Origin of the sequence: Alkalibacterium subtropicum (assembly GCF_900112455.1) — a bacterium.
In the GTDB taxonomy this organism is placed as follows: Bacteria; Bacillota; Bacilli; order Lactobacillales; family Carnobacteriaceae_A; genus Alkalibacterium; species Alkalibacterium subtropicum.
Genome location: NZ_FOLT01000002.1, coordinates 230,686 through 288,356, shown reverse-complemented (window position 1 = coordinate 288,356; position 57,671 = coordinate 230,686). Strand labels below are relative to the sequence as shown.

At 41.9% G+C, this 57,671-nt stretch carries 55 protein-coding genes, 2 pseudogenes and 1 riboswitch (2 of these 58 only partly in view); of the genes and pseudogenes, 42 read left to right on the top strand and 15 right to left on the bottom strand.

Going from position 1 to position 57,671, the window contains the following annotated elements; genetic code table 11:
- From BM049_RS03215 to BM049_RS03185, 7 genes are all read left to right on the top strand, one after another.
- Nucleotides 1-2,002: the 3' portion of a heavy metal translocating P-type ATPase gene (locus tag BM049_RS03215; protein ID WP_091489681.1), read on the top strand. The gene continues 467 nt to the left of window position 1, outside the view; 2,002 of the gene's 2,469 nt are visible here — the last part of the coding sequence; its start codon lies off the left edge, out of view; its stop codon occupies nt 2,000-2,002.
- 24 nt (nt 2,003-2,026) lie between these two features.
- Nucleotides 2,027-2,290 (top strand): hypothetical protein, encoded by a 264-nt coding sequence (locus tag BM049_RS03210; protein WP_091482189.1) that lies wholly within the window; start codon nt 2,027-2,029, stop codon nt 2,288-2,290.
- A gap of 76 nt (nt 2,291-2,366) precedes the next feature.
- Complete coding sequence (tcrZ, locus tag BM049_RS03205) at nt 2,367-2,570, top strand: copper chaperone TcrZ (RefSeq protein ID WP_091528616.1); 204 nt, start codon at nt 2,367-2,369, stop codon at nt 2,568-2,570.
- Nucleotides 2,571-2,683: 113 nt separating this feature from the next.
- The gene (locus BM049_RS03200; protein WP_091528614.1) at nt 2,684-4,816 is read left to right on the top strand and encodes a heavy metal translocating P-type ATPase; all 2,133 of its coding nucleotides are present in this window, start codon (nt 2,684-2,686) and stop codon (nt 4,814-4,816) included.
- Nucleotides 4,817-4,935: 119 nt separating this feature from the next.
- On the top strand, nt 4,936-5,556 hold the full coding sequence (locus BM049_RS03195) for an adenylate kinase (RefSeq protein ID WP_091528612.1): 621 nt from the start codon (nt 4,936-4,938) through the stop codon (nt 5,554-5,556).
- A gap of 71 nt (nt 5,557-5,627) precedes the next feature.
- Nucleotides 5,628-6,473, top strand: coding sequence for a prolipoprotein diacylglyceryl transferase (gene lgt, locus BM049_RS03190; protein WP_091528610.1), 846 nt, complete (start codon nt 5,628-5,630; stop codon nt 6,471-6,473).
- Nucleotides 6,474-6,485: 12 nt separating this feature from the next.
- The gene (locus BM049_RS03185) at nt 6,486-6,938 is read left to right on the top strand and encodes an OsmC family protein (RefSeq protein WP_091489935.1); all 453 of its coding nucleotides are present in this window, start codon (nt 6,486-6,488) and stop codon (nt 6,936-6,938) included.
- Nucleotides 6,939-7,382: 444 nt separating this feature from the next.
- On the opposite strand, the pseudogene BM049_RS03180 reads toward BM049_RS03185, so the two are convergent.
- The 3 genes and pseudogenes from BM049_RS03180 to merR all read right to left on the bottom strand — a co-directional run.
- Nucleotides 7,383-7,643, bottom strand: a pseudogene (locus tag BM049_RS03180) (transposase); the annotation flags it as partial.
- Between the two features lie 345 nt (nt 7,644-7,988).
- The gene (gene merA, locus BM049_RS03175; RefSeq protein WP_027109179.1) at nt 7,989-9,635 is read right to left on the bottom strand and encodes a mercury(II) reductase; all 1,647 of its coding nucleotides are present in this window, start codon (nt 9,633-9,635) and stop codon (nt 7,989-7,991) included.
- Between the two features lie 12 nt (nt 9,636-9,647).
- On the bottom strand, nt 9,648-10,049 hold the full coding sequence (gene merR, locus BM049_RS03170) for a mercury resistance transcriptional regulator MerR (RefSeq protein WP_027109178.1): 402 nt from the start codon (nt 10,047-10,049) through the stop codon (nt 9,648-9,650).
- Between the two features lie 242 nt (nt 10,050-10,291).
- Here merR and BM049_RS03165 point away from each other — a divergent pair, with 242 nt between their 5' ends.
- The 4 genes and pseudogenes from BM049_RS03165 (at nt 10,292) to BM049_RS03155 (ending at nt 13,797) form a co-directional block, all read left to right on the top strand.
- Nucleotides 10,292-10,654, top strand: a complete 363-nt coding sequence (locus BM049_RS03165; RefSeq protein WP_091489946.1) for an ArsR/SmtB family transcription factor — start codon at nt 10,292-10,294, stop codon at nt 10,652-10,654.
- 16 nt (nt 10,655-10,670) lie between these two features.
- A complete protein-coding gene (locus BM049_RS03160; protein WP_091528609.1) occupies nt 10,671-11,282 on the top strand; it encodes a CadD family cadmium resistance transporter in 612 nt (203 codons plus the stop codon).
- 28 nt (nt 11,283-11,310) lie between these two features.
- Nucleotides 11,311-11,502 (top strand): annotated as a pseudogene (locus BM049_RS12165) (cation transporter); the annotation flags it as partial.
- 63 nt (nt 11,503-11,565) lie between these two features.
- Nucleotides 11,566-13,797: a heavy metal translocating P-type ATPase gene (locus BM049_RS03155; protein WP_245751841.1), complete on the top strand. Its 2,232-nt coding sequence runs from the start codon at nt 11,566-11,568 to the stop codon at nt 13,795-13,797.
- Nucleotides 13,798-14,006: 209 nt separating this feature from the next.
- Here the strand turns inward: BM049_RS03155 and BM049_RS11990 are convergent, their stop codons facing one another.
- A complete protein-coding gene (locus BM049_RS11990; protein WP_245751834.1) occupies nt 14,007-14,870 on the bottom strand; it encodes an SAV1803-related protein in 864 nt (287 codons plus the stop codon).
- A 253-nt stretch (nt 14,871-15,123) separates the two neighbouring features.
- On the opposite strand from BM049_RS11990, the gene BM049_RS03145 reads away from it, so the two are divergent.
- Nucleotides 15,124-15,327: a heavy-metal-associated domain-containing protein gene (locus BM049_RS03145; protein WP_091489645.1), complete on the top strand. Its 204-nt coding sequence runs from the start codon at nt 15,124-15,126 to the stop codon at nt 15,325-15,327.
- Between the two features lie 344 nt (nt 15,328-15,671).
- A complete protein-coding gene (lgt, locus tag BM049_RS03140; protein WP_091528605.1) occupies nt 15,672-16,520 on the top strand; it encodes a prolipoprotein diacylglyceryl transferase in 849 nt (282 codons plus the stop codon).
- A 345-nt stretch (nt 16,521-16,865) separates the two neighbouring features.
- Here lgt (BM049_RS03140) and istB read toward each other — a convergent pair whose 3' ends face one another.
- Entirely contained in the window at nt 16,866-17,603 is a 738-nt protein-coding gene (istB, locus tag BM049_RS03135; protein ID WP_072693368.1) for an IS21-like element helper ATPase IstB, read from the bottom strand.
- Nucleotides 17,593-18,828: an IS21 family transposase gene (istA, locus tag BM049_RS03130; protein ID WP_091528604.1), complete on the bottom strand. Its 1,236-nt coding sequence runs from the start codon at nt 18,826-18,828 to the stop codon at nt 17,593-17,595. The genes istB and istA overlap by 11 nt, the downstream gene beginning before the upstream one ends.
- Nucleotides 18,829-19,341: 513 nt before the next feature.
- Here istA and BM049_RS03125 point away from each other — a divergent pair.
- Together BM049_RS03125 and BM049_RS03120 are read left to right on the top strand one after the other, a co-directional pair.
- Nucleotides 19,342-19,962 (top strand): YdhK family protein, encoded by a 621-nt coding sequence (locus BM049_RS03125; protein ID WP_091489650.1) that lies wholly within the window; start codon nt 19,342-19,344, stop codon nt 19,960-19,962.
- A 194-nt stretch (nt 19,963-20,156) separates the two neighbouring features.
- Complete coding sequence (locus tag BM049_RS03120) at nt 20,157-20,498, top strand: hypothetical protein (RefSeq protein ID WP_091489651.1); 342 nt, start codon at nt 20,157-20,159, stop codon at nt 20,496-20,498.
- 163 nt (nt 20,499-20,661) lie between these two features.
- Here BM049_RS03120 and BM049_RS03115 read toward each other — a convergent pair whose 3' ends face one another.
- Nucleotides 20,662-21,852, bottom strand: coding sequence for a coenzyme F420-0:L-glutamate ligase (locus BM049_RS03115; protein ID WP_091528602.1), 1,191 nt, complete (start codon nt 21,850-21,852; stop codon nt 20,662-20,664).
- A 173-nt stretch (nt 21,853-22,025) separates the two neighbouring features.
- Between BM049_RS03115 and BM049_RS03110 the strand changes: the two genes are divergently transcribed.
- From BM049_RS03110 to BM049_RS03065, 10 genes are all read left to right on the top strand, one after another.
- On the top strand, nt 22,026-22,748 hold the full coding sequence (locus BM049_RS03110) for a MurR/RpiR family transcriptional regulator (protein WP_091528601.1): 723 nt from the start codon (nt 22,026-22,028) through the stop codon (nt 22,746-22,748).
- Between the two features lie 160 nt (nt 22,749-22,908).
- Complete coding sequence (locus tag BM049_RS03105) at nt 22,909-25,470, top strand: glycoside hydrolase family 38 N-terminal domain-containing protein (RefSeq protein ID WP_091528599.1); 2,562 nt, start codon at nt 22,909-22,911, stop codon at nt 25,468-25,470.
- Nucleotides 25,471-25,488: 18 nt separating this feature from the next.
- Nucleotides 25,489-27,105 (top strand): PTS transporter subunit EIIC, encoded by a 1,617-nt coding sequence (locus BM049_RS03100; RefSeq protein WP_091528597.1) that lies wholly within the window; start codon nt 25,489-25,491, stop codon nt 27,103-27,105.
- A gap of 21 nt (nt 27,106-27,126) precedes the next feature.
- On the top strand, nt 27,127-28,449 hold the full coding sequence (locus BM049_RS03095) for a 6-phospho-alpha-glucosidase (protein ID WP_091528596.1): 1,323 nt from the start codon (nt 27,127-27,129) through the stop codon (nt 28,447-28,449).
- 128 nt (nt 28,450-28,577) lie between these two features.
- Nucleotides 28,578-29,726, top strand: a complete 1,149-nt coding sequence (locus BM049_RS03090) for a glycerate kinase family protein (RefSeq protein ID WP_091528594.1) — start codon at nt 28,578-28,580, stop codon at nt 29,724-29,726.
- An 87-nt stretch (nt 29,727-29,813) separates the two neighbouring features.
- On the top strand, nt 29,814-30,725 hold the full coding sequence (locus tag BM049_RS03085) for a mechanosensitive ion channel family protein (RefSeq protein WP_091528593.1): 912 nt from the start codon (nt 29,814-29,816) through the stop codon (nt 30,723-30,725).
- Nucleotides 30,726-31,336: 611 nt separating this feature from the next.
- Nucleotides 31,337-31,440: riboswitch (TPP riboswitch) on the top strand.
- A gap of 41 nt (nt 31,441-31,481) precedes the next feature.
- The gene (locus BM049_RS03080) at nt 31,482-32,111 is read left to right on the top strand and encodes a YkoF family thiamine/hydroxymethylpyrimidine-binding protein (RefSeq protein ID WP_091528591.1); all 630 of its coding nucleotides are present in this window, start codon (nt 31,482-31,484) and stop codon (nt 32,109-32,111) included.
- Nucleotides 32,108-32,695, top strand: coding sequence for an ECF transporter S component (locus BM049_RS03075; RefSeq protein WP_091528590.1), 588 nt, complete (start codon nt 32,108-32,110; stop codon nt 32,693-32,695). Before BM049_RS03080 ends, BM049_RS03075 begins: the two co-directional genes overlap by 4 nt.
- A complete protein-coding gene (locus BM049_RS03070) occupies nt 32,688-34,154 on the top strand; it encodes an ABC transporter ATP-binding protein (protein ID WP_091528588.1) in 1,467 nt (488 codons plus the stop codon). The genes BM049_RS03075 and BM049_RS03070 overlap by 8 nt, the downstream gene beginning before the upstream one ends.
- Nucleotides 34,151-34,861: an energy-coupling factor transporter transmembrane component T family protein gene (locus BM049_RS03065; protein ID WP_091528587.1), complete on the top strand. Its 711-nt coding sequence runs from the start codon at nt 34,151-34,153 to the stop codon at nt 34,859-34,861. Before BM049_RS03070 ends, BM049_RS03065 begins: the two co-directional genes overlap by 4 nt.
- Before the next feature lie 71 nt (nt 34,862-34,932).
- On the opposite strand, the gene BM049_RS03060 is transcribed toward BM049_RS03065, so the two are convergent.
- Complete coding sequence (locus tag BM049_RS03060) at nt 34,933-35,130, bottom strand: hypothetical protein (RefSeq protein ID WP_091528585.1); 198 nt, start codon at nt 35,128-35,130, stop codon at nt 34,933-34,935.
- Between the two features lie 156 nt (nt 35,131-35,286).
- A complete protein-coding gene (locus BM049_RS03055; protein ID WP_177188574.1) occupies nt 35,287-35,901 on the bottom strand; it encodes a GNAT family N-acetyltransferase in 615 nt (204 codons plus the stop codon).
- Between the two features lie 394 nt (nt 35,902-36,295).
- On the opposite strand from BM049_RS03055, the gene rplM reads away from it, so the two are divergent.
- The 7 genes from rplM (at nt 36,296) to BM049_RS03020 (ending at nt 42,880) form a co-directional block, all read left to right on the top strand.
- Nucleotides 36,296-36,739 (top strand): 50S ribosomal protein L13, encoded by a 444-nt coding sequence (gene rplM / locus BM049_RS03050; RefSeq protein ID WP_091528582.1) that lies wholly within the window; start codon nt 36,296-36,298, stop codon nt 36,737-36,739.
- 13 nt (nt 36,740-36,752) lie between these two features.
- On the top strand, nt 36,753-37,145 hold the full coding sequence (gene rpsI / locus BM049_RS03045; RefSeq protein WP_091528581.1) for a 30S ribosomal protein S9: 393 nt from the start codon (nt 36,753-36,755) through the stop codon (nt 37,143-37,145).
- Nucleotides 37,146-37,703: 558 nt separating this feature from the next.
- Nucleotides 37,704-38,474: a TMEM164 family acyltransferase gene (locus BM049_RS03040; protein WP_091528579.1), complete on the top strand. Its 771-nt coding sequence runs from the start codon at nt 37,704-37,706 to the stop codon at nt 38,472-38,474.
- A 168-nt stretch (nt 38,475-38,642) separates the two neighbouring features.
- Nucleotides 38,643-39,398 carry a TMEM164 family acyltransferase gene (locus BM049_RS03035; protein ID WP_091528578.1) on the top strand — a complete coding sequence of 252 codons (756 nt, stop codon included), beginning with the start codon at nt 38,643-38,645 and terminating at the stop codon, nt 39,396-39,398.
- Nucleotides 39,399-39,708: 310 nt separating this feature from the next.
- Nucleotides 39,709-40,587, top strand: coding sequence for a DUF1295 domain-containing protein (locus BM049_RS03030; RefSeq protein ID WP_091528576.1), 879 nt, complete (start codon nt 39,709-39,711; stop codon nt 40,585-40,587).
- A gap of 114 nt (nt 40,588-40,701) precedes the next feature.
- The gene (locus BM049_RS03025) at nt 40,702-42,471 is read left to right on the top strand and encodes a DegV family protein (protein WP_177188573.1); all 1,770 of its coding nucleotides are present in this window, start codon (nt 40,702-40,704) and stop codon (nt 42,469-42,471) included.
- Between the two features lie 13 nt (nt 42,472-42,484).
- Nucleotides 42,485-42,880 carry a DUF2177 family protein gene (locus BM049_RS03020; RefSeq protein WP_091528573.1) on the top strand — a complete coding sequence of 132 codons (396 nt, stop codon included), beginning with the start codon at nt 42,485-42,487 and terminating at the stop codon, nt 42,878-42,880.
- 111 nt (nt 42,881-42,991) lie between these two features.
- Here BM049_RS03020 and BM049_RS03015 read toward each other — a convergent pair whose 3' ends face one another.
- A complete protein-coding gene (locus BM049_RS03015) occupies nt 42,992-43,660 on the bottom strand; it encodes a DUF3159 domain-containing protein (protein ID WP_091528572.1) in 669 nt (222 codons plus the stop codon).
- Nucleotides 43,647-43,994: a DUF1475 family protein gene (locus tag BM049_RS03010; RefSeq protein WP_091528570.1), complete on the bottom strand. Its 348-nt coding sequence runs from the start codon at nt 43,992-43,994 to the stop codon at nt 43,647-43,649. The genes BM049_RS03015 and BM049_RS03010 overlap by 14 nt, the downstream gene beginning before the upstream one ends.
- 235 nt (nt 43,995-44,229) lie before the next feature.
- Here BM049_RS03010 and BM049_RS03005 point away from each other — a divergent pair, with 235 nt between their 5' ends.
- From BM049_RS03005 to BM049_RS02955, 9 genes are all read left to right on the top strand, one after another.
- Complete coding sequence (locus BM049_RS03005; RefSeq protein WP_091528569.1) at nt 44,230-44,673, top strand: OsmC family protein; 444 nt, start codon at nt 44,230-44,232, stop codon at nt 44,671-44,673.
- 223 nt (nt 44,674-44,896) lie between these two features.
- A complete protein-coding gene (locus BM049_RS03000) occupies nt 44,897-45,853 on the top strand; it encodes an NAD-dependent epimerase/dehydratase family protein (protein ID WP_091528567.1) in 957 nt (318 codons plus the stop codon).
- Nucleotides 45,854-46,241: 388 nt separating this feature from the next.
- A complete protein-coding gene (locus tag BM049_RS02995) occupies nt 46,242-46,424 on the top strand; it encodes an SHOCT domain-containing protein (protein ID WP_091528566.1) in 183 nt (60 codons plus the stop codon).
- 483 nt (nt 46,425-46,907) lie between these two features.
- The gene (locus BM049_RS02985) at nt 46,908-48,398 is read left to right on the top strand and encodes a multicopper oxidase family protein (protein WP_091528563.1); all 1,491 of its coding nucleotides are present in this window, start codon (nt 46,908-46,910) and stop codon (nt 48,396-48,398) included.
- A gap of 269 nt (nt 48,399-48,667) precedes the next feature.
- On the top strand, nt 48,668-49,603 hold the full coding sequence (locus BM049_RS02980) for an ABC transporter ATP-binding protein (RefSeq protein WP_091528561.1): 936 nt from the start codon (nt 48,668-48,670) through the stop codon (nt 49,601-49,603).
- On the top strand, nt 49,596-50,366 hold the full coding sequence (locus BM049_RS02975) for an ABC transporter permease (protein ID WP_091528560.1): 771 nt from the start codon (nt 49,596-49,598) through the stop codon (nt 50,364-50,366). The genes BM049_RS02980 and BM049_RS02975 overlap by 8 nt, the downstream gene beginning before the upstream one ends.
- A 332-nt stretch (nt 50,367-50,698) precedes the next feature.
- Nucleotides 50,699-51,328 carry a nitroreductase family protein gene (locus BM049_RS02970; RefSeq protein WP_091528558.1) on the top strand — a complete coding sequence of 210 codons (630 nt, stop codon included), beginning with the start codon at nt 50,699-50,701 and terminating at the stop codon, nt 51,326-51,328.
- A gap of 150 nt (nt 51,329-51,478) precedes the next feature.
- Complete coding sequence (locus BM049_RS02965) at nt 51,479-51,925, top strand: DUF4385 domain-containing protein (RefSeq protein ID WP_091528556.1); 447 nt, start codon at nt 51,479-51,481, stop codon at nt 51,923-51,925.
- A 630-nt stretch (nt 51,926-52,555) separates the two neighbouring features.
- Entirely contained in the window at nt 52,556-52,762 is a 207-nt protein-coding gene (locus BM049_RS02955; protein WP_143079444.1) for a glycine zipper domain-containing protein, read from the top strand.
- A gap of 90 nt (nt 52,763-52,852) precedes the next feature.
- Here BM049_RS02955 and BM049_RS02950 read toward each other — a convergent pair whose 3' ends face one another.
- From BM049_RS02950 to selD, 4 genes are read right to left on the bottom strand one after another with little or no spacing between them, the layout of a single operon-like run.
- Complete coding sequence (locus BM049_RS02950) at nt 52,853-53,605, bottom strand: DUF4336 domain-containing protein (RefSeq protein WP_091528553.1); 753 nt, start codon at nt 53,603-53,605, stop codon at nt 52,853-52,855.
- A 48-nt stretch (nt 53,606-53,653) separates the two neighbouring features.
- Nucleotides 53,654-54,394, bottom strand: coding sequence for a type I methionyl aminopeptidase (map, locus tag BM049_RS02945; protein ID WP_091528551.1), 741 nt, complete (start codon nt 54,392-54,394; stop codon nt 53,654-53,656).
- On the bottom strand, nt 54,391-55,443 hold the full coding sequence (gene mnmH / locus BM049_RS02940) for a tRNA 2-selenouridine(34) synthase MnmH (RefSeq protein ID WP_091528550.1): 1,053 nt from the start codon (nt 55,441-55,443) through the stop codon (nt 54,391-54,393). Before mnmH ends, map begins: the two co-directional genes overlap by 4 nt.
- 13 nt (nt 55,444-55,456) lie before the next feature.
- Nucleotides 55,457-56,497 carry a selenide, water dikinase SelD gene (gene selD / locus BM049_RS02935; protein WP_091528548.1) on the bottom strand — a complete coding sequence of 347 codons (1,041 nt, stop codon included), beginning with the start codon at nt 56,495-56,497 and terminating at the stop codon, nt 55,457-55,459.
- 457 nt (nt 56,498-56,954) lie between these two features.
- Here selD and BM049_RS02930 point away from each other — a divergent pair, with 457 nt between their 5' ends.
- On the top strand, nt 56,955-57,671 hold the 5' portion of the coding sequence (locus tag BM049_RS02930; protein WP_091528546.1) for an HRDC domain-containing protein. 333 nt of this gene lie beyond the right edge of the window; the window shows 717 of its 1,050 coding nt (coding positions 1-717); the start codon lies at nt 56,955-56,957; its stop codon lies off the right edge, out of view.

Sequence of the window (57,671 nt, the reverse complement as noted above, 5' to 3'; positions counted from 1 at the left end):
AAAAGAAAAAAGAATAAAGCAACTTCTAAATCGTTTTGGGATATCCATTATATTTACAATCCCTCTATTAATTATATCCATGGGTCCAATGGTCGGTATGCCTCTACCAAATATCGTTGACCCAATGATAAATGCATTTAATTTTTCTCTTTTACAACTTATTCTGACTTTGCCGATAATGGTAGTAAGCTGGGAATATTTCCAGAAGGGATTTAAAAGTTTATTTAAAGGTCACCCAAATATGGATTCCCTGATTGCGCTTGGTACGGCGGCTGCATTTGTTTACAGCCTTGCTGCGACAATCGGAACTGGCTTAGGTTATGGTAATTTTTCAGAGTTACTTTATTATGAAGTGACCGGTGTTATCTTGGCGCTCCATACTTTAGGACTATTTTTAGAAGACCGCTCAAAGGGGCAAATGTCCTCAGCTATTGAGAAATTAGTTAGCTTGGCTCCTAAAACAGCTCGAGTGATACGTAATGGTGAAGAACAGGAAATTGCTGTGGAAGCTGTCGCTATAGGAGATATCATTAGAGTTCGTCCGGGAGAAAGAATGCCTGTAGATGGTGTTGTTGTTGAAGGACGTACTACAGTTGATGAATCGATGCTGACAGGAGAAAGTATTCCTGTTGAAAAGCAAGATGGAGACGAGGTTATTGGGGCGAGTATAAATAATAATGGTTCCATTGAATACCGCGCCACTCGAGTGGGAAGCGATACAACCCTATCCCAAATTATAAAAATGGTAGAAGATGCACAAGGGTCTAAAGCACCCATTGCTCGAATGGCCGATATCATTACAGGATATTTCGTACCGATTGTTATCGGATTAGCCATTTTAGCAGGAGTTGCTTGGTTAATTGCAGGTCAAACAGGTATATTCGCTTTATCCGTTATCATAACAACCCTTGTCATTGCTTGTCCATGTGCCTTAGGTTTGGCGACTCCAACAAGTATTATGGTTGGAACCGGAAAAGGGGCAGAACATGGTGTCTTGATAAAAAATGGTGAGGCGCTAGAAACCACTCATAATCTAGAGACGATTGTATTTGATAAAACAGGAACCCTGACAGAAGGTAAACCTATCGTGACGGATATTTTAGTGACTCCTTTGATTACTGAAGAAGAGCTTTTATATTATGCAGCTTCTGGTGAAACTGGATCTGAACACCCATTAGGCGAAGCCATTGTACAAAAATCAAAAGAAGAGAATATGTCATTAACTAAGCCGGATCATTTTGAAGCCATTCCTGGACACGGTATTAAAGTAGAAATTGATGGCAAAAATATGTACATTGGAAACCGCAAGCTGATGGTAGAGCAGAATATTGATTTATCAAGCATGGAAAAAGAATCCGATCGTTTAGCAGACGAAGGAAAAACACCGATGTATCTCTCTATAGACGGAGAATTGGCTGGAATTGTCGCAGTAGCGGATACATTAAAAGAAAATAGTATGAAGGCTGTTAAAGAACTTAAAAAACGTAACATCGAAGTCATTATGATTACTGGAGATAACAAACGTACAGCCAAAGCGATAGCTAAGCAAGCGGGTATTGACCGCGTATTAAGTGAAGTATTACCTGAAGATAAAGCAGAGGAAGTCAAAAAACTACAAGAGGCAGGTAAGAAGGTAGCGATGGTTGGAGACGGCATTAATGATGCACCAGCATTGGCTCAAGCGGATATCGGAATTGCAGTTGGATCAGGTACGGACGTGGCGATTGAATCAGCTAATATTGTCCTCATGCGTAATGATTTAACAGCTGTATTGACTGCGATTGATTTAAGTCATACAACGCTACGAAACATTAAACAAAACTTGTTCTGGGCTTTTGCTTACAACCTTGTAGGTATTCCAGTTGCAATGGGTCTCTTGTATATTTTCGGCGGCCCGCTGATGAGCCCGATTTTTGCGGCAGTCGCAATGAGTTTCAGTTCGGTGTCGGTCTTGCTCAATGCTTTACGGTTAAGACGATTCAACCCTTCGCCTGTTAAGTGAAACAAATGTTAAAGGAGGACAAAGATGAGACCGGGGTTGATTATTGAAGGGATTGGTTGTGTTAAGTGCGCCGAAGCAATAGAAGAGGAGTTTATGGCCAAATCGACCGTTGAAGAAATATTTAGCGGAATTCACAAAAAAATGATTTTCGTCCATATAAGTAAGAATGTCACGCGAAAAAGTTTCCTTTCTTCGCTGATGGACGTGCCTCTGTTGTTAAAGGGAATCATTGAAGCGGCTCACTGTCACTGTTGTAGAGAAATCCACTTTGACTTTCCGGCCGGTTAATTGTTTATTGGATTTATTTTTGACCTTCTTCGATTTGAAGAAGATAAAAAAATTAAAAGAAAAAGGAGAATGAATGATGAAAAAAGAAGTCTTATTAGATGGCGTAAAATGTGCAGGTTGTGCCAATACAGTGCAAGAAAAATTTTCAGCTATTGAAGGGGTTGAATCTGTAGAGGTTGATTTAGCGACTAAAAAAGCAGTACTTGAAAGTCAAACAGAGATTGATACCGAAACGCTCAATGCTGCGCTAGCCGATACGAAATATTCTTTAGTGAAATAGAAACGAACTATAATTAGTGCAGATGTCACACGTATATTCATAAGATGGACCTCACATTTTTATATCAAGAAGAAAAATGTGAGGTCTTTTTTAGAAATTTAGGAGGAGCGTATATGGGTAATAAACACAGCAATCATTCGTCGCATAAACATACCGCGGACAATAAAATGAAACATAGCAAGATGGACCATAGTACGATGGATCACAGCAAGATGGACCATAGTCAGATGGATCACAGCAAGATGGATCATAGTGCGATGGATCACAGTGAAATGGATCATGGCGCAATGGGAGGGCATGCCCACCACCATCACGGTAGCTTTAAGGAGATTTTCTTGAAGTCACTCCCATTAGGAATCATTATTATGTTATTATCCCCTATGTTTGGGTTCCAACTACCATTTCAGTTTACATTTCAGTATTCTGATATACTCGTGGTTCTTCTTTCTACGATTTTGTACATTTATGGCGGTAAACCTTTCTATATGGGAGCAGTGGATGAGTTTAAAGAAAAAGCTCCTGGAATGATGGCTCTTGTCACTCTTGGTATCTCGGTTTCCTACTTTTACAGTGTTTATGCAGTCATTGCTGGATATGTGACTGGTGAACATGTGATGGACTTTTTCTTTGAATTTTCTTCATTAGTATTAATCATGTTGTTAGGTCACTGGATTGAGATGAAAGCAGTTGGAGAAGCCGGAGATGCACAAAAAGCATTAGCTGAATTGGTACCGAAAGATGCTCACGTTGTATTGGAAGACGATTCAATTGAAACACGTCCAGTTGCTGACTTGCAAGTAGGCGATTTGATTCGTGTTCAGGCTGGAGAAAATGTTCCAGCAGATGGAACCATTCAGCGCGGCGAATCACGTGTAAACGAAGCGCTTGTGACTGGGGAATCGAAACCAATTGAAAAAAATCCCGGAGATGAGGTCATCGGTGGATCAACCAATGGTGGCGGAGTCCTCTATGTGGAAATAAAGCAGACGGGCGATAAGTCCTTCATTTCTCAGGTTCAGACATTAATCAGTCAAGCTCAAAGCCACCCATCTCGAGCAGAAAATCTTGCACAAAAAGTTGCAGGATGGCTCTTTTATATTGCGGTTATTGTAGCGCTTATTGCCTTTGTCATATGGATGGTTATAGCTGATGTACCAACGGCAGTTATTTTTACAGTCACCACATTAGTTATTGCTTGTCCGCATGCCCTGGGTCTGGCTATTCCATTGGTGACTGCTCGTAGTACCAGCTTAGGGGCCAGTCGGGGATTATTAGTGAAAGACCGGGACGCTTTGGAGTTGACTACAAACGCAGATGTTATGGTTTTAGATAAAACGGGAACTTTAACAACTGGTGAGTTTAAAGTATCAGATGTTGAACTCTTTAATGATAAATATACGAAAGATGAAATTGTTGCCTTATTGGCAGGTATCGAAGGCGGATCTAGTCACCCTATCGCTCAGTCAATTATTAGTTACGCAGAACAGCAAGGGATACGTCCAGTAAGTTTTGATTCGATTGATGTTATTTCTGGCGCTGGTGTAGAAGGTCAAGCTAACGGACATCGTTATCAATTAATCAGTCAAAAAGCATATGGACGTAATCTGGATATGGATATTCCAAAAGGAGCAACCCTCAGTGTCTTAGTAGAAAACGACGAAGCAATCGGTGCTGTAGCTTTAGGGGATGAATTAAAACCAACAAGTAAAGACTTAATACAAGTCCTTAAAAAGAACAAGATTCAGCCGATTATGGCAACGGGTGACAATGAAAAAGCGGCTCAAGGAGCTGCAGAAATTTTAGGTATTGATTATCTAGCTAGTCAATCTCCTCAAGACAAATATGAATTAGTTGAAAAACTTAAAGCAGAAGGAAAGAAAGTTATCATGGTCGGTGACGGGGTCAACGATGCACCTTCTCTTGCATTAGCAGACGTTGGTATAGCTGTTGGTGCCGGAACTCAAGTAGCATTGGATTCAGCCGATGTCATCTTGACACAGTCAGACCCCGGCGACATTGAATCCTTTATCGAGTTGGCTCAGAAGACCACACGTAAGATGAAAGAAAATCTTGTTTGGGGAGCAGGGTATAACTTTATCGCGATCCCAATAGCTGCAGGAATACTAGCATCAATTGGTATCACATTAAGTCCAGCGATTGGAGCAGTTCTTATGTCGGTGTCAACGGTTGTTGTCGCAATCAACGCTATGTTCCTAAGGTTAGATCCTAAATCAAGTGTCGATTAACATGTCGAATAATTGAATCACCTTAACGTGTAAAAATACAATAGTTTCACAGGAAAGGAAGAGATGGAATAATTTAAAAAATCATCTCTTCCTTTTTTAGTTTATAAGGAGGAAAAATTATGAGGCTGGTCCTTTTAGGGTTACCCGGTGCTGGGAAAGGCACTCAAGCTAAAAGAATCGCAGAGAAGTACCACCTGACGGCTATTTCAACTGGTGAAATGTTACGAGAAGCAGCCAAGGAGAAAGATACATTCGGACTCAGAGTGCAAGAATATATGAATAAAGGAGAGCTAGTTCCAGATGAGTGGATAAACTCATTGGTTAAGAGTCGCTTACAAGAAAAAGATGTTGAAAATGGCTTTGTTCTGGATGGTTACCCACGTACCCTACAGCAAGCAAAAATGCTCGAAGCTTACCTACAAAGTCAGAATCAGAATTTAGACGCTGTTTTCTTTTTAGATGTAAGTCAGGATACGTTAAGACATCGGTTAGCGCAACGAGGGAATCTTCGTTCAAAAGAAAAACAAGGAAATTCCCAAATCGAATCAAAAAGGGAAAAAATTCGACTGGATGACAAACCAGAAGTGATTGAAAATAGGCTACACATTAATAAGGAATTAATGGAATCACTTATTCACTTCTACAAGGAGCGAAATCTGCTTTACGTTATCAATGGTGAAGGGGATTTTGACAATGTGTTTGACAATATAAATGAGGGTTTATTGTCTGTAAACAAATAACTACACAAATTGAACTTAAATTATGTGATTTAAAACAATTAACTAATGTAAGCTATGAAGGGGATTGAAGAATGAATGTTTTACTTAGTGTAATCGATCCAGTTGCTATTTCAATTGGCCCGATAAAAATTAATTGGTACGGAATTATTATTGCTCTAGCGATGCTGATCGGCATTTCATTAGCTACAAAGGAAGCTCAAAAACTGGGACTTGAAGAAGATACCATGGTAGATATGGCATTATGGGCCATACCAATTGGCTTTATCGGTGCCCGACTTTATTACGTTTTATTCAAATGGGACTACTATATACAGAATCCGAGTGAAATCATCGCAATCTGGAATGGTGGAATTGCCATTTATGGGGGGCTAATTGCGGGTGGTCTCGCAGTATACTGGTTTGCAAGAAGAAAGAGAATGACGCTAACTCTTTTACTAGACATACTGGCACCTAGTGTCCTCCTAGCTCAATCGATTGGTCGCTGGGGAAATTTCATCAATCAAGAGGCACATGGCGGTCCAGTCACCCGACAATTTTTAGAAAACTTGTACTTACCGGAATTCATCATTAACCAAATGAACATCAACGGAACCTATTACCATCCCACTTTTCTTTATGAGTCTTTATGGAGTTTAGTTGGTTTCGCCTTGTTGCTCCTTTTGCGGAACAAAAATCAATTCCTTCGCCAAGGAGAAGTGGCGCTCAGCTATGTCATTTGGTATTCAGCAGGAAGGTTTTTTATTGAAGGCATGCGGACAGACAGCTTATGGATAGGCGATTTCTTGCGAGTTTCACAAGGCTTGTCCCTCGTTTTGTTCGTAGCAGCAATGGGTGTTTTGATGTATCGCAGGTACTATACCTATCCGCCAGTACCCTATTATAAGGATGAGCCCAAACTGTCCAAAGCAGCAAATTAAGGAGAGATTGGAATGTCAAAAAATAAATTGGTCACACTTTCAGCCGAAGGAAAAGCAGAAGCAGGCACGACTACTTCAGTGAACATCCGCGATTTTGAGCCGTTCTTTGTCGACGAACGCGAAGCAATCGGCGGCAATAATAAAGGGCCGAATCCGTTGGAATATTTTTTAGGCGCGCTTGGAGCATGCACGTCGGTAATTGCAACCATGGTCGCAAAAGAACAAGGGTTCACTTACGAGGATTTTGAGTTTGGCACGGAAGGGCAGCTCGATCCGCGCGGTTATCAAGGCGTCGAAGGCGTGCAAACTTATTACCAAACGATAGAAGTGAATGTGGTCGTTGAGACGGATGAGAGCGATGAGGCCTTTGAAACATTTGTGGCAGAAGTCGAAAGACGATGCCCTTTGTATAATTTAATCAAAGATGCAGGCGTGGAAGTTAAGTCGAATTGGGAAAAGAAATAAGTGTATGAAAAACAGGGCAGGACCATTCAGTGGTTTTGCACTGTTTTTTTTACGGTTTAAAGAGTTACAAGTTTTGAAAGCGTTTCATTTGAATTGTTATACATAAACTTGTTAAATGGAGATGTGACAATTTTATGTATATTTTGAAAAAACGATGAAAGGCGGATGTGTATAAAGAAATTTTAATGTTTTAGTTGTGCACCTGAATAATTCATACCTCTAATTTTTGAGGCGATTATAGTTCCTGAATAATTCATAGCTCTAATTTAAAGCTGTTTTCTTGAATAAATTGCCTATTTTTATATTAGGCAGATACCTTCTTCTAAAATATTGTGTTTTCGAACAGGATTCTTAGGGAAGAAGGACCTATTAAAAATCCTTTGTCTATTTAAGGGCATACTGATCCCTTGAAATAATCAGTTAAAACTTTATGCGATAACTCCTCTAAATACATTGTCTGGATCGCCGTAGGCGTTCGAAAACCTTATAAAATTCGGTTTGATACACATGATAACTCGACAGGTTGAGATAGACTTGTCTGCCTGTTTTAACGAGTTTGCCGGCAACTTTGAGCAATGTCAATCGTATAGAATGAATCGTCATCCCCCGATTCACTTGTTCAAATCCAATGGTCTTTAAAAAATTGACGAGGTTGTAAGCCAGGACACTGATCATCATTCTAACGTGATTTTCCAGGAAGAGTGGGTGTAAATTGTAATTTTATTTTGCATTAAATTTAAGAGGTGCTTTGCACTAATAAAATAAAAAAGACTATTTCTGGGGAAAATAGTCTTTTTTCTATGTTTGTTATTGAAAGTTTACTTATAAGAAATAGTAGTTTTTAATTGCTCGGAAACTCCCAAGTAACAAATATTTACTTTTTCTTAGTAAATTTTAAATGCGTGATTATTGAAATAGTCAATATTCTCGTATGAAAATTCATTTAAAAATTGGTTAATCCATTATTTATTGAAAAATGTATCTTTTAATCGCAGATTATCTAAAAAGGACGGTAGATCCTCAAATGGAACTGCCTCCCTTTTCTGTATATTATCCTGCACAACAAGATAATTTTGAAACATCGTTATTATAGCCAAGTGCTGCAAGTTTCAGTCCTTCTGCCATCGTTAAATAGGGCGCCATTGTGTCTGTTAAATCCTCGACTGTTAAGCCAAATTTAACAGCTAAAGTTCCTGCATAAATGACTTCGCCTGCATTTTCAGCAACAATATGAACGCCTATTATTTGTTGATTTTGAGCGTTGATAACAAGCTTGATTAACCCAGTTGCATCATGATTAACTAGGGCCCTTGGTACATTATCTAAATCTAAGATTGACGTTTTAACATCTATTCCCTTATCATTTGCTTGTTCTTCTGTTAAGCCAACAGTACCTACTCCAGGATTTGTAAAAATAACACCAGGAACAACAGACAAATCAATTTTCCTATTTAAGCCCCCGACTGCATTGTCCGCTACAATCTTACCTTCATGCGCGGCTACATAGACAAATTGAGGACCTAATGTAACATCTCCTGCTGAGTAAATGTGTTGATTGCTTGTCTGACCAAAATCATTCATCATGATTTCATTATTTATCCCTATTTTTACACCAGCAACATCTAAATTTAAGGCTTCAGTATTCGGTTTTCTACCTGTCGCAATTAATAATTGATCCGATTCAAAAGTTTTTTGCTTACCATTTTTTGTGACTGTCAACTTTTTTATGTCTCCATCTTGCTCAACCCATTCATAATTAATCCCAGTAATAACCTGGATGCCTTGTTCATGAAGTGCTTTTTCGACTGTTTCTGAAACTTCTAAATCATAATCTTTTAATAGTCGTTCGCTTCTTTGTATGAGTGTGACTTTAGAACCTAAGTTGTGGAACAATTGACCGAGTTCTAGTCCAATATAACCCGAACCAATAACGGTTAATCTTTCTGGTACTTCATCTAGCTCTAATAAAGTTGTACTCGTTAAATAATCTATCTTTTCAATGCCGGGAATTTCAGGAATAAAAGAAGTTGCGCCCGTGGCGATCAGGAAGCGTTTTGCTTTTAATTCTTCTCCATTGACCTCAACGACATCACTCCCCACAAATTTTGCTTCGCCTTCGATTAAATCAAAACCGTATTCGTCGATTAAATCGATATATTTTTCTTGGCGCATTCCACTTACCAATTCATCTTTTTGTTTCACCAATGATTTTAAATCGACTTCTCCAGCCATTGTATTTAACCCATGGAATGGATTCTTTTTAGCTAAATGATTGATCGTTCCTGCCCTAAGAAGCGTTTTAGACGGAACACAGCCAACATTTACACAAGTTCCGCCAATTGTGTGTCGTTCGACCATACCCACTTTTGCACCATATTTTGTTGCTTGAATAGCTGCTGAAAAAGCAGCACTTCCAGAGCCTATAATCAGAAAGTCATAATCGTATTCCTTTTCATTTTTAAGTATTAAATTAGACTGAGAAGCTATTTTTTCGATCTTTTCTATCTGATAATTGGATTGTTCAATCGCTTTTTCGATGCTATTAATTTCGACAGATTCACTTAAATTGAATTCTGTTTCCCCTTGCCGGTAGTTTGTTTTTATATCTTTTGCACCTATGTTTTCAAGCGCCATTGTTACATGGTTTTCACAGCTGGCACAAGTCATACCTTGAATGCTTACTTTATACTTCTTCATACAAAAGCTCCTTCATTCATCATAAATTAGTGTTTCAATGATCGGACAAGCATACATTTCTTTCTCGTTAGGACAACGTTCCTTTAAATCGCCTAACATGCTTTCAATTTGTTTTAAATCAGCAATTTGTTTTTGCACTTCTATTTGCTTTTGAGAAACAAAATCAAACATATTTTGACAACGAACACTGTCTTGATCAACAACGCCTAGCAATTTATAAATTTCGTTTAAAGAAAAACCAAGATTTTGCATTTGCTTAATAAATTTCACTCGTTTAATATCCGCATCAGAATACAAGCGATATCCTGAATCTGTACGTATTGGTTCTTCCAATAATTTTTTACCTTCATAATATCGTATTGTTTCTTTATTAACGCCACTCTTTTCAGCAAATTCACTAATCAGATACTTCATTCTTTTCACCTCTATTTATTATACACCATGTACCATAGTACATGGTCAAGAGATATTTATGATTTTAAAATACTCTACCCTAGTAGTTTTCTCTTAAAATCCCTTAAATATATTTAAAGATTTTAATACCGTAAAGAAATCGAATGGCGAAACAATCAAATAAGCATTTGACTATTAAGGCACAACATATGTATAATATTAACGATACAATCAAATGAACGTTTGAATGAGAGGTGAATCAAGTGACTGAAGTTTGCCAAACAACAATCATACATCCTGAAAAAGTGGATGTGGTGAAAAACAAACTAGAAAATAAAGACTTGTCGAATTTGCTTGTGCTAGGAAAATGTTTTAGCGATCCTTCAAGGATTAAAATTTTCTATGCTTTAGAAACCTTCAAAGAAATGTGTGTCTGCGATTTAGCGGAAATATTAGACGCTAGTATTGCTACAACGTCACACCATTTACGTTATTTAAAAAAGCATGGAATGACAAAATCACGAAAAGACGGGAAAATGGTTTATTACTCTTTAGTAAATGAAGATGTACTTTCCGCTATTCGCGCTTTTTTAAGATTGTCAGAAAATTTATCTGTGAAATCTTAATTTGGAGGGAATCAACTTGTTACAAAGTATTTTTTCAGCTATCGCTGTTTATATTTCTACGAGCATTGATTATTTGTTTATTTTGCTAATTATCTTTTCTCAAAGCCACACACGAAAAGGGATGCGCCATATTATTTGGGGTCAATATCTTGGGACAAGCGTTTTGGTCGCAGTAAGTTTGTTTGCTGCTTACGTACTGAATTTTATCCCTCAAGATTGGATCATTGGACTTCTTGGGCTAATCCCGATTTATTTAGGTATCCGAGTCGCTGTGGGAGGCGAAGAGGAGGAGGAAGAAGAGGAAGTCGTTGAAAAGTTAGAATCTGGAGGAACCAGTCGCTTATTCTGGACTGTTGCCTTAATAACTATTGCTTCAGGTGGGGACAATTTAGGCATTTATATTCCTTACTTTGCTTCTCTATCCGTTTCAGAAATTTTAATTGCCTTAGTAGTATTCGTTATCTCGATTGCGATTCTTTGCTTTATCAGTTATAAATTGGCAAAAATTTCCTTTGTCTCCGAAACGTTAGAAAAGTATGAACGAATCATTGTCCCAATCGTGTTTATTGGATTAGGGATCTTTATCTTGGTAGAGAACGGCACCATTCAAACGTTATTAGGCTTATAGAAGTCCCATTTAGGAAAGGAAGCAAACGATGAGTGAAAATAAAAAGTCTCATGAATGGATATTAGAAGGAATCGACTGTGCAAACTGCGCAGCCAAAGTAGAAAGAGGCGTCGCCAAGGTTGCAGGTGTCGCCAATAGTAGTGTGAACTATATGACAGAAACCTTGAGTTTCGAAGTGACAGAGGACAAAGAACATCTTGTTTTATCCAATGTGAAACAAAAAGTTAAAAAATTGGAGCCAGATGTCACTTTAAAAAATAAAGTGGACGGCAAGCTGATTGAAATAAATCCGCCATTAACCAAGGTAAGTCATTTAAAAGACGATCGAAAAAACTACGAATGGATATTAGAAGGAATCGATTGTGCAAACTGTGCCGCTAAAGTGGAAAGAGGGGTTGCTACAGTTCCCGGAGTTACAAAAAGCAGTGTGAATTTCATGACAGAGACACTGAGCTTCGAGGTGGCAGGCGGAAATAGAAACGACGTGTTGGCTAGTGTAAAACAAACAGTAGGAACTTTAGAACCTGACGTCGTTCTGCGAAAAAAAGCGGATGGTACATTGGTTGGAAATGGAGCTGATTCTCATAAAAATTCTGCTTCTATCGAATCGATTTCTGTTGAAGAGACTGGCCACAAACAGACGAACAGAGCTTCTCTTGCCAATATGTTCGGAAACAAAACTAAAATTACCATTATTCGTTTAATACTAGGGTTAGCACTATTGACGACGGGGATGTTTCTTCCTATAGATGGACAAGTCTCTCTTGGATTGTTCATTTTGGCTTATTTAATCACCGGTTATGATGTTGTAGGACGTGCCATTAGAAATATTTTCCGAGGTCAAGTATTCGACGAAAACTTTCTAATGACCATTGCGACGTTAAGTGCTTTCTATATTCAAGAATATCCAGAAGCTGTCGCAGTCATGCTATTTTATCAAGTCGGAGAAGTTTTTCAAGATATGGCTGTGTCAAAATCTCGACGTTCAATTGCAGATTTAATGGATATTCGACCTGATTATGCCAATTTAGTCACAGAAAACAACGTAGAAAAAGTTGCTCCTGAAACGATTAAAATTGGAGATATTATTCTTATTCGTCCCGGTGAAAAAGTACCATTAGACGGAAAAGTAGTAGAAGGAACTTCTGCGATGGACACATCTGCTTTAACTGGCGAATCTGTTCCAAGAAGCGTGAAGCCGGAAGATACTGTTTTGAGCGGCTTTATTAACAAAAATGGTGTCTTAAAAATAGCGGTAGAAAAACCTTTTGCGGAGTCGACTGTGAAGAAAATTTTAGATCTGGTTCAAAATGCTAGCGGTCGAAAGGCTCCGACAGAACAGTTCATTACAAAGTTCGCTCGTTACTATACTCCAATTGTGGTTATAGCAGCTGCATTACTGGCAATTGTTCCTCCACTAGTGTTACCAGGAGCTACTTTTAATGAATGGATATACAGAGCCAGTATCTTTTTGGTCATTTCCTGCCCTTGTGCTTTAGTCGTTTCAATTCCAGTTGGTTTCTTTGGTGGGATTGGTTCTGCTTCTAGAAAAGGAATTTTGGTGAAAGGAAGTAATTTTCTTGAAGGTCTGAACGATCTCAAATACGTAGTAATGGATAAAACGGGTACACTAACCAAAGGAACATTTGAAATCACAGCTATCGAACCAAGAAATGGAATTAATTCGGGGCAATTGCTTGAGTTAGCTGCTTACGCCGAAGCTCATTCTACTCACCCCATTGCGGATTCTATTAAAGAACACTTTGGAGAAGAAATTAGAGAAGAAAAAATCACCGCTTATAATGAAATTTCAGGTCATGGAATTCAAGCCACCATTGGTGGAAAAGAAGTGTTAGCAGGAAATGCCCGTCTAATGGAAAAATTTTCAGTTGATTTTTCGGAAGTACAAGAAATTGGAACGATTGTTTACCTAGCTGTAGATAAGGTTTATACCGGATACTTACTTATTGCAGATACAATCAAAGAGGACGCAAAAGAGAGTATTGCTGACATGAAAAAACTAGGGATCAAAAACATTATTATGCTAACCGGAGATTCAAAAAAAGTTGGAGAAGCAGTAGCAAATAAACTAGGTATTACAGAAGTTTATAGTGAGTTACTTCCTCAAGATAAAGTAGCAAAATTTGAAGAAATTTTATCTCGGAAAGAGAAAAATGAAAAAGTTGCTTTCGTAGGGGATGGAATTAATGACACTCCTGTGCTAGCGCGCTCAGATATTGGGATTGCTATGGGAGGTTTAGGATCAGACGCAGCAATAGAAGCTGCCGATGTAGTTCTTATGGATGACAAACCTTCCAAGATTGTAACGGCATTGCATGTTGCTAAGAACACTCGTCGCATTGTCTGGCAAAATATTCTTTTTGCACTTGGAGTGAAAGGTTTATTCTTGATTCTAGGAGCTTTTGGGATTGCCACTATGTGGGAAGCTGTATTTGCAGACGTTGGGGTGACAGTGATTGCTGTATTGAACTCAATGCGCGTTTTAAAAAAATAAATCAGTACCCTAAAAAAGTGGCAGACGCTACTAAAATAGGTGAATACAAAAGGGCGAGAACAATGAAATATGCGTTCTCGTCCTTTTATCATTATTGTAAATAAGAAAAAACAATAGAGTAAGTTAATGTACCAAATATCGTTCTGAAACTTAGCGAAAAAAATAGAGTGAATATAGAGGATTCATGTTATCTCTTATTCACTCTATTTTTAATTAACATTTTTCGGCAATTTTTCTATATATATTAATAGTTCGTCCAATATTTTTTCTTTTGAGTATTTCTTCATGTCACTGATATATTCTTTATATGTTGTAAGTTTGTTTCTATTAAAAACATCTGCGTGATCTTTATATTCTATGCATATATAATAACTAGCTGTGATTATCTCATTCCTTGGACTTTTGCTGTGTAACTTCTTTGTATGCTCAATCCACTCTTCTCTCTCCGCTATTCGCCTTTGCTTTATACTTTGTAATCTGTTTATTCTTTCCTCTTCCTGTTTCCTTTTTTCTTCATAATAGTTAAATAAAGTTTTGAAATAACTTTCCCCTATAATCCTATGCATTTCTTTTGAAATTTCGAACGCTTCTTGCGGAGTCAAAAAGGATTTATTATAACATTTTTTTTTCCATTCTATATGAGGAACATTTTTATCAAGATACCATACTTCAATGTCTGGTCTTAAATAGGCAGTAAACCCTGGGTAACCAAACTCTAAAGAAGTTTCTTTTGCAATCAGAACATGTAAAATACTATGTTCTATTAAGTCACAATAAACTAACCTATCTTTTCTCTGGGACTCAAATGGAATATTATGTTTTTCAACATAATATTTATCTGAAATCTTTAACCACTTGTTTTCATCTATATGATGGCAATATAAGCCTTCAGTTGTTCTGGTTGTTTTTCCTTTCGCGATACTTTTAACTTCTCCATTCAAAAATCTTTTATACGATTTTTCTCTAAAATAGTCATCTTGTGCCGGCCCGTATTTTTGAAGAAGAAAAATAACTGCTTCAGCATAAGTTTTTAATAGTAACTCCAAATAACTATTATATTTATCTACTTCCACTATCCTACTACTCCCTTTTTAAATCGACTCCCGGGTGTACACAAAAAGATGTTATTTATTCATCTGAAAAAGCACTACAAGAGATGTTTTAAACTCAACGAGCAAATCACCTTAAGTATTGAACCAAGTCATAATACAGGATGAATGTTGTTGTTAATATTGAACAGGTATTCATCTCGATCTAATACAAGAGTTACAAAAACACTAAACCGAAAAAAACAATTAAAAAACAAAATGAAAAGAGGAGAACGTCATGAGAAAAGAAGTAACAGTAGAAGGAATGAAGTGTGAAGGTTGTGCCAAAGATGTGCAAGAAAGAATATCAGGTATTGAAGGGGTAAGTACAGTAGACATAGATTTGGCTAATAAAAAGGTTGTTCTAGAAAGTCTCTCTAGCATTGACCGAGAGACACTCGATTCTGCCCTTTCAGAAACCCAATATACTGTAGCTGATTAACTAAAGACTGTTACTCGTTGATGTACAATGAAAAAAGTTAATCTATTTAACAGAAAGAAGTATTCGCTATTATCAGGATGGCTTCTTTCTGTTTTTTATTCAGGGAACCATAACACATGTATATGTGTTGTATATAATAGGTAAAAGTAAATTTTTAAATCCATATATTCTACACAACTATTTCATATGCTGATTTTAGTATTTTATTCAGAAATAAATACACGTATAGTCAGTCAGCTGTAAGTTCTGTGCTGCTGTGTAACTGACAGTGAAGAGTTAGTCAAATACAGTCTGAGAACTGCACTTTATTTGTGTAACTATGTTAAAAAAAGGGGATAAATCATATGGTAGAACTTTTCAATATAGGACATTACGGTATTAACTTATTAGGTGTGACTACCGCACTCGGTATGCTTATTGGCTTGTTACTCGTTCAAAAAGAAGGGAAGCGCAAGAGGCTGGATGAGGATACTATCATGAACCTTAGTATATACACTGTCTTACTTGGTATTTTAGGCGCCAGATTAGGGTACATCATTTTCTTTGACCCGTCCAAGTATCTGGAGAATCCTGTGGAAATATTCAATATTACCCAAGGTGGGTTATCTATTCAGGGAGCAATTATTGTTGCGGGGATTTTTGTCTTCTGGTATACAAAAAAGAAAAATCTGCCGTTAGGTAAAACTGCAGATACTATTGTACCGGGGGTTATTTTAGGTCAAGCGATTGGGCGGGTTGGATGTGATGTGTTTGGTATTCCAATGAAAGGTAATTGGCCTTGGGGCGTAATGGTCCGCGGAGAGCTAATGCATCCGGCACAGTTATATGAAGTGGCACTGAATCTTATTTTATTCTTAATTATATGGAAAAGAAGATACACAGCCAAGTTTGAGGGGGAATTATTCTACATATATATAATCGGGTTTGCTGTAAACAGATTTATAGTAGAATTCTTCAGAACGAATCCGCAAGCAGTCGGTCCCTTTAGTATCGCTCATGTGTTAAGTCTAGCGATCATAGCTGCAGGAATCCTTTCTCTTATTTATAATAGAAATAAAAATGATGACTTTCATGTTTCCGATAATATAGAAGAGGTTAGTTTAAGTGGTTCATGGGTTTATGGAGTAATTGCTGGGACGTTTGTTCTCGCTGTCATTTTTTACTACGGCATTCATTTTTTCTATAGCCGATGACAACCAAAAATGTTATCTCAGGATGAGTTATATGGAACCATCGTATTTATTGTCCTAATGATGTTTATTCATTTGATTTTGATGCACTTCATACCAAGAATAGGCGGACATTCCCACGAAAGATAGAGTCAAATAGATAAGAACCAACTTGAAATGGAAAAAATACTAGAAGAAAATAGCTGGTTAAGAGAAGAATTATCCATTGTAAAGACAAAAGTTTAATAAAACAACAAAATAAAATGATCTTATCATTAAAATGAGGCTGAGTGTCAAGGACAGTATAAAATTGTAGGTTTATGACAGAATAAAAATGTAGGTTTTTGACAGTCTAATTTAGAAGTCCATTTATATTTTCCCTTTCATACGATATGATTTTCCAGTAATCTTGAAGACTTTAACATGGTGAACCAGGCGATCAAGAATGGCGGCGGCTATTTCAGAATTCTGAAATAGCTCCCCCCATCGAGATAAGATAATATTTGTCGTAATCATTGTTGATTTCTTTTCGTAACGCATCGTTAATAGTTGAAAGAAGAGGTTAGCTTCAACTTTTTGAATTGGTAAATAACCTATTTCATCAATGATCAAAAGATCATATTTGGCATATCGTTTCAGAACACGATCGACGGTCCCTTTTTCAAAGGCAGAACGAAGACGTAAAAGTAATTCATGACAACTGATAAACAGCGTACGGTAGCCTTGATGACATGCTTCAATGCCTAATGCAATGACAAGGTGTGTTTTCCCTACACCAGGGTTTCCAATGAAAACTAAGTTTTCTTTTTTCTCCATAAAAGCCATATGTTTCAAGTCTAGAATCTCTTTTTTGTTAACGCTTGGTTGAAAGTTGAAATCAAATTCTTCAAGTGATGTCCGTTTGGGAAAGTGTGCGCGCTGGATGACACGTTCCACAGTCTGATTCGTTTGAAAGTCTAATTCTTGATTAGTTAATTCTAGAAGAGCTTCTGTTAAAGAAAGCTCATCCCGATTGGCAATTTCAACATAGTTTGGCACATATTCTCTCATATGTTTTAAATTCAAGGCCTCTAGATTATTTAATAGCTTTTGATAGTTACTGCTCATTCGAAGGCACCTCCAGTAAATCATATTGCTTTAAACTTCGTTTAATATGTTCTTGGATGTCATCTTCTTTGTGGCTCATGACATCTGATTTAAGTATCTGAACCAAATCTTCTTGGTTATAGTTCAATCTTTTTGTGGTAAGTGGGTGCGAACGAATCTGTTCTCCGTTATAATAAATGTGCACGTGCTCTTCGTTTTCGGAAAGATCCAAGTCAACTTCTTTTCCGATATAGCGAGGGTCTACAGAGTACCTACATTTGCGGAAAATGACCATTGCTTCCTTTGTGACTTTACGGCGAATAGAGTCTTCAAAATAAGGATTTAACAAGTCATCTTTTAGCTTATGGAGGTGCTCTTTTTCATTAATTTTCCAAAGTATATCAGGAATCTCATCCGTTGCTTGAGACACTTCCGAATTTAATTCATCACAAAGTTCGTCAACGATTCGAATGAGATCTGTCGAATCATAAAATTCATGATTGTAAACCCGTAACCGGTCCATTGTTCTAGCGAGAGCTTCTACGCTGCCTTTTGTTTGGGGGCGAAAAGGGCGACAGACCATTGTTCTGAACCCTGCATCTTTACTAAAAGAATAGAAGCGATCGTTTAAATGAACCTGAGAGAATTGAGTTCGTGACCGGTCGACGACAGTTTTCATATTATCGAACCATATTTCTTCTGGAACACCACCGGTGTGATAAAAGGCATCATTCATGCACTCAAACAATGTATCTTGTTTACGATCAAAGGTAAGCGTAATAAATTTCTTCTTTGAGTAGGGCAATATATAAAGAAAAATATTAAAGCGGAAGACTTCTCCCTGACTGCTTATGAGTCGCATTTCTTCTTTCCAATCGATTTGTGCTGAAAGACCAGGCGTATATTCGACGCGTACCGTTGCTTTCTGTATCCGTTCTTTTTTCACTCCACGGCAATAGTCTCTAACAAGACTGTAACTCCCATCGAACCCTTTCTTTTGTATGAATTTGAAGATACTTTTAGCGGTACATTGATCTTCTAACTTAGTATCTATGATTTGTTTGAATGAATCTAATTTACTCGGATATGTCCTCCTTGTTTTAGGTTTATTACCTTGTAACGCTTCTTCATACGCTGCTTTAACCGTACGATAGTCACATCCGTATTGTTCCGCTAACGCAGTATAATTGGGCTTTATGCCATCAATCATATGTTTTTTCACTCCTTCTCTGATATCTCTTCTCATTCCTATTCCACTCCAATTCTATAGGGGATAAGAAGAGTATATAAAAAATGTAGGAAAACCAACAATTTTACATTGTCATTTTCCTACATTTTATAACTGTTCTTTACACCTGAGTTTCATTGAGACAAAAGGTTATTAAAATTAGCGGATTTTTGACAGTATCTTTTTTTTATCACTATCAATAGCTGTTGCTATAAATTTTCACGCCGTTATACTCCTTTGATATCGATTTTTTGAATATTTGGATAGTATAATTAAAAATCTTCCTGAAGAAGAACATAGTTGTTCTGTTTTCATATCTCATCCATCTTTTAAGGAGTATACAGCTAAAGTAATAGAATTTATCGATGAGCTGATAGCCCTGATTTTATTGGTGTGAATGTTTTTTACTATAGTCGTAGTGCTAATGGTTTATGGGCTTTCAGAACGTTTTAGTAGACCGATCGTTGCACCAAGTTTAAGAAGAAGATACAGGAGAAGTCGATATCAAAAAAGAAAGTAGAGGAAAATAAAATGAAAAAATTGATCATACTGGGTTTGAGCACAACGTTTATTATGATAGGGTGTACAGATACAACAGATACAACAGAGACAACCGACACGTCCAATGAGACGGCTATCGTCGAAGAAGAGAATATCCAGGATGCAATGCCTGGTATGGACGAAGTTGAAGAAATGGATGAAATGGACGAAATGATGGGTATGGACCATGACGGAGAAATCCCATCAGGTTTAGAAGAAGCCGAGGATCCAGCATTCCCTGTAGGAAGCAATGCCATTATCACAGCAACACACATGCCAGGAATGGAAGGGGCTGAAGCGACTATAGCCGGAGCCTTTGACACAACCGTGTATGAAGTCAGTTATACTCCGACGGATGGCGGCGAAAAAGTGACCAATCACCGTTGGGTCATCCAGGAAGATTTACAAGAGGGAACAGAAGTAGCAGAGGCTGGCGACGAAGTTATTCTGGATGTGGAGCACACTGAAGGCATGCAGGGCGCTGTTGCAACAGTCGATGAAGCTTATACTGGAACGATTTATGCCGTCGATTATAATTCGACAATAGATGGTGAGAGAGTAACCAATCATATGTGGGTGACCGAAGACGAACTGGAAGCTCCGCAAGAGTAAAGGTACAACTAGCATTATCTAATAGGTCATGAAATAAAATTAATAACGACGTCAACAGACAGATTAGAATCTGACTTTTGGCGTCTTTTTTATTGTTGAAAAAATATTTCCATAGTGAAAATCCATAAAATATACATAATTGAACAGTATGCTTGTAATAGAAAGATAAGATAAAAAAAGGAGAGCGATCTTAAATGAATTTAGTTAGTGGACTTTTATCAGGCGTTTTAGCAGTTACCGGTGGATTAGGAATATCTCTCTTTTCAGAAGAAGATACGACAAATCAAGAGGCGGTTATTCAGGAACAAGTAATGGATGTTGACCAAATGCGAGATTTAATGGATACAGATGAATTTGAAGATATGGAACTGCGTATGGAAGATGGCATTATAAATTTTGGACAAATGAAGTCACATATGAATGAAATGCACCCGGAACTTAATACTCAGCAGCTTAGAGAGCTATATAAAAATATGCATGGGACTGGCGGCTCTTCTCAAAGCACTAATTTCACTGGAATGGGCATGCATCAGTAAACCATAGTAGTGCAGCTGGATCTGGAGAATGGCTTAAAGTATCCAACGCCTTTAAATAGCGGAAAACAATGCTTCGTATTTAGTAAGGCAATAAAAGAATAATGAGGATGTAAAAAGGTCACAGGAATTTCCCTGTGACCTTTTTTGCGCTTATATAACTGAATCAGCTAGTAAAGTTATCAAAGTAACCTTGGATATGGATGATCGGCGTGCCTTTGTCGCCGCTGCCTGAAGTCAGGTCAGATAATGAACCGATGAGGTCAGTCAAGCGTCTAGGTGTGGTTCCCTGTGCTTCCATTTCGCCGATCAGATCAGCCTGTTTGTTAGTGATGTGATCCGTGATCGCACTATGAAGTTCATCTCCGCTCAAATCGGCAAAGTTATTGTCAGCCAGATACTTCAGCTTCACTTCGTTCGGGGTACCTTCCAGGCCTTTTGTGTAGGCGGGAGAGACGACCGGATCAGCCAGTTCCCAGATCTGGCCGACAGGATCTTTGAAGGCGCCGTCGCCGTAGATCATGACTTCGACCGTTTTACCTGTTTCGTCTTTCAGGCGTTTCTGGATAGCCTCGACTAAAGGCTGGCCGTTATCGGGAAAGAGTTTCACGGTATCTTCTGTTGCTTTGTTTGAACCCAGCAGACCGTATTCTGAGTTGAACCCGCTGCCGTTCAAGGATTCTGACAAGACATCGTCCAGTCCAAAGACCTTTTCTCCACCGGCGGCTTTGACTAAGCGTTTGGTACGGAAACGGCTGTGAATGTCGCAGGCCAGAACGTTTTTTGTGTAATCCACGATCGTCTTGGCATCATTAGAAAAAATAACTTCACAGTTGGCGCCTTCAGCTTCGACCAGTGACTTATAATACTCGATATAATCGACACCAGTAAAGGGATGCTTTTTGAAACCGAAATGGCTGCGGAATTCATCTTCTGTCAGGACATCTGCCAGCGGATTGATGCCTGCTGCATCCAGTTCATCTAAAGACACTAAATGATTCCCGACTTCATCGGAAGGATAGCTCAGCATAAGAACGACTTTGCCGACGCCGCGGGCTATGCCTTTCAAGATGTTGGAGAAACGGTTACGACTGAGAATCGGGAAGACGACACCGACAGTTTCACCATCATACTTGTGACCGATATCCGTAGCGATATCATCAAGTGTCGCATAATTGCCCTGCGCACGAGCAACGATGGATTCAGTCATCGTGATGATGTCACGGTCCATAAAGCTGTATCCTTCTGCCTTTGCCGCATTCAACACAGTTTCCACAACGATGTTTTCCATATTGTCGCCTTCTTTAATGATCGGACTACGCAGTCCACGCACAACAGTACCTAAAGCTCTTTCCAAAATAATCTCTCCCGTTGTTAATATTTTTAAGGGGCTTAGACACGCTAAAACCCTTATACAGTATACACGTTAGCGTGGAGGAATTAAACAGAATTAAAATCTTTTATCATTTTCAGGATTTTTCAAGTAAAATGGAAAAGACAGAGGTAATAGTAAACTAGGGAGTGAATCGAATGTATCGTGTGATTCATCAATTAAAAGAACGAAATTTTGACAGACCCGTAACAAGAAGTGAAAAAGCTGTTTTAGATTACCTGGAAGAACATTTCCAGTCTATTCCTTACGAAACAGTGATAAAGATAGCACAGGAGAGTTATACCTCACAGGCAACGATCAACAGAACAAGTAAACTTCTGGGTTTCGATGGCTTTAGTGACTTAAAGTATGCCATCAAAGAAGATGTGGAACATATCAAATCAAAATCCACCAGGCATATCCGCAATACGGAAGATATCTTAAGTAAAATCGATTTTGAAAGTGCCAATGATCTGGTGAACTTTTTATATAGAAACAGACACCACCTATTATTATTCGGGCTTGGAGCCTCGCATGTCTCAGCTCAATATATGGCTAGACAGCTTTTGTATTTAGGAATACCGGCCATTGTCGTGTCTGAACTGCAGATGCTGGAGAAGTTTAAAGATTACAGCATCCTGATCTTATCCAGTTCAGGAGAAACTCAGCGTGGTCTGCAGTTGATGCACGATGCTAAAAAAGCAAAAATGAACGTTCTTTCCATCACCAAAAAAGACTCATCGATCATGGAAGGCAGCTTATTTAGTTTTCACCATGATGTATCGATAGATAAAATGGAAGGAATCTCAAGAGAACAGCAGCTTCATATGATCCTGATGATCAATGAAGTGATCAATCAGTTGAAAAGGGAGTATGATTAAAAACGGGAATACAATAATCGATTATGTCGTTTTCGGTAGGTGAATCTAGCGTAAGCGCATAGTCGTTTTTTGTTTTGGATAATTATCCGTCTCTTTGGAGTGCAGGCCCTAATGTAAGCGGTATACTGTGTTCAAGATAAATAATTTTGAGGAGAATTCCATGAATAGAGAGATAAGAATATTAATGCACACTCACTGGGACAGAGAATGGTATTTCACTAAAGATGAAACAAAGGTATTGCTGAGAAATCATATGCAGGAAGTCATGGAGTTTCTGGAGGCTCATCCGGATACCATATATATATTGGATGGCCAAAGTGTGATGATCGACGATTATCTGGAGCTGGAACCTGAAGCAGAAACGAGAATGAAACAGTTGATAGAGAAAGGGAATTTAAGAGTAGGTCCATGGTACACGCAGACTGACTTGCTTCTGGTCCACGGTGAATCCGTATTCAGGAATCTCTATTACGGAATCAGGCGGGCAGAAGAATTTGGTGAACCGATGCTGGTTGGGTATGCTCCGGATACGTTTGGACATGCAAGCCAGATGCCGCAGATATACAAGCAATTTGGTATAGAGTCTACCTTCTTCTGGAGAGGGTTCAGCGAGCTGAAAGCTGAAAAATCCGATTTCTTATGGAAGGGTGTCGATGGATCAGAAGTGGTCGGGGTCAATCTGGCTACAGGCTACCAGGGAGCAAAGTATCTTGAAGAAGAACCTAAAGAATTGAGCCAGCGTATGAAAAAAATCATGTCTGTGCTTGATAATTATTCTGCATCAAACGCAAGACTGATCATGAACGGACACGATCAGATGCCTATTCAGAAGAACATACACCATGTGATGGAGAATATAAAACAGATTTACCCGGAAGATACCGTAATGATCAGCGATTTCGAATCCTACGTGGATCAACTGGACAGAGATGATCTGGAAGTGGTGACAGGCGAACTGACTGACAGTAAGCACGCACGCATCCACCGGACGATCGGGTCGACGCGTATGGACATCAAACTTCTTAACACAGATATTGAAAATAACTTATACAACGTACTGGAACCTTTGGCAGTGATCGGCGAACAGGCAGGCATCCCTTATCCGCATGGAGTGATCGAGAAAGTATCTAAAATACTTTTCGGGACACATGCTCATGATAGTATCGGCGGCTGCAACTCAGATAAAGTCAATCAGGACATCAAGCAGCGCCTGCTGAATGCGAAAGAGATGGTCGATACACAGATAGAGCTTCATTTAAGACTGATGACCTTAGGGAATAAAGAAACCGGGAACACGATCGTGGTCGTTAATCCATTGCCTGAAAAACGATCGAATCAGTTTGTTGAACTGGACATGCTGACGCGTACAAAAGGATTCCGTATCTTCGATTCCAACAAAGAAGAAATAGGGTATTCTGTCATTTCTCAGGACCAGGAGGATGCGGGGCTGATCGATCGTCAAGTAGCGGCGCGTCTGCTGGATATCAAAGTATACAGAACAAAAATCGTGCTGCCGGTCAATGAAATCGAAGGATTGTCTGCCCGCTACCTGACTTTTGAAGAAGTGGATGGTGAGAAGGAAGAAGCGACCCGGAAATCAGATGAGAGTATTTACAACGCATATGGGAAACTGTTTGTTGAGGATAATGTTTTGTGCTACAAAAATGAACAGACCCATGCCATTTATTCAAATATCCTTTCCCTTGAAAACAGTGGCGATGCAGGAGACAGCTATGATTATTCCCCACCTGTAAACGATTGGGTGTTAAACAGCAAAGACTGTGGAAGAATGGCGGTCGAAGTTGTAAAAGAAAAGCACTATCAAGAAATGCATATAAACTGGGAGTTAGACGTTCCAGAAAACAAGGGGCTGAGAGAAAAGAAAGAAGCAAACCTTAAAGTGGATTTTCAAGCAAAACTAAGACTGTATCCAAATGATCCAAAAGTTTATGTCACAATGAATCACGTGAATAAAACAGAACATAATCGCTACAGAGCTGTCTTTAAGACAGGGGTCCAGACGGATGAAGTTAAAGTAGACGGCTACATGAGTACCCAGTCGAAACCTGTCTATAATGAAAAACCCTTGAGCGTATGGGAAAAAGATAAGTGGGCTGAAAAGCCTGTGAGCATTGAAACAGCTCAGAGCTTTATCTCATTAAAAGATAAGGAAGCTGCCTTTACTGTTTATACAAAAGGATTGAAAGAATACGAAGTCTTGGATGATGCCATTCATCTGACACTGTTCCGAACATTTTCTCATCTGGGACAGCGCGAACTGGTCAACCGGCCAGGCAGACCGTCTGGAATCGAGATCGAGACACCGGATAATCAGCTGATCGATGAGCCATTCACTTTCCACTTTGCTTTTGAAGTAGCTCACGACCATTCGGAGGAAAGCCATAGTGCAAAAGAATACTTGACGCCACTAGTCGGGTATCAGTTGAAAGAATTCAATCGCTTCAATATCAATCCGAGAAACACCGTAGGAAAAACGTCCTTTAAGTTATCCCTAGAATTAAGTGGTTTGGTCGTTTCATCCACTAGACTGACAGCAGAAAATGAATTGTTTGTCCGTCTGTTCAACCCCCAAAATGAAGATATAACCTTGTCACTTCCCAAAGCGGCATTTAAAGCAACACCAATGGAAAGAAAAGAAGAGGAGGTCAATAGATTAACTCTTGCTCCACAGGAAATCGGGAATATAATTATTCAAAACTAATTGAAATGAGGTTTTACAATGTCAAACTTTAAAAAGAACTTCCAGAGTTTCGGGAAATCACTGCTTTTCCCGATCAGTTTACTGTCATTCATGGCTATCTTCCTTGGATTAGCAGCGGCTTTACAAAATCCGGCTATCATCGAAGTCGCTCCGTTTTTAGGAAATGAAACACTGCAGCTGGTCTTCGGTTTTATCCGCAGATTGTCTGCGCTGCCGTTTGGTTATCTGCCGTTGTTGTTCGCGATGTCTATTCCTTTGGGTATGGTCAAGCGAGATAAGGAAGTAGCGGTTTACGCCGGAGCAGTAGGGTATATCGCCATGCTGCTTGGTATGACATATGTGCTTCAGGCTCAAGGCTTTACAGCTGAAACGACCTCGATTGCTTATCTAATGGATATGGAAGGCTTAAGCCAAGTTGATGCAACATTGCAGAATTCTTTATTCACCAATACTTTAGGTATCTTCGTTTATAACACAAACGTCATTGGAGGGATACTGGCAGGTCTGATGGGCGTGTTCCTTCATAACAAATTCAGAGAAACGGAACTGCATCCGGCTCTGACCTTCTACAGTGGCAAACGATTTGTTCCGATCGCAGCAGCAATTATTCTAGCACTCGTGGGAATAGTGTTAGCTTTTGTATGGCCGTTGATCAACCAGGCTATCATTGCAGTCGGTGGACTGATCAGTGAAAGCGGTTCGTTCGGGGTATTCCTGTATGGCTTTACTGAGAAGATCATCAATCCAACAGGTCTTCACCACATACTTAACCAGACCTTCAGATTTACGGCTTTAGGTGGCGTGGAGAACATCGATGGGGAATCGCTGGTCGGTGCATTACAGATCTATCTCTATCAACTCGATAATAATTTAGCCTTTTCAACAGACGCAACGGCCTTCCTTGCTCAAGGGAAAATCCTTCACATGGTCTTTGGGATGCCGGCAGCGGTACTTGCCATGTATAAAATGGCTCGACCAGAAAAAAGAGACCGCGTACTGAAATTCTTCCTGGCTGGTGTGACAGCAGTCATACTGACAGGGATCACAGAGCCGATCGAATTCACCTTTATCTTCATTTCTCCAATTTTATGGGTGGTCAATGCAATCTTCGCCGGACTGGCTTTCTTAGTACCTGCTCTGCTTAATGTAGCGATCGGGAATATACAAGGTGGAATCATTGACTGGATCGTGTTCGGCATGCTTCAAGGCATGGAAACAGGCTGGTACATCTATTTAATAGCTGGCCCTATTTTCTTTGCAATGTACTACTTCTCATATACCTTCATCATTTCAAAATTCAACGTCATGACGATCGGTAGAAGAGAATCAGATTTTGAAGATGAAGAAGAAGTGGATGAAAGTGTCAGTGTCAAAGAATCAGACAGAAAGACAGCGGAAGATATCATTAATGGATTGGGTGGTTTGAAAAACATCACCGATGTTGATAACTGCATCAGCCGATTGAGAGTAGAAGTCGCGGATGGTCAACTGGTCGACGAAAGTCTACTGAAACGAACACAACCCAATGGTATCGTAAGACCAGATGCTAATACGGTTCATGTCGTATACGGCGGACGTATTTCTAAAATGAGAAACATCGTTGATAATTATATGTATGAACATAAAAACTCATAAAGAATAGAAAAGGAGCTTATCATGAAAAAGAATAATATCGTTTTAGTAGGTGGCGGATCAACATGGACGCCCGGGATTTTAAAAGCTATGACAACACACTTGGATGAGTTCGCGCTCAACCGTATCGTCTTATACGATATCAATGAGAAAAGACAGGAAGTCATTGGTGAGTTTGCCAAAATATTATTTAAAGAGGAAGCACCGGAAGTAGAAATCGTTTATACGACTGACAAGGAAGTCGCTTATAAGGATGTCGACTTCGTCTTCTGTCAAATGCGTACGGGTGGCTTTGACATGCGGGAGAAAGATGAGAAAATCCCTCTAAGTTTAGGCGTGATCGGTCAAGAAACATGTGGACCGGGCGGCTTTGCCTATGGTCTGCGTTCCATTCGAGATATGGAGGAAATGGTAAAAGATGTGCGTCGTTTAAGCCCAGATGCCTGGATTTTAAACTACACAAACCCGGCTGCGATCGTTGCTCTGGCTCTAGACAAACTCTTCCCGAAAGAAGATAAAATACTGAACATCTGTGATCAGCCAGTCAACCTGTTACGCTCATTTGCAAGTCTGATCGATCTGGATGTAAACAAATTCGAACCTGTCTACTTTGGTCTCAATCACTTCGGCTGGTTCACTCATATCTATGATGAAACGGGAAAAGACAGAGCGCCTGAAATCAAAGAGATCATATTAAACGGCGGCTTCCGTCCTGTTGATGCCGAGCAGCGTGATCAGTCCTGGCTTGAAACATATGCCATGGTCGAAGATATGCTGATTGACTTCCCTGATTACCTGCCGAACACATACCTGCAGTACTACCTCTATCCTGAGTACAAATTGTCTAAACTCGATCCGGAGTGGACGCGTACAGATGAAGTGCGTATCGGAAGAGAGCAGAAAGTTTTCGAAGAATGCCGACGTATTGTTGAAAACGGAACAGCAAGAGATTCCAAAGTCGTCCACAACGATGCACATGGCGATATGATGGTGGAAGTCGCTGCTTCGATTGCCAATAACCTGCGTAAAACCTTCGTTGTTATGGTGAGAAATGACGGTATCGTATCGAATCTTCCAGATGACAGCATGGTGGAAGTTGCCGCGTCTTTAGGTGCCAATGGCCCGGCCCCTTACGCTGTCGGTGAAATCGGTACATTCTATAAAGGACTTATCGAGAACCAGTATGCTTTTGAACGTCTGACGGTTAAAGCCTATATGGAGGGCTCTTACACTAAAGCGCTGCAGGCCTTGACGCTTAACCGGACAGTCGTAGATGCGAAGAAAGCACGTAAAGTGCTGGATGCATTGATCGAAGCCAATAAAGAGTACTGGCCTGAATTGAAGTAATGTATACGTGCAGGCGCAGCGGTTTATCGCTGCGCCTTTTACTTGGTACAAAAGCATAGGTATTGTACGACTTTGAACCAGAATCCTGTGCTATACTGAAAAAAAGAGCGAGAGGAGCGAGTGGATTCATGAAAATACTTGCAGCGATCGATTCCTTCAAGGGATCGATGACGAGTGAAACAGCCAATCAGTGTGTGAAAGACGCGCTGCCGGATCATCAGGTGACGGGCTTTCCCATTGCTGACGGCGGAGAAGGGACAGTGGATGCCTTTGTCAGTGTCATGGACGGAGAAGTCATCACTGAAACCATAACCGGTGTGAACGGGAGGCCTTATTCTGGCCGCTGGGGCTGGGTGGAAAAGGACAAGACAGCTGTGATAGAGGTAGCTGAAGGTACCGGACTGATCCAGGCAGACAAGGAGAGCCTGCATCCGAGAAATCATACAAGTTTTGGCGTCGGAGAACAGATCGCGCAAGCGCTTGATTATGGCGCAGAGACGATCATTTTAGGATTAGGTGGCAGTGCAACGGTCGATGGTGGCATGGGCCTCCTGCAGGCACTGGGCGTCGTATTCAGGAATGCTGAGCGTGGAGAGCTGTCAATGCTGCCTGTGGAACTGAACAACGTCCAGTCTATCGATATGGACGGGTTGGATAAACGAGTCCAGGACGTGAACTGGCTGATCGCTTCGGATGTGACCAACCCGCTGCTTGGAGAAAAGGGAGCGGTTTATGTCTTCGGTGAACAGAAAGGGTTGGGTAAAGTCGAACTCTCAGCCTACGACAAAACGATGGAGCGGTATGCCGACATCGTATCAAACGTGACCGGGAAAGATGAACGAAACACGGAAGGGGCAGGAGCGGCCGGCGGGATAGGGTTTGCAGTCTTGTCCTTCTTCCCCTGTGAATTCCAGAGCGGGCTGTCGCTGTTAGCTGAAAAGGGAGACCTTGAGACCCTGATCAAAGAGGTGGATCTGGTCATTACCGGCGAAGGTAAATTTGACGACCAGTCACTTGGAGGGAAAGTCCCGGTCGGGATCAGCCGTCTGGCTAAACAGTTTGATGTGCCGGTTCTTTTATTTGCCGGAAAGATAGACAGCGACCGGACCGCGGTCGAAGAAGAGAACATCCATGCTTTGATCCCCATCGTGGATGCACCAATGACTTTGGTTGAAGCAATGGAAAAAGGCCCGGTACTGCTTGAAAAAGCGGTGAAACGGAGCATTGACTTGATGAGAGCGGGAAGCAGTCTTCAGGCGAAAGATGACGGGAATTAAATGCGTTATAATCCACTTCAAACGGTTAAACTGTTATCATTAAAGTACGACGTCACACGATAACGGCTTAATAAAGGAGTCCGGGTCATGAGAGAATGGATCACGCAATATGCAGAAGCTTATCCTTTGATCACCAATATCATCATATTTGTTTTGATCGTTGTTCTGGTCCTCATTATTAGACGGTTTACCTTGAACAGGTTGTATAAGCGGTACAAGGCTTCAGAGAACTGGTACGTTACACGAAAAATCGCCCGGTGGATGACCAATTTCATTCTGGGGCTTTCATTCATCTACATCTTCGGGAATGATTTGACCGGGTTTACCACTGCCATCGGACTTGCAGGTGCCGGTGTGACCTATGCATTAAGAGAAGTCATCGTCAGCTTCGCCGGCTGGTTTGCGATCATGTTTGGTGATTTTTTCAAAACAGGTGACCGGGTTTTGCTTGGAGGTTCGAAAGGGGATGTCATCGATATCGGCCTGCTGCGCACGACACTCATGGAGATGGGGCAGTGGGTGGATGGGGACCAGTACACCGGGCGGATCGTCCGTGTCGCGAACAGTTACATCTTTACATCGCCCGTCTATAACTATTCCGCAGATTTCAAATTTCTCTGGGACGAACTGCATATCCCGCTGCATTTTGGCAGTGATATCCTGCTCGCAAAAACCATTGTCCTCAAGATTGCAGAGGATACGATCGGCACGTATAACACGGAAGCAGAAGTGGAATGGCGAAATATGAAACGCCGTTATCGTATTGAAAACGCCTCTTTGAAGCCGCAGGTATACATCGCTTTTGATGATAATTTCATCACACTGAGTTTACGGTATATCGTCGATACAAGAGAACGCCGCGGTGTAAAAGACCGCATGTATATTGCTATACTTGAACAGTTCCAGCAAGTGGAAGATGAAGTGGAACTGGCTTCTGAGACGTTCGAAATCATCCATGAAGAACGACAGAAGCGGAAAGAAAGAAACGATGGTGTGTAGTCATTAGGACTGAAACAGTCGTGTAATGTCTTATAATGCGCTGATTGGCAGTACTGAAAGTGAATTCTTCTTGAGTAATACCAATAGAGACCACATTAGCATCACTCAAAGACAAATGATCATGAGTGCGTTCAATGAACGCCTGATTAGACGTGCTGGCGTAAAAAAGTGCGCTGAGCAATGCTAATGATACCTTAATTAGGCTCACTCGAAGAAAAAAATATTTGGGTAAGTTCATTCAGTCCATCTTTGGCAGTGCTCACAGTGTAAATAATTGCCAGTGATGCCAATAAGTCCAGCATTAAGCGTGCTCAGAAAAAACAAAGATTGAGCACGTCCAATGATGACCTCAATGACAGTGCTCGAGACGGGAAAACCCTGAGTACTGCCAATGGATTTTATGATGGGAGAACTGACTATCAGGCGAAACGCCATGAGGTCCAATAAGGTCTTGATTAGGCGTACCCGCCTAATCATTCAACTTGAGCAGTGCCAGTAAAGCAGAAAAAATAATTGTGCTGGGAAGCAACATTATCATCGGATGATTAAAAGTTTGTGTTGCGTTTTCACGTTCTACTTGTTATAGTCTTCATGTACCAAAAAAATTAAATACGAATGATCCTGGGAGTCTTTTCAAGAAGGCTGAGAGTGATGTATATCAGACCAGTAACCTGATCAGCGTAATGGCTGCGTAGGGAGATCTATATATTGATGGCTCTTTCCTATGGATTTTTTTCGTTAGGAGGAGTTTTTTTCATGTCAAAAAACTATGTCAACTACGGAAAATGTTCTGCTGGAAAGCCTGGTTCCACTATGGGAATTACAGGCGCGCGATTCAATCTGTCACCGATGAGTGATGATTTTATCGCGATTATTCTAGATGCAATAAAGCAAGTCGATTTATCGAAAGTATGGGCAGAAACGGACCATATTTCAACAGTCTATCGCGGAAAAGAAGAAGCGGTGTTCGATGCACTGAAAGCCGCGTATGTTTATGCCTATAGAGAAGGAGTGCACATGACGCTGGAAGCCACGGTATCCAAAGGGTGCCCCGGTGACAGCGACAGCGATTATACGCTCGCACTTGAGAATCCAAAAATTAATAAAGAACAAACGCAAAACATCGATTTTCCGGTCATTGGAAAATTTGCCCTTTATCCGATGGGCTCCGACAATTACATGGGAACGATCGAAAAGGTCGTCAACGAAGGTATCGACCGCGGTGTCGTGACAGGTTCAGGCCACTACGGCACCAACTTGGGCGGAAGCGTTCAGGACGTCTTTGACTACCTGGAATACGTCTCGAACACAGTCGGCAAGGAAGTCAGTCACTATGTCAGCCAGTTCACTCTCCTCTGCAACGTACCGGAAGGAGAAGTCAAATGAATAAAAACAAACTGACCCTGCGTGACTATTTGCTGATGGCCCTGATTTCTGTCTTGTTCGGGATCATCTACCTGCTGGCTGTCTATGCCGGCACCGCTTTGACGACAGTACTGACGCCGATGGGCTTAGGGATACTGGGCTATGAACCGTTTTACGGCATCTGGTTCATGGCGGCGATCATTACGACCTATCTCATCCGCAAGCCTGTCGTCGGGATCGTGACCGAAGTGATCGCGGCACTGATCGAAGTCCTTTTAGGCAACATGTTCGGTGTCATGGTCCTTGTCTCTGCCTTTATCCAGGGTGTGGGCGTGGAACTGCCGTTCACTTTTACCAAATATGAAAAGTATTCCTACAAAATGACCATTCTTTCAGCGTTTTCTGCCACATTGCTGTCCTTTCTCTGGACAGGTTTCAGAAGCAACTACCTGGCCATGGACTGGCGGATCGTTGCGGCGATATTCGTGGTACGCCTGTTGAGCTCGTTATTCTTCACAGGCTATCTGTCCAAGCTCATCTGTGACAAACTGGATGAAGCGGGGATTTTGAATCAGAACCTTGATACGGGTGAGGTCAATGAGTAAGCCGACCTTATCTGTTAAAGACTTGTCCTTTCAGATCGGCGGCAAAAAACGTCTGGATTCGGTCAGTTTCGACCTGTATCCTGGCGAAATCATCCTGCTCTGCGGAGGCAGCGGGAGCGGGAAAAGTACCCTGGGCAATGTCATCAACGGCTACTTTCCGGAAAACGGCGGGAAACAGATCGTTTCGCATATCAAAATCAATGATGAAGACGTCCATCACCAGTCGGTCGTTGAACGGTCAACGTCTGTCCGGACGATTTTCCAGCATGCCCGCTTGTCTTTCAGTATGAAGACCCTGCGCGAAGAGATGGTCTTCTGTCTGGAAAACAGCCGTGTCGATGCGAACGAGATGGACGAGATCATTGAAGAAAAAGCCGGACACTTCAATCTGACGTATCTGCTGGACCGGTCCTTTGATGATCTGTCAGGCGGTGAACTGCAGCGTGCGGCCTTTGTCTGTGCGGACTTGGTAGATGTCCCTTTATACATCATGGATGAACCGTTCGCAAACGTGGATGAAGCAACGATGCAGGACTATATCCGCTACATGAAAGAACTGACGGCAAAAGGAAAAGCGATCATCATCATCGATCACCATATCAAACGGTGGAAATGGGTCGACCGCTGGCTCATGCTCGACGACAAGCAGCAGCTGCATGACTTATCGCTGGTCGGTTCAGAAGAACAGAAAAACAGACTTATGACTGAGGCGGGGCTCCTTGTGGAAGAAATGTCCATGCCTGAAAAAAATAAAGCATCGGAAGAAATCCTTTTGGAGCTGGACAAGGTATCGATCTACCACGAAAAAACAGTCAGGAAATCTTTTTTCAGAAAAGAGAAGCAGCGCAATACCCTGATCGAAGAAGCACAGCTCAACTTGAATAAAGGCTCTTTGACAGCTCTGGTTGGACCGAGCGGTATCGGAAAGACCTCACTTTTCAAGGCCATTTTGAATGTGTCCCCTTATACCGGGGAGATCCGTCTTAACGGGCAGAGTGTGAAGACGCAGAAGCCGAAAAATCTGTATGCCAAAATCGGTCTGGTGTTTCAGGATCCGTCCCTGCAGTTCGTAAAAACCAATGTAGTGGATGAACTGGCATTGAGCCTCACGTCCTGGGACCTGGCGGCTGAGGAAGAAGCGAAAAGCCAGGCAGAAGATATCCTGAATCAGCATCACTTCGAAGATAAAGCGGGTCAGTCGCCCTGGCTGTTGAGTCAGGGTCAGCAGCGCCGTCTGGCCGTTCTATGCATGACAGTCGGAGATCAGGATCTACTTTTGATAGACGAACCGACGTATGGCCAGGATGCCAGAAACGGGAAGAAGATCATGGACAAGCTGCATGAACTCTGCGAGAAAGGCGTCTCGTGTCTGTTTACCAGTCATGACCGCGAGCTGGTGGATGCCTATGCCAGCCAGATCTATGAAATAAAAGAGAAGAAAGTGAGGCGGGTAAGGTGATCGATGCGATCAATCCAACAGTAAAAACCATTGGGATACTTGCCGCCTCGATCCTGCTGGGCCTGACGTTCAGGTGGGAAATCAATCTCATCGTTGCCCTGCTTTGCGTCTTCTTTCTATTGACGTCCAGCCGAACAAATCCGGCAACGCTGCTGAAAGCCATGCTGCCGATCGCGCTGATTTCGCTCAGCTACTTTTTCACCGGCTGGCTGTTCAGTTCAGAACAGGCGCAGTTCGCGGCTTCAAACACTGCAGCAGTTTCAGGAGGCGGCCGAGATGTGGTCAACGGGCTGACTCTCGGGACGCGTATCCTGTCCTTTGCCATGCTTGGCATAAGCTACAGTCTGACCACAGATGCTAAGGAACTGGTGGCCAGTTTTATCCAGCAGGCTAAGATGCCGATGAAAATGGGCTATGCCGTGTTGACGGCGATCAATTTGACCTCGCTTATCCAGAGAGAACACGAGAACTCCAAACTGGCTCTTCAAGTACGGAACATACCGGTCAAGCCGTTTGATACGAAACCGCTGTTCACGATGCTGGTCCGCATGATCCGCTGGTCCGAACGGCTGTCTCTGGCCATGGAGTCCAAAGGCTTCAGCGAAGACCGTGTCATGCTGCTTCAGATGACGGTCAAACGCAGAGATATCCTCTTTGCGGTCGGACTGCCCGCCATGATCGTGGCTTTGGGAATCATTTTTGTATAAATAAATCAAAAGGAACACCTTCTGGAGTTTTCCGGAGGGTGTTCCTTTATTGAAATATGTACAGCGAGTTCTTACAGCTTTCTGGGTAGAGGGTCGTTCACAGGCTCATTCTGACTCGCCAGATGCTTATTGATGCTTTCCAGTAAAAAGACGATCCTGAATAAAATTCCGGCCAGAATGCCAATGCCTAGTATTATGGCGAAGTCTCCTATGAAAAATAAGACATAAGTAAGTAAAACTGAAATGAAAATAGACAGTATCAGGTACAAACTGATTCCTCCTTTTTTAATTTTCAATAAAATATATACATAAAGTATAATATTAATACAAGGGTGCTAAAAGGTTTAAAATAGGTGGATCACAAAAAGTCGTTCGTCATCGGGAGTGATCCTTTGACAACGAACGACTATACGTTGAATACAGTATTATTTTGAATCTGAATAAGCCTTCTCGTTCTCGACAAACTCTTCCACCGTCAAGCCGAGCTTCAAATCGTTGTAATAGTGGCCGTTCATATAAATGGAGCGTCTGACACTTCCTTCAACAACGAAGCCGACATTCTCATGCATTTTCTGGGAAGCGAGATTCCCTTCGATGCAGCCGGAATTGCATTTCTGGAGTCTTTGTTCGAAAAACGCATACCGCAGGACAATACGAATGGCTTCTTGTGCATACCCGTTGTTTCTGAAAGGCCGGTAGATGCGGATCCCGAAACTGAAGGTGCCGTTCTTCATATCGATCGAATTGAGATAGATGGCTCCGACATGTTCCCCCTCTAGATTATCGATGGCAAACATAAGACCCTTCTCAAAATCTTTAAAGTCGACCCATTCAGCAACGTCGGCTTTATCCATTTCAAGACTTTTGGGTGCTTCGACACCCCAGTTCATCAGTCTGAAACCGTTACTGTCACGCGTTTCTTCGTTTCTTAACAGAGCGTCGGATTCTTTCATCGCCCGCAGCTGGACGCGGTCGCCTTTCCAGAAATCAAAATCCATATCTTTAAAAATGAAATACCTTGAACACCATTCATTCGACATTTTTATACCCCTTTCGCGATCTACTAAATAGTTAAAGAAGAAAAGCAGCACGTTACATGAAGTACATTGTACGCTCATTCTACCACACTTGAAGAAAATAGAAGTCACATAAGGCTGGTATATAAGGATAAAAAGACCTTTGAGAAACGGCGTACAGGTCAATAAATCAGGAGAAAAGAAATAAGATTTTTTTAAAATAACGGTTGACTTTTCACCTTATTCGCGGTAAGCTATTAGACGGTATTGTTTGCCGCCACTACAGGCCTCGGAAACTTGTTATTGGAACAAACAACGAAGACTTTCTCATATACTTTTTTCAACGGTACTAAAAAAGATAGGGAAAGCAACAATTAGCGAATTTGAAACTTGAAAAGAAAATTTGGAGGTTAAGATCGTGCGTACAACATTTATGGCTAACGAAAGCAACATCGAACGTAAATGGTATGTTGTCGACGCTGCTGATGTTCCTTTGGGACGTCTGTCAACTGTCGTAGCATCTATTTTACGCGGTAAAAACAAACCTACGTATACACCACACGTCGACACGGGTGACCATGTGATCGTAGTAAATGCATCAGAAGTTAAATTAACAGGTAAAAAAGCAAGCGACAAGATTTATTCTCGTCACTCAGGACACCCAGGTGGCTTGAAGCAAGTATCAGCTGGTACTATGCGTGCTCAAAAACCTGAACGTTTAATCGAAACATCAATCAAAGGCATGCTTCCTCATAACGCTTTAGGACGCAAACAGCTTAAAAAACTGCACGTATTCGCTGGACCTGAGCACAACAACCAAGCTCAGCAGCCAGAAGTACTAGACATCACAAACTTGATTTAAGGAGGGACATCCATTGGCACAAGTACAATATTTCGGAACTGGTCGTCGTAAGAACTCAACAGCTCGTGTTATCTTGACTCCAGGTTCTGGTAAAATCACTTTTAACGGTAAAGATATTACTGAATACATCAACTTCCCACACTTGCACTTAGTCGTAAAACAGCCACTAGCAGTTACTGATACAGTAGACAGCTACGACATTAGAATCAATGTTCACGGTGGTGGATTCTCAGGACAAGCAGGCGCTGCTCGTCACGGAATCGCTCGCGCGCTATTACAAGTAGATCCAGATTTCCGCGGACCACTTAAATCTGCTGGTTTATTGACACGTGACTCTCGCATGAAGGAACGTATGAAACCAGGTTTGAAAAAAGCCCGTAAATCTCCACAGTTCTCAAAACGTTAAACTTACATTTTGCGAATATCAAAAAGAACTCCTTTTCGAAGGGGTTCTTTTTTTCTGGTCATGAGTCGACATAAACTTTCCAGGTATCAAATTTAAGATGAGTAGTATTAGTAGTTAAAAGGCGGTGGGAAATGTGAATGCAAAAGAAAAAATGCTAGAAGTCATTAAAAAGAAACAGCAAAGTGGCGGCGGAAGAGATATCCAAAGCGATACACCTTAAAAACGATCGAAAGTTCATGCGAAAAGCTCCGATCATTTTTAAATAAGTAAGTTTCTATACATTACTTCAAGGCACTTTCCTTCTGGAAGGTGTTTTTTAATTGGTCTAATTGTGCGGAAATATTGGCTGGATACCTTCTTGAGGAATAAACGTCCTATGCAAATCTTATGAATAATCTGCAAAGAATGATAATATTAAGTAAATGAGAGCGATAAAAAATTAGAAAAACCACCCATGATATATATAAAGAGTTTTAGTTGTTTTAAAAAAATTGCCGTGTGATCCGAAACGTTTCGGTTTAAGCTGAAAAAGAAGCAACGTTGAGAGGGGAGAAGCAGATGCAGTTTGAAATGTGGAGTCCGTTTCATTACTTTATGATGATTTTTCCATTCGTCCTTGCGATAATCTTATATAAAATGACGCAGCATAAGTCCTTTGCTGCAAAACGACAAGTTGCAATAGTATTGGGGAGCATCCTGGTGCTCATACTAGCCGCCAGACAAATTTACATTTTCAATAATGACGGTTTAGGTCCCGAAGTGTTTCCCTTTCAGGTCTGTCACTTTGCCAATATTTTGCTGCTTATCGTTGCGGTCAATCCTAATCTACGAGTAACAGCCGCGATTGCCTGGTGCCTGAATGTTCCTGCCGGTCTGGTCTCAGTCATTTTTGCCGATGGGCTGGAGAATTACAGTAACGTCCTGAATACTCAAGGTCTGGCCTATATTTCCGGGCATATGCTGATCGTCACGACAGGGCTGTATCTGTTACTGACCAAAATGATTCAAATCGACTGGCGAGCGCTTTTAAAGGCGTATGAAGTATTAGCGGTGCTCTATGTGCTGTCGGTCATGGTGAACAACTGGTTCGTCGCTATTTTCGATGAAAAATCCAATTACTTCTACAGCTATGCACCGGAAGCGGGGACGCCTTTAGAAGATTTATACAACCTCGGCTCCACTATCGAAGCATTCGGTCTTACATTCAACCCGGTCTACCTTCTTTCCCTGGCAGTTGTAGGAGCTGCGGTCATGTTCCTGATGTATCTGCTGGCAAAACTGCGATATGTCAATCAGAGTTCCGAAGCTCACAGGAAACTGGCTAACTGAAGATACATCAGTTTATGTATTATTGTGAATAATGGTTTTTTCAAACAGTAGCCTGACCTTTGCAGAGGCCGGAGCTGTTTTGCCGTACTTACTCTGAAGTTGTGATAACTAATCGGATAATTCGGCTTGTCGGCGAAACTGATAAAGGATTGAGAGGATGTATAGAGTATGCAGATGCAGTTTGAAATGTGGAGTGCGTTCCATTACTTTATGGTCGTTTTTCCTTTCGTCGTTGGCGTTGTTTTATACAAACTCACTCAAGACAAACCCTTTACTGTCAAACGATACGTTGCTATAGCGATGGGGATAACTCTGGTAGGCATATTAGCCACCAGACAAGTTTATATTTTCAGTACTGTAGGCTTAGGCCCTGAGGTTTTCCCTTTCCATGTCTCTCACTTTGCCAACATCCTCCTGCTCATCGTTGCGATCAACCCTAATTTTCGTGTGATAAACGCGATCGCCTGGTGCCTGACTGTACCTGCAGGTCTGGCAGCCGTCATATTTGCCGGTGCACTGGAAACCTACAGTAATGTACTCAGCATTCGAGGCCTTGCCTATGTTTCAGGGCATATGCTGATCGTAGCGACGGGGCTTTATCTGCTGTTGACAGAGATGATCCGGATCGACCGGAGAGCCCTTTTAAAAGCTTATGCGATTACGGTGCCGCTGTATGTATTGTCTGTTATCGTAAATAAATGGTTCACTGATATTTTTAATGAAAGAACTAATTATTTTTTTACCAATGATCCGGGAGCGGCAGCGCCTTTAAAGTACTTATACAACCTCGGCTCTGCTGTCACAGTATCTGGAATGACATTCAATCCGGTTTATCTTCTGTCACTTGCCATTATAGGAGCGATGGTCATGTTCCTGATGTATCTGCTGGCGAAACTCCGCTACGTCAGGAAACGAGCTGATTGAACAGCAGAATGGTTGGCAGGTAAGAGAAGAAGCTCTCATGTCTTTTTTTGGCTCATCTGATGTAAATATGTTAAAAAACAATAGCCATCGTCATAATTGGTATACCTGAAGAAATGACCGGAATACGTATAAAGTTCCAGCCGAAGATTTTAAAGATAATCATAAAGAAGAATTCGGTTGCATCTCATTAACTGAATATGTGTGTTTTAGAGTATAATAAGAAGTGTTATACTCAAGTTGTATAAAGTTAAATGGGCGTTTTCTCTGTGAGAGTCTTGAGAGACGGCCAAAAAAATCAAAGAGGTGTGCTATGGATAAAAAAAGACTTATTATTTACCCCCTGCTGTTTCTGGCAACACTGGCAATAGCTACGCAAGGATTTACTAATATTGGTCTAGACGGCTTGCTTGTTCCGCTGATCTTTACTTTTGTTTACTTCACCATTATATTCCTTATAGCTACAGCAATTAAGAACAATTCGATTGTAGACATTGGCTGGGGACTGGGATTTGTGATTGGAAGCTGGCTCACATTGTATGTGACGGACGATCCGACGATGTTGTCCTATACTATTGTCGGGTTTATTACTATCTGGGGACTCAGACTGTCATTAAGACTGCTGAAACGGAATTGGGGCAAGCCTGAGGATTTCCGCTATGCCCAGTGGCGCAAAGAATGGGGAGACAAAGTCGTCCTCATTGCATTTTTCAGAGTCTTCATGGTTCAGGGAATCATAAACTTTATCGTCGGATCCGCAAGCTATTCAATCATTCGATTTAATGATTTCGACTTTGAAGGCTTCACTCAGTATATCGTCTACGCCGGTTTGCTGATCGCTCTGACCGGACTCCTGTTTGAAGTCATTGGGGATGAGCAGTTGAGACAGCATATCAACAAGAAATCAGGGAAACTGCTCCAGTCCGGCCTGTGGTCCGTCACGCGTCACCCCAACTATTTTGGAGAGATACTGATTTGGATTGGTTTATATATCAGCGGTATACCGATGATGTTTAGCGGTGCCATAAATCCGATCTACTATGCGGTACTTGTTATCTCACCGGTCATCATGAGTACAGTGCTGATCAAAATTTCCACACCCCTGCTGGAGAAAAACATGGAAAAATACGACGCATGGGAAGACTATAAACAGCGTGTGCCGATGATTTTTCCCTGGGGACAGACAGGGTAAAAAAGAGTAAACGTTTAGCAGAATTTACTTTTAACCAGTAGACATATCCAACCGGACAAGAATCGTATGCTGGCAAGACGTCGATCAAGATGTCAAAGAAGATGGGAGAAGATCATGGAGACTATAACATACAATGAACTTTACAATGGCTTGATCAACGGTGCAAGAGAAGTAATGAATAATCGCCTTTTTCTGAATGACATCAATGTTTTCCCGGTGGCTGACGGCGATACCGGGAGCAATCTGTTCTCAACGATGCACAGTATTGTCCACCATTCGGAACTGAAAGGAAATACAAAGACGACCATAGAGACGATTGCTGATTCAGCTATTATCGGTGCAAGAGGAAATTCAGGTCTCATTTTCGCTCAGTATTTCCAAGGGTTCAGCGAAGGCATCACTTCAGAAGAAGTCATCACAAAAGAAAACTTCACCTCAGCAATCAAAGAGGGCATGGAGTACGCCTACAAGGCAGTTGAAAATCCGGTCGAAGGCACGATGCTGACGACGATGACGGTGTTCTACGAAGCTTTAAGCAAAGAAATAGAAAATCATGAAGCATTTGACAAGCTTCTGGAAACAGCGAGCGAAAAAGTAGAGAGTGCAGTGGAGCACACGACTGAACAGCTGAAAGTTCTGAAAAAATCTTCCGTCGTCGATTCAGGGGCCAAAGGTTTCGCCTACTTTGTCAAAGGCTTTCTGGAGGGGATCAAAGGGCATCTGGTTTCCGAAGACCGCATGGATACATTTGAGACGATCCCGGCCATTAATGAACATGATCATACAATCGGAGACTACCGCTATTGTACGGAAGCCCTGATTGAGCAGGGAACGGATCCTGCTGACTTGAAAGCACTGGTACATGATATCGGGGATTCCATCGTTCAGGTTAAAGGAAAAACGAAGACCAGACTGCATATCCATACGAATGATCCGGCGGAAATGTTCGATCGTCTGTCCGGTCATGGCAAAATCATAGAGCAGAAGGTCGACGACATGGTCAGACAATACGACCGGATCCATCACCGGAAATATCAGACCGTCATCGTGACGGATTCCATCGCCGATCTGCCTGAGGAAGTCATCGATGATGAACAGGTTCATGTGGTAAACATCTCTCTACTTGTCGGAGAAGAATCGTATATAGACAAGTTGACGATAACCAATGAAAAGCTGTTTGAGTTAGCCAGGAATAAAAAAATCCACCCGAAGTCTTCTCAACCGACCACTAAGACGGTAGAGGACGCCTACCGTTATCTCTTATCTTACTATGATAACGTCGTAGTCTTCACCGTCGCAAAAGCCTTGAGCGGGACCTACAATGTCTTTTCAAAGTCGGCCGAACAGTTTAATGAAGACAAGCAGCGGATCATTGTGATTGATACGAAGCAAAATTCGGTTGCGGAAGGGCTCATTGTCTGGCAGGCCGTGGAGAACTTGAAGGCGGATAAACCAGTGGAGGCTATCCTGTCTGAGGCAGAACGTTCGATCGGCCAGTCCAAAATCCTCGTTAAGATCAATACGCTGGATAATATGATCGCTTCTGGAAGACTCAGTGTGCGTGCAGGTGGGATCGCGAAGAAAGTGGGTTTGAAACCGATCGTTTCGCTGGATGATGAGGGTGAAGGAGAAGTCTTCAAAATCGCGTTCCACCCAGATACAGCCAAGAAGAAAATACTGAAACACATGAAAAAAATCAGTGAAACAAAAGGAATCAAGCATTACGCGGTCACTTATGTGGATGATCGTCAGCTGGGAGAAGAGTTTGCCCGAGAGCTGAGCGCCGTATTAAATAAAGAACCCGAATACCTTACTAAAAGTTCAGGTGTGATCGCCGTTGGAGCAGGCGCAGGAGCAGTGGCTGTTGCTTATATAACAGAATAGGAGGCAAATTTATATGGATTTTCTTATCACTTATGCCATCACATTCGTCGTATTCTTCGTGGTCGATTTAATCTGGTTAGGCCTTGTTGCGAAGGATTTTTATAAAGATCAAATTGGCTCTCTAATGAAAGATAATACCAACTGGGTCGCTGCTGTTATTTTTTATTGTATATTTATCCTAGGGCTTGTATTCTTCGTCATAAACCCTGCATTACAGTCAGAAAGTATTCTAGACGCACTGCTGAGAGGGATGTTCTTTGGCTTTATCGCTTATTCAACCTATGATTTGACCAACTTGGCGACCCTCGACAAGTGGCCGCTAAAAGTGACGATCGTCGATCTCATCTGGGGAACGACTTTAGGCGGACTCGTTTCCTTCATCAGTTACTACTTTTCTGCCATGTTTTAAAGTGTGACGCGCCCTTTTGTATTTGACCTGAGTTATTATGAGCTGAACATAAGCAAACAATAAAACGCACGTGTCTTGGAGGGACATGTGCGTTTTAATTGAATAATGGTTTTAAAACCCTTTTTGCTGACCTTCGAAAGGGGGATCTTCATTATTCTCAAATTCTTCGACACTCGGACCGGATAACTTTCTCAAACCTCTGATACCCAAGACGTAAGTAGTGATAAGGAGAACAATATTCATCGGCCATCCCAGGATCGTATTGACGACAAAGTACGTGTCGATTTCTCCCGTTAAGAAGAGGGGGACTTGTATAGCCAGCCGTATGATAAAATAAACGGCCCAGAGAATCGTGACGTTCCGGTAGGCGGGACGAATATCATCCCGCATGTACCACTCAATCGGCCAGCCCCTGGTCAGGTGACTCACCAGGGCTGCCAGGGGGCGGTGGATGATAAGAGACACAACACAGGCAAGCACGATCAGTGTCGTCGAAATCAGGCCGGGCAAATAATAGTTGATAGCATTGCCGGACAAGTAACTTAAGCCGATGGAAAACAGCACCCCACCTGTACCCACCAGGACATATTTTTTTGTATGTCGCTTAAAAATCCTGTACAGGATCAGACAAAAAAGATAAAACAGCGTCAGCCCCGCAGCAACCTCAAGAGAGAAGAAGCGGTTAGCCAGGAAAAAAATAAGGGGCGGAAAGAGCGCATCGATGGTTTTATTTCTGAAGACGAGCTTAAGCTGTTCGGCCCATTCTCTAATCTTTTCCATCAGTGGCCCCCCTGTGCACACCGTGAAGGGCAACGGTCCAGTCACCCTCGGATTCGTAAAGAGCCTTGAGAACGTAGATACTGCCGATCAAAAAGCCAAAAATCATCAGCGTGACGATCCATAGGCTGATTTTCCAGAGCGTTTGTTCTCTGTAGACGATCCACATGGAAAAGAGGACAAAGCCAACATAGAGATCAATCATAGCCATAACACCCCATGGATTCGCAAGGAGAGCCCCACCGTCAACAAGAAAATCCCCATTGACAAAGGCATTGATCAAACCGGCCGTCATTGCCAGCAGGCAGAGCCAGGCTACTATTTTTGCTGCTTTCATCTTACTACCTCCTTCAGTCAGGCTGATTTTCAGAGAACTTTCAGCCGTTCAGGCAAAAAATCTGATGTTATATTAGATTAAGTTTACCATACTTGAACAAGAAAAGGCCTATTTAAACATGGATCCCCCGGAAAAGGCTGTGTAATTCCTAGACATAAAAGCATAGTTATAAAATAGCTTTGAGGGATTACGGATATTATGTTAAACTATTCACAAAAGGTAAGGAGGAAAAATAATGTCAAAAATGAATATAAAAGCGAGTGCAGAATCAATGGGTGGCATGAAAGTAAAAGCGACTGCCAGCGGTCATGAATTAATTATGGATGAACCTGAATCTGCCGGGGGCACAGACCAGGGAATGAATCCCATGGAAGCATTACTTTCTGCGTTAGGCGGGTGCAAATGTATCGTAGCACAAGCGTATGCCAGAGCACATGAGATCAACCTCAAGAGTATTCGTATCGATTTCGAGGGAGAATTCGATCCCAGCGGTTACTTAGGGAAAGATCCGAATGCGAAAATCGGCTATTCCAAAATCATTGAACACTTCCATATTGAAGCAGATAACACGATAGAAGAGATCAACGATTTTATTACGTTTGTATCGAAAATGTGTCCAGTACACGATACCTTGCGTAATCCTGCAACGTTCGAACATACTATCCATCTGAATGAGTAACCGGCATGCAATGACCGATATATTTTTTGCAAGAGTCCCAATAGAGTAGACAGTAGAAACGACAGATATTCTACCTCACCCTATTGGGTGTTTTTTTACCTTTTTTTATTTAAACTGAAGGATGAAAGACGTGATCAGCTTATTCATTTAAAATAGGTTTATAATGAATCAATACGATCAGAATACATGTTAACTGCTGCATACAATACAAGGAGGCTAAAAAATGAAAGTCGTCGTCATAGGTGGAAGCGGACATATAGGGACATACTTAGTTCCAAAATTAGTTAGAGATGATCATCAGGTCATTATGGTGAGTCGGGGAAAGAGTGAACCTTATACCAGAGACTGGGCCTGGGATCAAGCGGAACACGTTATGCTGGACCGTACTAAAGACCCGGCATTTAACAGAAAAATAGCAGAAATGAATGCGGACATTGTTATCGATCTGATCTGTTTCAAGTTGGATGAGGTCAAAGAGATGGTTAAGGCACTGAAAGAGACAGACCTCTCGCATTATCTCTACTGCTCGACCATCTGGACGCACGGACGGACTGAGGCCATCCCAGTCGATCCCCATAGAGAGAAACACCCACTGGATGATTATGGCAGACAGAAATACGAAAGCGAGAAATACTTACTGCATGAATTTCGCGTCAACGGCTTCCCGGCAACGATGATCAGTCCCGGACAGATCTGCGGTCCCGGCTGGTCGATCATCAATCCTTTGGGTTACGGCGACGACAGTGTCTTCCAGACGATTGCGGACGGGGAAGAAATCCGCCTGCCAAATCTGGGGATGGAGACCCTGCACCCGGTACACGCTGAAGATGTGGCCCAGCTGTTTGTGGATGCGATGAATCACCGGACCCAGGCTCTAGGCGAGAACTTCTATGCCGTATCTGAAGATTCACTGACGCTTTACGGCTATGCCATGGCCATGTATCGCTTTTCTGGACAGGAACCCAAAGTCAGCTTCCTGTCATGGGATAAATGGTGTGACCACGTGGCAGATGAAAAGCAGACAAACGTAGCTTATCTTCATTTAGCCCGAAGTGGACATTTCAGTATGGAAAAGGCTAAAAGACTGCTTGAATTTCAGTCGAGATACACAGCTGTCCAAGTGGTTGAGGCAAGCATGCAGAGCTATATCGAAAGAGGGATCGTTACAATTGAAAAATAGTGCTAAATAACCTAAAAATAATTAGAGGATGAGCATACAATCTAAGTTAAAGACGAAACAGGAAGGTTAGTGACTAGTTCCTCTTCAAGTTTGTTAGGAACTAGTCTCAAAAACTGTATTGAGACTAGTTCGAGTACAATAATCAATCAGAACTGGTTTCTAAATCCAGATTGAGACTAGTTCGTATTTTTTTAAAAACAGAAGTGGTCACAAAACACTTATTGAAGCACGTTCCTGCCCTTTGAACTACAGAAGTGGTCACCAAAAACATATCGAGGCCATTTTAGTGCTCCTTTATTAATCTATAGTATTAACTCCATAAATTATCCATATTCCAAGACTATAATGAACTTAAGAAAGAACAAAGGTTTATAGAGGAGGAAACTGAGTGGGATTAATATTAATAGTTATGATAGGCTATTTCGTGTTCAAGTACTTCGAGGATAATACTGGTAAACTGAAGATGTCTGGGAAAAACAATGCGGCTTTGGATATTTTAAGTGAAAGATACGCTAAGGGAGAAATAGATATTGAGGAATACAGATACAAGAAAGAACTATTAAATCAGTAAGTCAGGATAAAAACGGTCTTAAGCGCTGTTTAAGGAAGCTTTTTGAATAAGGTATATGAAAGCATGCATACGCTGAGTAAAGGCTCTCGCAATAGACATGAGTATGATAACTCTGACGAAGCTCACTATGAACATAAGGAACACGAGCAAAGTGATCACCATCAAATGATCATTAAAGAGTTTATCAAGCGCTTTTCAAAGCCCTCATGGTTAATATATTGTAAATTCATATCCAGAAGATGTCGTTTCACTTATCGATTTGGGGATGCCAACCTATAAAAAAGAGTTCAAAGCTATTGTGGCAGCAGGTCATAATATTGTCCTTATACCCCGAGCAGATGGAGGTCTTTATGCTGTCGGAAAAGTCCTATCTCATGAGCCAGTAAACGTACTGATGTCTCTCAATATAAAACAGTCTCGACTGATGTGGAAATTTTCAAAGCAGATAAATAATCTTATTTTACCAAGGATAGAGGTGGCTGAATGAACAAGAATAGAAAACGGTTTACCATTATTGCTCTTGGTGCACTCCTTCTTATAATGTACATCGGATATTTATTCACGGATTTAGGAAGAGGGTTAGGAACACTGGGAGAAAATGAAAGCCAGTTGGTCGATTCAGGAAGAAACGCTGAAACTGAGGATAGTCAGACTGAAAGGGCTAATAAGCTGCCTATTCCTCCCCTCTTGGATGACAAAAATCCTGAAGAAGGGAAAGCAGAATTTGATTTAAATGTACAATATGGGAAAAAAGAATTTATAGAAGGACAGGAAACCAATACGCTGGGGTATAATGGTGATTATCTAGGTCCTGTGATCAGAGTAGATAAAGGGGACGACGTGAAAATCAATGTAAACAATGGATTGGATGAGCCTACTACCGTCCACTGGCATGGCTTGGAAGTCCCTGGGGAGATGGATGGCGGACCCCACCAAGTGGTGGATCCTGCCACGAGCTGGCAGCCACATTTCACAATAGATCAGCCGGCAGCAACACTCTGGTACCATCCGCATTTGCTTCATAAGACAGGAGAACAGGTCTATAAAGGACTGGCAGGACTTTTTTATATCGAAGATGAACAATCTAAAGAATTAGATATTCCCAAAGAACATGGCGTAAATGATATTCCCCTCGTCATACAGGATAAACGATTTTCTGATAATGGGGAGATGCCTTATGAATTAAATATGAGAGATGTAATGAATGGTTTTCTCGGAGATACTGTATTGGTTAATGGAGCGATCGCTCCAGAATTAGATGTGAAAAATGAAGTCATCAGACTTAGACTGCTGAATGGCTCAAATGCCCGATCTTATGATTTCAATTTCAGTGATCGTAGTGCGTTTCATCAAATAGCTTCAGACGGTGGTTTTTTGGAAACGAGCATCGAAATGAATGAATTGTCCCTTGCACCGGCCGAAAGAGCAGAAATACTGGTAGACTTCTCAGATTACCGTGTAGGAGATGAGATAGTTTTAAGAGACGGAAATGATGAAGTGATGAAAATAAATATAGTAGAAGAGTCAACTGATTCTAGCGATATACCAGAATCATTAGTAGATATAGTTGAATATGACAGAGAAGAAGTCGTGAAAACACGCAGGTTTGTGATGAGCGGTATGGGGCCCATGGTGGCAATAAATGATAAGCAAATGGATATGGACAGAATAGATGAACACTTAAACTTAAATGAATTAGAAGAATGGGTTATTAGTAATGACTCGGCTGGAATGGGAATGATGGGTGAAACACCTCATCCCTTCCATGTACATGGGGTCCAGTTCCAAGTGATAGAGAGAAATGGCGTAGAACCGCCATTGAATGAACAGGGATGGAAGGATACCGTAATGGTAGAAAGCGGGGAAGAAGTAAGGATTCTAGCTAAGTTCAAACAAAAAGGATTGTTTATGTATCACTGCCACATACTGGAACATGAAGATGCAGGAATGATGGGCCAATTTTTAGTCGAGTAAAGAAGTGAGTGGTTGACTGAAGTTAAAAATTATAAGTCCGGAAGAGAAATCTCACAGATTTCTCTTCCGGACTTTAATTATTTAAATAATTAAATGAATAAAATTTATCTCTCGGCATTGAGTCATAGAAGAAAAAGATTTAATGTATAAGATAGAGCTTTAATTCAATTCCAAGGAACTAACAAAAAATAAGCCGATTCGTGATATAATAAAAAGTGAGTGTTTTTTAGGTAACTGAAAATTGAAATGAAACTAAGGAGACAAAATCAATGACGTATGCACTAGAGATAAAAGATTTGAAGAAAGTCTATAAAGGCGGGGTGAAAGCCTTGCGCGGGATCGACTTGACGGTGGAGGATGGAGATTTCTATGCCCTTTTAGGTCCAAACGGTGCCGGGAAGTCGACCACGATAGGGGTCGTCACCTCTCTCGTCAACAAGACGTCTGGCAAGGTTAAAGTATTCGACTACGATATTGATACGGACCTGACACGTGCCAAGCAGCAGATTGGTCTGGTCCCTCAGGAGTTCAACTTCAATCCCTTTGAAACGGTCCAGCAGATCGTTGTCAATCAGGCAGGCTACTACGGTGTGCCGCGCAAAGAAGCCATGAAGCGCAGCGAAAAGTATCTGAAACAATCTGACCTGTGGGAAAAACGCGATGTCCGTGCCCGTATGCTCTCAGGGGGGATGAAGCGTCGCCTCATGATCGCCCGCGCGCTGATGCATGAGCCGCGTCTGTTGATTTTAGATGAACCGACAGCCGGAGTGGATATCGAACTGCGCCGCGAGATGTGGGACTTTCTGAGAGAGCTGAACAAAAGCGGAACGACAATCATCCTGACGACGCACTATCTGGAAGAGGCAGAAATGCTCTGCCGCAACATCGGGATTATAAGAGCCGGTGAACTGATCGAAGATACGAGTATGAAGAGCCTGCTGTCTAAACTTATGTTTGAGACCTTTATCCTGGATCTGGATACATCCGGGAAAGTCCCAGAGATCACAGGTTATCCGAGTGAAATGGTCGATGAGTCGACTCTTCACGTTGAAGTCGAGCGTAATCAGGGGATCAATGATGTCTTTGAACAGCTGTCACAGCAGGGCATCAAAGTCCTTTCCATGCGCAACAAGTCCAACCGACTGGAAGAACTGTTCCTGAAAATCACAGAAGAAAATGAACACGTGGAGGAAGCCAATGTTTAATTTATATTTCACAGCCTTAAAAAGTCTGGCCGTCAAAGAAACCAACCGTTACCTGCGCATCTGGGTGCAGACGCTGGTTCCGCCGGTCATCACGACATCCTTGTACTTTATCATCTTCGGTAACCTGATCGGCGGGCGGATCGGCCAGATGGAAGGTTTCTCCTATATGGAGTTCATCGTTCCCGGACTGATCATGATGTCCGTGATCACGAGTTCTTATTCCAATGTGTCGTCATCCTTTTTCTCACAGAAGTTTCAGAAAAATATTGAAGAGCTGCTGATCGCACCTGTGCCGACGCATGTGATCATGTGGGGCTTCGTGGTCGGCGGGTTAGGCAGAAGTATCCTGGTTGGGACGCTTGTCACTACTATATCTTTATTCTTCGTGCCGCTTCAGGCGTATTCCTGGGTCATGATCATTGTGACGCTTTTGATGACCTCTATTCTATTTTCACTCGCAGGACTGTTGAACGGCATCTTCGCCCAGTCCTTTGATGATGTGTCGATCGTGCCGACCTTCGTCCTCCAGCCGTTGACGTATCTGGGTGGAGTGTTCTACTCGATCTCAATGCTGCCACCGTTCTGGCGTGCCGTTTCACGTGTCAATCCAATCGTCTATATGATCTCGGGCTTCCGCTATGGTTTCCTTGGTATCATCGATGTACCGATCCTGTTGTCCATGGGGATACTTGTGGTATTCATCGTGGTCCTCTATGCTATCGACTGGTATTTGATTGAAACAGGTCGCGGACTGAGAAGCTGATTCATAATAGATAAAAATTTTGAACCTAAAAAGTCAGTCAATAAAAGCCTGAGCACCTCAAGAATTATATTTGAGGTGCTCAGGCTTTTATGTGTTGCAACTTTCGATTACAAGCCGGGGAATAAGAATGTAGTGTTGTGATTTTGCTGCAGGGTGCTAAATCTAATTGTTTTAAAATCACCAGATTGACAGTTAAGATGTCCTGTGTATATAGTTGAATCGCTGGGAAAAGAGATTATATTCGAACGACAGAATGAAAAAAGGTAGAATGAAGGCATATACTTTCCGATCATTGACATTCGGTGATAAGCGAAAAGAAGAGAGGCTATCTCATGTTAAAAAATAATGATTTTTCAGATATCATTTTGGGACGAAGAACGATACGCGTATACGATGAGGATGTTAAAATTCCCCGTGAAGAAATGCTCGAAATGATTCAAAAAGCAACAAGAGCCCCGTCGTCAGTGAACCTTCAGCCCTGGCGCTTTGTCGTGGTGGATAGTGAGGTAGGGAAAGCAAAGTTACGTCCACTTATGCGATGGAACACAAGTCAAAACGATACATCATCAGCAATGGTTTTATTATTCGGAGATTTGCAGTGTTATGAGTACGGAGAAGAAATATACGATAGAGCAGTGGCAGAGGGGAAAATGTCAAAAGAAGCAAGAGATGAGCAGCTGGGTGAGATCATTCCTAACTATAAGAGTTTTCCTAAAGAGAAGATGAAAAAGGCAGTGAGGCTTGATTCCAGTTTAGCAGCTATGCAGTTCATGCTTGTTGCACGAAGCCACGGCTATGATACAGCCCCGATCGGTGGATTTGAATACGGTGAGCTAGCAGAAACGTTCGGCTTAGAAAAAGAACGCTACGTCCCTGTCCTCATTCTATTCATTGGAAAGGCAGCGGAAACAGTAGAAGAAACTGTACGATTAGACGCAGAACAAATCACAACATTTATTTGAGCAGTCATAATTGTTTGTATTTTCGGGTGAAAAGGGTGCTTAGAATCTCCAGCTAAGAATAGGCACAAAATAAAAGACACTGATTAACGTCCAGCATGAAATAGATGATGTATAGTTTTCTGTAAACATAAACTTAAAGAGGGGATAGGCATGGCGTTCGACTATGATTTGGATTTTGACAACATTGATTTTCGCGAACAGCCGGAACTCTACAGAGTGGGCAGAGGCGAGCAGGGGGTTCTGATGGTCGAGCCCTATAAAAGCGAGATCCTGCCGCACTGGCGGTTCAAGACACCTGAGATTGCAAAAGAGTCATCCGATAAGATCTATCAGATATACTTGGAATATAAAGAAGCAGGCGACTTTGTCGGCATGGATATGGCTAGAAAATATCTCCAGATGGGCTACACCAGGTCACGGCGTTACGCCAACTACAAAGGCGGCAGGAAGTATGACGAGAACGGCGAAGTTAAAGAAAGACAGATCGACGAAGAAAAGGCAGAATCAGCTGCTATCTTTGAAGAGAAATGGAAAATCGTCAGAGAGGACGAGGAGTATCTGAAGCTGAAGAAAGAGCATCAGAAAAAGTACGGGTAACCCAGGAGGAGGCATTGTATGAGAGTCAGGCTAAATCTGTCACTCTGATTCTTGTCCCTGCATAGAACGGATAAAAAAATGTTTTGATACGTAACTGTGTCATGGTATACTGTCACCTTATGTATGCATGAAAGATACAGTATAGTCTCCGACTATTGAAATGACACGGAGGTGTTAAGAAGTGAAGAAAAGATGGACGATCGATCAGATCAATAACTTTGTAAATGAAAATTCCAATAGTAGATTACTCTCGACAAAATTCACAGGATTTTCTCAACGATTAGAGTTCAGATGTGCATGTGGGAGTAGGTTTGAGAAAACATTGACGAAATTCAAAAATAAGAATCAGCGGAAATGCGACGTGTGCCAGCCGCCGAAAGAATCGCGTTAGAACACTGTTGATTAAGTTAAATCTATGATTCTGTTGATTCTTATAAGCAAAACATTTTAAAGGGCTATCCCAGAACGCTGGAATATTATTCCTGCATCCTTTTTTCAATATAAAAGACAGGTCTGAAGAATGATTTTTTCTCCTTGTATATAGGCTACACTTTGATTATTGAGAAACCTGCAGGCAATTAACTCTTGACCAGTAAAAAATTCTACCGGAAAGAAAAGAGGGTCATACCTATGACTAACGAAAAAAATTCGGGTATTAAGCCGGAAAGTAAAACAAAAGAGAAGAAAAAGAAAGACGTTTCAGACGAGGGCATTGCTGTCGGTGTTGCGCTGGGACTGGTTGGAGGACTGATTTTCAATAATCTGGGATTAGGACTCGCTCTAGGGGTCGCCTTTGGCGCAGCTTTTGATTCATCTAAGAAAAAGAAAAAGCAATAAGTCAAGACTAATAAAAACGCCTGTCCTATCAGAGGGCAGGCGTTTTAGTTTTAGTCATTTTAAGCAACAGAAACACACTCAAGGGTATGACTATGATTTGTCCAGCCATCTGAATGCGCGCTTGAGTTCTTCGGTCCCGTTTTGAGCATACCAGCGGCCATGGGCGAGGATGATTTTCTCGGGCTGCCAGCTGATCATCCGCTGATAGCAATCTCGGGCCTGTTCCTTTTGTCCGGCAAAGGTCATGCGCAGATCAATGGGCGTCTTGCCGTTGGGATAGGCTATGCCGGCCAGTTTATACAGGGTTCTCAGAAAGACATTTGATGTGCGCTTGGGTTCGAAGTTCTCGATCAGGTCAGTAAGGACCAGCGTTTTGCTCTCTTTATGGAAAAAGACGACTTCTTCCAGTGCACGGCTCCCTTTGAAAATAAGCTGGTCGATCTCGTCTGACCAGTCAGAAGGGGCTTCGTCTTTTAAAGGACGGTCGAAATCAGTCTGGATATTCTGAGACTTGGCCCGCTTTTGGACACCGGGACTCGACCAGGATGTGGCATCGGGATAGTGTTTCTTCCATTCTGCGATATAAGCGTAATGGATCTTGTTTGGAGAAACAAGATGCTTCACTTCTCCCAGCTCATCGATTTCATTAAACAGTTTATCGTCAGGATCGATCGGTGAGTGGATCCACAAAGTCTGATCCTTTAACCGAACGACAGTCATGCGGGTCGAAAAAGGAACGCCAAATCCCAGCATATCCATTTTAATGATATCTCCGTCTGCGATCCAGATGCCTGGACCGACTTCCTTCAAGGTGTTCAGCGGTTCGTATACAGGTACAGACATCCTATCGGCTCCTTTATGTTCGACATCAGAGACTTACGTTATAGACAATCAAGCTGTCGTGAGTATCGGTCCGTCACTGGTCACAATAATGGTATGTTCGTACTGGGCCACATAACTTTCATCGGTAAGGAAAGTCCAGCCGTCATCTGACTGAAAAACGTCCTCTTCGAGCGTGGAGACAAAGGGTTCAAAAGCGATGACCATGCCTTCTTCCAGGACCACATCGTCATATTTCGTGTAGAAGTTGAAAATGTGATCGGGTTTTTCATGGATCGAACGCCCGACCCCGTGTCCGGTCAGATTTTTGATCACGGTCAAATCATTCTGTTTTGCGGTCTGGTGAACAGCTTTGCCGAGGACGCTGGTCATTGCGCCGGGTTTGACTTTTGAAAGGCCGGCTTCAAAGGCTTCTTTCGCCACATCACAGATCATTTTGAGAGCGGGGTGTCCATTGCCGACGACAAAGGAGATGCCGGTATCCGCAAAGTACCCGTTCTTGGATCCTGAGACATCGATATTGACCAGATCGCCTTCTTCGATGACCCGGTCGCCTGGTATGCCGTGGGCAACTTCCTCATTCACACTGATACAGGTGAAGCCCGGAAAATCATAGATCTGTTTGGGTGCTGACTGGGCACCGGCTTTTTGAAAAAGCTTACCCGCCAGTTCATCGAGGTCTTTTGTCGTCACACCGGGTGCTGTCTTTTCAACCAATGTATCCCTTATGCTTCCACAAATCTTTCCGATAGTTTTCAGTCCGTTAATATCTTCTTCCGTTTTCGCAATCATTTGACGCTCTCGCTTTTCAATTCTATGCTTTTTGACGACAGGAGCTGCTTCACTTTTTCTGTCACCTCTTCTACTGAGTCTCCAGCAATCGATGTTACCAGATCTTCGTCACAGGCAGAGGAGTGTGAGTAACGGGGATCATAGTAATAGGTCAGAAGATTCTTCACGACCTCAGGATAATCTTTCTTTTCTAATGCGTCTTCGATGGTATGCGCCACAGGTGTATGGATGCGGCGCTTGATTCCGTGAAAAGCATCCACCACCTGCTCGTGATGGTCAGAAGGGGAGTAGTCACTCAGAATATTCTTGACGCGTTCTTCGATCGGAAGTTCGATAAACAGCTGAGGACTCGTTTGCTTGTGCTGGTAGAAGCGGTTCGGGATGATGATTTTACCGATGCGTGCACTTTCGCCTTCAATGAGGATATAAGGTCTATCCTGATAACTTAAGAGCGCCTCGCCCAAAAACAGATTGAACATGCGCTGGTTGTTAGGTTCGAGTCCGATGCCGCCGAAAATCGAGCCGCGATGTTTGGCCATGCCTTCCAGGTCGATGACGGGATAGCCTTCTGCTTTCAGCTGATGCAGGATATGCGTCTTCCCGTTGCCGGTATGCCCGTTTAAGACGTACAGAGGGGGCAGTGGCAGTGTGTTCAGCTGTTCTTTCATCCAGTTGCGGTAGCCTCTGATGCCGCCCGTCAGCCGACTGACAGGGACGTTCATCAGATTATTGACGGTCGCAGCTGTTTTACTGCGCATGCCACCGCGCCAGCAGAACACAGTGACCGGGGTCCCGAGCTGTTTGAATTCTTTGATAAAGGCCGGCAGTTTTTTTGAAAAGATCTCCAGGCCCAGTTCCTTTGCGGCATCCTGCCCTTCATGTTTATAGGTCGTTCCGACTTGTGCCCGTTCTTCGTTTGAGAAAAGGGGGATGTTGATGGCGCCGGGAATGGTTGCTTCTTCAAATTCCTTAGGTGACCGGACATCGACAAGCGTGTGATCCTGATTCTTTAAATGATAAAGTTCTTCTGGTGAAACGTCTTTAAACATAGTGTATCCTTTCTTATTTTACGTAAGTATGACCGGATTCGCCGTCAGAGACTTCTCCAATGAGCTTCGCTTCGACGCCTTTATCTTGCAGAGACTTAAGCAGTGCTGGAGCGTCTTCGCCGCTAATGGCCATAAGCAGTCCGCCGGAAGTGACGGCATCTGCGAGAATGATCTGGTCAATTTCGTCTAAATGTTCATCAAAGTGAACAGATTCTTTTACGTGTCTCAGGTTACTTTTTGAACCGCCGGGAACAATACCGCTCTCAGCCAGTTCTCTGACACGCGGCAGGACAGGGACATCAGCTTTATTGAGCGTGATCGCCTGACGGCTTTCGGTCGCCATTTCAGTCAAGTGACCCAGCAGTCCAAAGCCGGTGACGTCTGTACAGGCATGCACATCATAGTCTTTCATGACTTCCGCCGCAGTTCTGTTCAGTGTGGCCATGACTTTAGTGACACGTTTTGTTTCCTCTTCAGATAATAGACCGCGTTTGATCGCAGTGGTCGAAATACCGACACCGATCGGTTTAGTCAGAATCAGTTTGTCGCCTTTTTTTGCGCCAGCATTGGTCAGGATACGGTCGGGATGGATCGTTCCAGTGACGGACAGACCGAATTTCGGTTCTTTGTCGTCGATCGAGTGACCACCGACCAGATTGCAGTCCGCTTCCTGCAGCTTGTCGCTGGCCCCGCGCAGGATCTCTGTCAAAATCGCTTTATCCAGGTCAAAAATCGGGAAAGCCACAATGTTCAGTGCCGTGATCGGCGTGCCGCCCATGGCATAGACATCACTCAAGGCATTCGCCGCAGCGACTTGTCCAAAGTCATAGGGATCATCAACGATCGGTGTGAAGAAATCCAGTGTCTGAACGATCGCCAGATCATCAGTCAGTTTGTAAACACCCGCGTCATCGCCGGTATCTACACCGACAAGCAGGTTCGGGTCCTTTTTCTGTACGGGCAGGTCAAGCAGAACCTCGTGCAGTTCAGTCGGTCCGATTTTGCAGCCGCAGCCGCCTTTAGTCGTCAGGGTGGTTAATTTAACTTTATTCATGCATTTATCCTTCTTTCGTGTAGTTACTCCACTTTCTATTTTACCACGCATGACGCCGTTCTGTATGGGGATAATGGGATTTCTTTAAAAGTTATGTCATTCTAGTAGGATAAGCAAATTTTAGACAAGATTGAATACTTTGATGAGTCTTCATACTCAGAAGAAAAAAGCAGTGGGTGATGCCAAATAGGGCCAGACATCGACCTGTTTAGGATAATATCGCGGTGAGTTATGATAAATAGGACCAGCCTCAGCAAATCAAAGAAAAGAAAAAGAGATAAGACCTAATAGGGACTCGATTGGGCGTAGAGTCTAATCGCTCATTTAAAGTTGGTCTCAATATGATTCATCAAAGCGTCAATATATTTATTAGAGGATGTACTAAACTATGATACAATTTAGTAAGAGGATACAAAAATATTAAATGTATTTATTAAAATAAAGAGGTGACTGGCAAATGAGCTTGTTTAGTAAGATGAAAGAACCTGTCTTTCTAAAAGAGAATAGTAACGCTGAAGAACAGCTGAAAATGTTGAAAAGTTTGGAACCGACTTTAAATGCTGAAGGGGTAAAGATATTAAAGCAGGATATAAAAAATCTGGAATACGGAATTATAGGGGAAAAGAAGATAGAATTTGAACTGAAAAACAGTCATATGCCTATGTATGTCCTACATGATATTTATCTTGAAGAGGATGATCTAAGTGCACAGATAGATTACTTAGTATTCACAAAGAAGTTATGTTTTATTATAGAAAGCAAAAATCTCTATGGGGATATTGAGATAAATAATGCTGGAGATTTTATACGTACTACAGAGTTCAATAGGCGTAAGAAGAAGGAAGGAATATATTCTCCAATCACACAGAATCAGCGTCACATGGACTTGATGAAAAAAATCAGATTGAACAGTAAAAGTAATATATTGACTAAGTCATTGTCGGAAAGACGTTTTGAAGAGTTTAACAAGCCAGTCGTTGTGCTTGCTAATCCAAAGACTGTATTGAATGCAAAGAGTGCAGAAGAAGAAGTGAAAGATAAAGTCATACGCGCAGATCAATTGGTAAAATATATAAAAGATGCTTATAAAAAATCAAATAGATTAGCTCTTTCTGACAAAGATTTATTGATGTGGGCATATTCATATCTGGAAGTACATAAAGATACTGTGAAG

What these genes read in the sequence shown, in the direction of transcription:
- BM049_RS03210 (WP_091482189.1), top strand. Translation starts at nt 2,027, where the DNA reads ATGAGACCGGGGTTGATTATTGAAGGGATTGGTTGTGTTAAGTGCGCC.
- tcrZ (WP_091528616.1), top strand. Translation starts at nt 2,367, where the DNA reads ATGAAAAAAGAAGTCTTATTAGATGGCGTAAAATGTGCAGGTTGTGCC.
- BM049_RS03200 (WP_091528614.1), top strand. Translation starts at nt 2,684, where the DNA reads ATGGGTAATAAACACAGCAATCATTCGTCGCATAAACATACCGCGGAC.
- BM049_RS03195 (WP_091528612.1), top strand. Translation starts at nt 4,936, where the DNA reads ATGAGGCTGGTCCTTTTAGGGTTACCCGGTGCTGGGAAAGGCACTCAA.
- lgt (WP_091528610.1), top strand. Translation starts at nt 5,628, where the DNA reads ATGAATGTTTTACTTAGTGTAATCGATCCAGTTGCTATTTCAATTGGC.
- BM049_RS03185 (WP_091489935.1), top strand. Translation starts at nt 6,486, where the DNA reads ATGTCAAAAAATAAATTGGTCACACTTTCAGCCGAAGGAAAAGCAGAA.
- merA (WP_027109179.1), bottom strand. Translation starts at nt 9,635, where the DNA reads ATGAAGAAGTATAAAGTAAGCATTCAAGGTATGACTTGTGCCAGCTGT.
- merR (WP_027109178.1), bottom strand. Translation starts at nt 10,049, where the DNA reads ATGAAGTATCTGATTAGTGAATTTGCTGAAAAGAGTGGCGTTAATAAA.
- BM049_RS03145 (WP_091489645.1), top strand. Translation starts at nt 15,124, where the DNA reads ATGAGAAAAGAAGTAACAGTAGAAGGAATGAAGTGTGAAGGTTGTGCC.
- lgt (WP_091528605.1), top strand. Translation starts at nt 15,672, where the DNA reads ATGGTAGAACTTTTCAATATAGGACATTACGGTATTAACTTATTAGGT.
- istB (WP_072693368.1), bottom strand. Translation starts at nt 17,603, where the DNA reads ATGAGCAGTAACTATCAAAAGCTATTAAATAATCTAGAGGCCTTGAAT.
- istA (WP_091528604.1), bottom strand. Translation starts at nt 18,828, where the DNA reads ATGAGAAGAGATATCAGAGAAGGAGTGAAAAAACATATGATTGATGGC.
- BM049_RS03125 (WP_091489650.1), top strand. Translation starts at nt 19,342, where the DNA reads ATGAAAAAATTGATCATACTGGGTTTGAGCACAACGTTTATTATGATA.
- BM049_RS03120 (WP_091489651.1), top strand. Translation starts at nt 20,157, where the DNA reads ATGAATTTAGTTAGTGGACTTTTATCAGGCGTTTTAGCAGTTACCGGT.
- BM049_RS03110 (WP_091528601.1), top strand. Translation starts at nt 22,026, where the DNA reads ATGTATCGTGTGATTCATCAATTAAAAGAACGAAATTTTGACAGACCC.
- BM049_RS03105 (WP_091528599.1), top strand. Translation starts at nt 22,909, where the DNA reads ATGAATAGAGAGATAAGAATATTAATGCACACTCACTGGGACAGAGAA.
- BM049_RS03100 (WP_091528597.1), top strand. Translation starts at nt 25,489, where the DNA reads ATGTCAAACTTTAAAAAGAACTTCCAGAGTTTCGGGAAATCACTGCTT.
- BM049_RS03095 (WP_091528596.1), top strand. Translation starts at nt 27,127, where the DNA reads ATGAAAAAGAATAATATCGTTTTAGTAGGTGGCGGATCAACATGGACG.
- BM049_RS03090 (WP_091528594.1), top strand. Translation starts at nt 28,578, where the DNA reads ATGAAAATACTTGCAGCGATCGATTCCTTCAAGGGATCGATGACGAGT.
- BM049_RS03085 (WP_091528593.1), top strand. Translation starts at nt 29,814, where the DNA reads ATGAGAGAATGGATCACGCAATATGCAGAAGCTTATCCTTTGATCACC.
- BM049_RS03080 (WP_091528591.1), top strand. Translation starts at nt 31,482, where the DNA reads ATGTCAAAAAACTATGTCAACTACGGAAAATGTTCTGCTGGAAAGCCT.
- BM049_RS03075 (WP_091528590.1), top strand. Translation starts at nt 32,108, where the DNA reads ATGAATAAAAACAAACTGACCCTGCGTGACTATTTGCTGATGGCCCTG.
- BM049_RS03070 (WP_091528588.1), top strand. Translation starts at nt 32,688, where the DNA reads ATGAGTAAGCCGACCTTATCTGTTAAAGACTTGTCCTTTCAGATCGGC.
- BM049_RS03055 (WP_177188574.1), bottom strand. Translation starts at nt 35,901, where the DNA reads ATGTCGAATGAATGGTGTTCAAGGTATTTCATTTTTAAAGATATGGAT.
- BM049_RS03040 (WP_091528579.1), top strand. Translation starts at nt 37,704, where the DNA reads ATGCAGTTTGAAATGTGGAGTCCGTTTCATTACTTTATGATGATTTTT.
- BM049_RS03035 (WP_091528578.1), top strand. Translation starts at nt 38,643, where the DNA reads ATGCAGATGCAGTTTGAAATGTGGAGTGCGTTCCATTACTTTATGGTC.
- BM049_RS03030 (WP_091528576.1), top strand. Translation starts at nt 39,709, where the DNA reads ATGGATAAAAAAAGACTTATTATTTACCCCCTGCTGTTTCTGGCAACA.
- BM049_RS03025 (WP_177188573.1), top strand. Translation starts at nt 40,702, where the DNA reads ATGGAGACTATAACATACAATGAACTTTACAATGGCTTGATCAACGGT.
- BM049_RS03020 (WP_091528573.1), top strand. Translation starts at nt 42,485, where the DNA reads ATGGATTTTCTTATCACTTATGCCATCACATTCGTCGTATTCTTCGTG.
- BM049_RS03015 (WP_091528572.1), bottom strand. Translation starts at nt 43,660, where the DNA reads ATGGAAAAGATTAGAGAATGGGCCGAACAGCTTAAGCTCGTCTTCAGA.
- BM049_RS03010 (WP_091528570.1), bottom strand. Translation starts at nt 43,994, where the DNA reads ATGAAAGCAGCAAAAATAGTAGCCTGGCTCTGCCTGCTGGCAATGACG.
- BM049_RS03005 (WP_091528569.1), top strand. Translation starts at nt 44,230, where the DNA reads ATGTCAAAAATGAATATAAAAGCGAGTGCAGAATCAATGGGTGGCATG.
- BM049_RS03000 (WP_091528567.1), top strand. Translation starts at nt 44,897, where the DNA reads ATGAAAGTCGTCGTCATAGGTGGAAGCGGACATATAGGGACATACTTA.
- BM049_RS02985 (WP_091528563.1), top strand. Translation starts at nt 46,908, where the DNA reads ATGAACAAGAATAGAAAACGGTTTACCATTATTGCTCTTGGTGCACTC.
- BM049_RS02980 (WP_091528561.1), top strand. Translation starts at nt 48,668, where the DNA reads ATGACGTATGCACTAGAGATAAAAGATTTGAAGAAAGTCTATAAAGGC.
- BM049_RS02975 (WP_091528560.1), top strand. Translation starts at nt 49,596, where the DNA reads ATGTTTAATTTATATTTCACAGCCTTAAAAAGTCTGGCCGTCAAAGAA.
- BM049_RS02970 (WP_091528558.1), top strand. Translation starts at nt 50,699, where the DNA reads ATGTTAAAAAATAATGATTTTTCAGATATCATTTTGGGACGAAGAACG.
- BM049_RS02965 (WP_091528556.1), top strand. Translation starts at nt 51,479, where the DNA reads ATGGCGTTCGACTATGATTTGGATTTTGACAACATTGATTTTCGCGAA.
- BM049_RS02955 (WP_143079444.1), top strand. Translation starts at nt 52,556, where the DNA reads ATGACTAACGAAAAAAATTCGGGTATTAAGCCGGAAAGTAAAACAAAA.
- BM049_RS02950 (WP_091528553.1), bottom strand. Translation starts at nt 53,605, where the DNA reads ATGTCTGTACCTGTATACGAACCGCTGAACACCTTGAAGGAAGTCGGT.
- map (WP_091528551.1), bottom strand. Translation starts at nt 54,394, where the DNA reads ATGATTGCGAAAACGGAAGAAGATATTAACGGACTGAAAACTATCGGA.
- mnmH (WP_091528550.1), bottom strand. Translation starts at nt 55,443, where the DNA reads ATGTTTAAAGACGTTTCACCAGAAGAACTTTATCATTTAAAGAATCAG.
- selD (WP_091528548.1), bottom strand. Translation starts at nt 56,497, where the DNA reads ATGAATAAAGTTAAATTAACCACCCTGACGACTAAAGGCGGCTGCGGC.